Source organism: Achromobacter sp. AONIH1 (assembly GCF_002902905.1).
Taxonomy (GTDB): Bacteria; Pseudomonadota; Gammaproteobacteria; order Burkholderiales; family Burkholderiaceae_B; genus Achromobacter.
This window is the reverse complement of sequence record NZ_CP026124.1, coordinates 451851-506294: the sequence shown is the minus strand read 5'-3', so window position 1 is coordinate 506294 and position 54444 is coordinate 451851. Positions and strand designations below refer to the sequence as shown.

Below are 54444 nucleotides of genomic sequence, written 5' to 3'. Positions count from 1 at the left end.
TGAAGCTGTCGGACCTGACCGACCGCTTGTCCGAATTCGATGTGATCGTGTCCTGTACGGCCAGCTCCCTGCCCATCCTCGGGCTGGGGATGGTGGAGCGGGCCACGCGGCTACGCCGCCACCGCCCGATGGTCATGATCGACCTGGCCGTGCCGCGCGATATCGAACCGGAAGTCGGCCGCCTGGACGACGTCTACCTGTATTCGGTGGACGACCTGGGCCGCCTGGTGCAGACCGGCACCGACGCGCGCCGCGCGGCCGTGGTGCAGGCCGAAGCCATCATCGAAACCCGCGTCCAGGGCTTCATGCACTGGATGCAATCCCGCGAAGTGGTGCCCGTCATCCGCGACCTGCACCAGGCCGCCGAGGACGTGCGCGCCGCCGAGCTGGAGCGCGCGCGCCGCATGCTGGCGCGCGGCGAATCGCCCGAGGCCGTGCTGGAGCAGCTGGCCCACGGCCTGACCCAGAAATACCTGCATGGCCCGCTGGCCGCGCTGAACCGCAGCGAAGGCGAGGACCGCAAGCAGCTGCTTGCCTGGATGCCGCGCCTGTTCCCCGGCCGCGACTCCCGCCGTTAGCGGCGCTGGCCCGCGTCCCGCCTCGCGGCGGGCGTCCGCGTTGCCGCACGCCCGCCATCCGCTTTCCCCCATTCGAGTACCGCCCATCATGAAATCATCCATGCGCAGCCGGCTGGAGCATCTGTGCCATCGCCTCATCGAGGTCGACGCCATGCTTGCCGAACCGGACACCGCGTCCGACATGGACCGCTTCCGCAAGCTCTCGCGCGAGCGCGCCGAGCTGGAGCCCGTGGTCGAGGCCTTCAATGCCTTCGTGCGCAGCGAGGAAGATCTCGCCACCGCGCAGGAGATGCTGTCCGATCCCGACATGAAGGCCATGGCCGAGGAAGAGATCAAGGCCAGCCGGGGCAAGATCGAGGAACTGGAAGGCGCGCTGCAGCTGCTGCTGTTGCCGCGCGATCCCAATGACGGCCGCAGCCTGTTCCTGGAAATCCGCGCCGGCACCGGCGGCGACGAGAGCGCGCTGTTCTCGGGCGACCTGCTGCGCATGTACACGCGCTATGCCGAGCAGCGCGGCTGGCGCGTCGAGCTGATGTCGGAAAGCCCGTCCGAGCTGGGGGGCTACAAGGAAGTGATCGCGCGCATCGACGGCGACGGCGCCTACGGCCGACTCAAGTTCGAGTCCGGCGCGCACCGCGTGCAGCGCGTGCCCGCCACCGAGGCGCAGGGCCGCATCCACACCTCGGCCTGCACGGTGGCCATCATGGCCGAGGCCGACGAGGTGTCCGAGATCGTCATCAACCCCAGCGACCTGCGCATCGACACCTTCCGCGCCAGCGGCGCCGGCGGGCAGCACATCAACAAGACCGATTCGGCCGTGCGCATTACCCACCTGCCGACCGGGCTGGTGGTGGAATGCCAGGACGACCGCTCGCAGCACCGCAACAAGGACAAGGCCATGCAGGTGCTGGCCGCGCGCCTGAAGGACAAAGAAACCCGCGAGCGCCAGAGCAAGGAAGCGGCCGAGCGCAAGAGCCTGATCGGCTCGGGCGACCGCTCCGAGCGCATCCGCACCTACAACTTCCCGCAGGGCCGCGTGACCGACCATCGCATCAACCTGACGCTGTACAAGCTGCAGCAGATCATGGAAGGCGACCTGGAAGAACTGACCGGCGCGCTGATCGCCGAACACCAGGCCGAGCAGCTGGCGGCGCTGGGCGACGACGTCTGAGCCACGGAGGCGCGCGATGACCCAGGTCAAGACCTTGCTCGCCGATGCCCGGCTGCCGCGCCTGGAAGTGCGCATGCTGTTGGAGCACGTGTTGCAGAAGCCGCGCGCCTGGCTGCTGGCGCATGACACCGATCCGCTGCCGGCCGCCGCGCAGCAGGCTTATGAGGACCTGGCCCGGCGCCGGCTGGCGGGCGAGCCGATGGCCTATCTGGTCGGCCGCCGCGAATTCATGGGCCATCTTTTCCGCGTCACGCCCGACGTGCTGATTCCGCGTCCGGATACCGAGGTGCTGGTCGAAACCGCGCTGCAATGCCTGGAAGGCCAGTCCGCGCCGGCGGTGCTGGACCTGGGCACCGGCAGCGGCGCGATCGCGATCTCGATCGCGCTGGCCCGGCGCGACGCGCGCGTGATGGCCAGCGACCTGAGTCCGGCCGCGCTGGCCGTGGCCGCCGGCAACGCCTGGGAACTGGCGGCCTCGGTGCGCTTTGTCGAAGGCAGCTGGTTCGACGCCGTGCCGGCCGGCGAGGGCTTCGAGCTGATCGTCTCCAACCCGCCCTACGTGGCCAGCGACGATCCGCACCTGCGACAGGGCGACGTGCGCTTCGAGCCGCGCGGCGCGCTGACCGACGGCGCCGACGGACTGGGCGACCTGGCCCGCATCGCGCAGGGCGCCGGCGCGCGGCTCAAGCCGGGCGGCGCGTTGTGGATGGAGCACGGCTGGGACCAGGCCGAGGCGGTGCGCGGCCTGCTCCAGGCGGCCGGCTTCGAGGACGTGGCAAGCCGCCGCGACCTGGCCGGCATCGAGCGCATTTCCGGCGGCCGCTGGCCGGGCCGGCGCTAGCGGGTCTGGCCGCGCGGCCTGGGCGCGTCGAGCATGCGCATGCAGCTGTCGGCGACCGCCCGCGCGAAGGCCGCGCAGTCGGCGGGCTGAGCCGCGATGAGGTCGTCGGTGGCGCCATGCACGCCGGCGTAGATCAGCAGGGCCACGATCCTGGGCTGGTCGGTCGTCCAGGCGCCGGCGGCCATGCCGCGCTCGATGATGTCCTGCAACTGCTCAAGAATCGCGTTCTTGTCCTGGTTGGAACGATCGTGGTGGTGATGGTTGGCGTAGACGATGTCGTGCGTGCGAAAGGTCTCGACGTAGGCTTCGACGTTGACGCGGATCCAGGTTTGCAGCCGCGCCCGCCAGTCGCCGGCGGGGCAGCCGTCCACGGCGTTCCGCAAGCGCTCCAGGAACCGGGCGGTGTAGCGGTTGCCCAGGGCTGTCAGCATCTCGTTCTTGGACGCGAAGTAGTGGTAGAACGTGCCCTTGGCGACCTGCGCCTCCTCGACGATCTCGCTGATTGTCGTGGCTTCCACGCCCTTGGCCAGGAACAGCTTCTCGGCGGCGGCCATCAGCTCGTCCAGGCGGACTTCGGCCGGCTTGGTCCGGGGGGACTTGGTGGGCCGGGGTTCCGGCCGGGTCGTCTGGTATCGCATCTGGCGGCCTCATCTTGCTTCGCGGCATCAGGGGGCGGGATGGGATCTCCCCTGATCGAGCGCCAAGTTTAGGCGACTTGAGGGGCCGGACTGGCGGGAACGGACCGATCCGAGACTGGGCGCCGGCCCGGCCGGCGGTGCGGGGATGGGCCGGCGCCCGCCTAAGCCCCGACGGAGCGCAGGGGGTTCCGGCCGGTTTTCCCGACAGTACCTATAATTGTGCAATTCCCTTGTCGGCGCCCGCGCGGCGCCTGTCTGCGAGATCACCATGAGCGACGTCCAAGAATTCATCCGCGAAACCGTTACCCAGCATCCCGTCGTGCTGTTCATGAAGGGCACCGCCCAGTTTCCCCAGTGCGGCTTCTCTGGCAAGGCCATCCAGATCCTCAAGGGCTGTGGCGTCAAGAAGCTGGTGACGGTCAACGTGCTGGAGGACGACGAAGTCCGCCAGGGCATCAAGGAATACTCGAACTGGCCGACCATCCCGCAGCTGTACGTGTCCGGCGAATTCGTCGGCGGCTCGGACATCATGGCCGAGATGAACGAGTCCGGCGAGCTCAAGACCCTGCTTGAGCAATCCGGCGCCACGGCCTGATCCCGTGCGTCGTCTCGTCGTCGGCATCACGGGCGCCACGGGCGCCCTGTACGCGGTGCGCATGCTGCAGGCGCTGCGCGGCGTGGAGGATGTCGAGTCGCACCTGGTGATCTCGGCGTCCGGCGTGCTCAACATCAAGCATGAGCTGGACGTGGGCCGCCACGACGTCTATGCGCTGGCAGACCATGTACACAGCATCCGCGACGTGGGCGCCACGCTGGCCAGCGGCGCGTTCCAGACCGCCGGCATGGTGATCGTGCCCTGCTCGATGCGCACGCTGGCGGCCGTGGCCCACGGCCTGTCCGACAATCTCATCACGCGCGCCGCCGACGTCACGCTCAAGGAGCGTCGGCGCCTGGTGATGATGGTGCGCGAGACGCCGTTCAACCTGGCGCACCTGCGCAACATGACCGCCGTCACCGAGATGGGCGGCATCGTGTTCCCGCCCTTGCCGGCGTTCTATCACCGGCCGGCCAGCATCGAGGAAATGGTGGACCACACCGTGGCCCGCGTGCTGGAAATGTTCGATATCAACGTGCCCGGCCCGCATTGGGCGGGCATGTAGGGTCATTCCACCAGTCCCAGCCCGTTGAGCGCGGCCAGGTTCTCCGGCCAGCGGCGCGCGCGTGCGTTCTGCAGTTCGATGCGGGCCCAGGCCATCCAGCCGGCCCATTCGATGCGCTTGTCCCAGGCCGTGCCCCAGGCCTGCAGCGCCGCCAGTCCGGCCGCGGCGTGGCGTTCGGCCGCCTCGAAATCGCCCGCCGTCAGCGCCAGCTGCGCCAGCATCAGGCGCGGCTCGCCGACCCAGGGATTGTGCTCGACGGCCGCTTCCAGCATGTGGCGGGCGCTGTCCATCTCGGTCAGCGGCTGCATGCGGGTCACCACCTGCCAGTACAGCGCGCTGGCCGCGGCCTCGTCGCGCGGCGTCAGCGTGGCGCGGCAATGGTCGAAGGCCGGCGGCACCGGGATGCCGGTGCCGTCCGCCAGCCGCGACAGCGGCGCCAGCAGGTGCGACAGCATGGACAGGATGTTCGACGGCGGCTTGAGCGGACCGGGCCAGAGCGAGGCGGCCCAATGCGTCTTCAGGTCGCGGCGCTGCTGCTGCGGATAGCCGGCGAAGATCTCGTCCTGCCAGCTGTGCCATTGCTCGCCGATGTCGGCGGCCGATACCACGATGAAGGCGGCCACCTGGCGCGGCGTCAGCGTGTGGATCTGGCCGTCGGCGCCTTCCAGCGCCAGTCCCTCGGGACCGGCGCCCTGGCCCTGCAGCACGGCCTGCACGAATTTCGTGCGCGGCATTGCGCAGAACAGACTGACCCATTCCTCGGCTTCCTCGCCCAGCGCCGCGCGCAGCGTGTTGCGCTCGCGTTCACGGTCGAACAGGGTGAGGTCCACGTACTCATTGCCGTACACGCTGTGGAACAGGCCCAGCAGCCGCACTTCGCGCGGCTGGTTCCACAGCGCCAGCGTGCGGTAGACGCCCAACAGATGGTGTTTGAAGGTGCCGGCCTTGTGCCAGTCTTCGCCGGCGCTGCGGGCGAACAGCAGGTCTAGCAAAGCGGGCAGGTCGGCGTCGACGGCGGCATAGTGGTCGGCCAGCAGGGCGCGCGCCAGGGGATGGAGTTCGGTAGCGGTGGACATGGGCATGCGGGCGCGGCGAGTGCGCGCCGGGTCGATGAAGGCAGCCGCTATTGTGTCGCGGCGCGGCGCGCTTGTCATGGCCGCGTTCTTATATTCGAATGGGCATATGAATATGAAAATTCATCGCTTCCGGTTTTGAGGGACGCTATCTAGAATCCCAGGCTTCCTTCGACTCCCGTCTCGCGAGAACTCCCATGCGCCTGCGCCGCTCCCTGGCCCTACTGTCCGTCCTGCTCGGCTTCGCCGCCGGCACCGTCGCAACGCCGGCCTCGGCCCAGGACGCCGAACTCAAGGTCGGCGTCACCGTCGGTCCGCACGCGCAGATCGGCGAGGTGGTGCGCGAGGTCGCGGCCAGGGACGGCCTGAAGGTCAAGCTGGTGGAATTCAGCGACTTCATCCAGCCCAACGCGGCGCTGGATGCCAAGGAGCTGGACCTGAACATCTACCAGCACAAGCCCTTCCTGGACGCGCAGAACAAGGCGCGCGGCTATCACCTGGTGCCGGTCGCCACCGCTGTGGTGCAGCAGATGGGCATCTATTCCAAGCGCGTGTCCAAGCTGGACGACTTGCCGCCGGGCGCCAAGGTCGCCATTCCCAACGATCCGACCAATGGCGCGCGCGCCCTGCTGGTGCTGCAGGCCGCCAGGCTGATCACGCTCAAGCCGGGCGTGACCGTGACCGCCTCGCTTTTCGATATCGCCGAGAATCCCAAGAACCTGAAGTTCATCGAGATCGAGGCCGCGCAGCTGCCGCACTCGCTCAAGGACGTGGACGCCGCCGCCGTGAACTCGGCCTACGCCATCCCGGCCGGCCTGTCGCCCGCCAAGGATGCGCTGGCGCTGGAAAGCAAGGACGCGCCCTTCGCGCCCGTGGTCATCGCCGCGCGCGAGGACAACAAGAGCGATCCGCGCATCGCCCGCTTCATCAAGGCCTACCAGTCCGATGAGGTCAAGGCCTTCGTCGCCAGGCAGTTCCCCGGCGCCTACGCCACCTCCTGGTAAGCCGTTCATGTCCTCGCTGACCATCTATTCCGAGGACGCGCCTGATCAAGGGCGCACATTGCGCGACGCCGGCGAGATCGGCCGCGAGCTGGCCGCCATCGGCGTGCGCTTCGAGCGCTGGCGCGCGCAGGCGCCGCTGGCGCCAGGCGCGGCGCCGGAGGATGTGCTGGCGGCCTATCGGGAACAGATCGACCGGCTGATCGCCGAGCGCGGCTATCGCAGCGTGGACGTGGTCAGCCTGGACCCGTCCCATCCCGAGCGCGCGGCGCTGCGCGCCAAGTTCCTGGCCGAGCATACGCATGCCGACGACGAGGTGCGTTTCTTCGTCGCCGGCAGCGGCCTGTTCGTGCTGCACGCCGAAGGCCGCGTGTACGCGGCGCTGTGCGAGCAGGACGATCTGATTTCGGTGCCGGCCGGCATCCGGCATTGGTTCGACATGGGTTCGAGCCCGGCCTTCACCTGTATCCGCCTGTTCAACGATCCGGCGGGCTGGGTGGCGCGGTTCACCGGCGACGATATCGCGACGCGGTTTCCGACGCTGGCCTGAGATCGGCGCTTCCGCCAGGCTTGGCATTGTCCAGGCCCGGCGGAGGATCCTGTGGCTTATGCCGCAGTCGGCGCCGGATACGTCTTCTGGTAATGCACCGTGAAGGTATTGAACGCGGCCAGCGCCTTGTGCGGATCGTGGCCGGGCTTGACCAGGAAGCTGTCGAAACCCACACGCGCCTGATAGTGGATGGTGTCGATCATCACGTCGCCGACCGCGCGCAGTTCGCCCTGCCATTGATAGCGCGTGCGCAGCAGCTGCGCCAGCGAATAGCCACGGCCGTCGGTATAGATGGGAAAGTCCACCGCGATGAAGGCGATGCCGGACGGATCCAGCGTGCCGTCGGCGTCGGCCAGCTCGCGCAGGTCGGCGTCGGGTTCCAGCAGCACGGCCACCGGATGATGGTGACGGCGCAGCGTGGCGCGCGAGGTCTTCCAGGTGGACAGCGGCACGATCCAGTCGGGCTCGTCGCGCGGCACCTGACCTTCGGCGGCGACTTCGGGATCGGGCGCGAACAGGCGCGCCGTGTCGGTTTCCAGCCGGCCGCCCCGGATCAGGTGCGGGCCTGGGGCGTCGTGGGCAAAGACCTCAGACATGGGCGGGCTCCTGCGCGGGCTTGGCGAAAGCGGGATCGGCGTACACGTCCTGCTTGAAGGGATCGATGCCGACGCGGTCGACCACGTCGATGAAGCGTTCGGCTTCGCTGTCACGCAGGCCGAGGTAGGTCTGGATCAGCCGGTCGACCACGCCGGGCACCTGGTCGCGCGCGAACGAGGGGCCGATGATCCGGCCCACCGCCGCGCCGCCGCCGCGCGTGGATTCGATGTCGGGCAGCGGCTTGGCCGCGCCGTTCTGGCGTCCGCCGATCGTGACCTGATACCACTCCTCGCCGGCCTTATCCACGCCCAGGATGCCGATGTGGCCGACGTGGTGATGGCCGCAGGAGTTGATGCAGCCCGAGATGTTCAGGTCCAGCTCGCCGATCTCGAACAGGTAGTCCAGGTCGTCGAACTGGCGCTGGATGGCTTCGGCCACCGGGATGGAGACGGCATTGGCCAGCGCGCAGAAGTCCCCGCCGGGACAGGCGATGATGTTGGTGAGCAGACCCACGTTGGGGGTGGCCAGGTTCAGCGCTTCCAGCTGCTGCCAGAGTTCGTGCAGGCGCGCGCGGCGCACGTCGGCCAGGATCAGGTTCTGCTCGTGCGAGACGCGCAGTTCGCCGAAGCCATGCTCGTCGGCCAGCGCGGCGACCGCGTCCATCTGGTCGGCGGTGATGTCGCCGGGCGGCACGCCGGTGGCCTTGAGCGAGACGGTGACGGCGGCGTAGCCGGGCACCTTGTGCGCGTGCACGTTGGTGCGCAGCCAGCGCGCGTAACGCTTGTCGGCGGCGGCCAGCTCGGCCGAATGATCGGGCTCGTCCCTGGCCGCCGGATCATATTGCGGCCAGACGAAGCGGCCGGCGATCTGGTCGACGAAGGCCTGGCTGATGGTGTCCGGGCCGCCCTTGATGGTCTGCCATTCCTCGTCGACCTGTTGCGCGTACACCTCGGGCGTCAGGTCCTTGACCAGGATCTTGATGCGCGCCTTGTATTTGTTGTCACGGCGGCCATGCAGGTTGTAGACGCGCAGCGCGGCCTGCAGGTAGGTCAGCAGGTCCTGCCATTCGACGAAGGGGTTGATCAGCTTGCCGACGATGGGCGTGCGGCCCATGCCGCCGCCGATCCAGACGCGAAAGCCCAGCTTGCCGTCGCGCTCGACCGCCTGCAGGCCGATGTCGTGCACGCCGACGGCGGCGCGGTCCTGCACGGCGCCGCTCACGGCGATCTTGAACTTGCGCGGCAGGAAGGCGAATTCCGGATGCAGCGTGGACCACTGGCGGATGATCTCGCACCACACCAGCGGGTTCACCAGCTCATCGGGCGCGATGCCGGCGAAGTGGTCGGTGGTGGTGTTGCGGATGCAGTTGCCGCTGGTCTGGATGGCGTGCATCTGCACCGTGGCCAGCTCGGCCAGGATCTCGGGCACGTCCTCGAGCTTGGGCCAGTTGAACTGGATGTTCTGGCGGGTGCTGAAATGGCCGTAGCCGCGATCCCACTTGCGGGCGATGTGCGCCAGCGTGCGCAGCTGGCGCGAGGCCAGGATGCCGTAGGGGATGGCCACGCGCAGCATGGGCGCGTGGCGCTGGATGTACAGGCCGTTCTGCAGGCGCAGCACGCGGAATTCGTCTTCGGTGAGCTGGCCGTCCAGGAAGCGGCGCGTCTGGTCCGAAAACTGCGCCACGCGCTGCTCGACGAGCTGCTGGTCGACCGGGTCATACACGTACATGTCTACTGCCCTTGAAGTCTTTCGGTTCTTGGTGTCCTGCCGGAGCGCCGGGCGCGGCGCGTCCACGGGAGGATTCATAACCGTAGCAGGCAGCCACGATGAGCGTCTAAGTCATTCTGGTAATAAGGTCATGCGGGCGATAAGCATATGACCGGGCGCGCGCCGGCACGGCCGCAGTGGCGGCAGGCGCCGGTTCCAGCCTGGGCTTGCAGCGCGGGGTCACGTACCGGCTGACCGCCGGATTTCACAGCGCCGCGCGCACCGCCCAGCGGGCGGCCGCCACCAGCAGCGTCACCAGCACGGCCGCCATCAACAGCCCCGTCGCGATGACGTGGCCGGGCTTGTTGCCCGCGATGTCGGCATCGTAATCGCGCCGGCGGCGTATTCCGAGAAACCCCCACAACACGGTCTTGACCGTGCGCAAGAAAGCCCGCATGCCCTGCTCCTGTCGTGATGTCGTCCAGGCAATGTAGGCCGGCGTGGCGCCGCGTGGCAGGCGCAGCTGCGGCTCAATCGGGCGTAGCAGATGTCGCGCCGTCCGGCAGGGCAATGCCGCGCACGATATGGTCCAGCAGCTCCCGCGCGGCCGGGGACACATGGCGGCCGGCCCGGCTCAGCACCTGCAGGCTGCCCTGGTTCAGGATCGGATTGGACAGCGGCAGGCTGGCCAGGCGCTGCGCGCGCAGGTCGGCGGTGACGGCGATGGGCGGAGTCAGCGCGTAGCCGATGCCGGTGGCGGCGAACTGCCACAGCGCCTTGAAGGACGAGGTGGTCAGCACATTGCGCAGCCGCACCTGTTCGCTGATCTCGGCGGCCTGGATGTGCTGGCGCACGCCGAAGCCTTCCTGCATGGCGGCGCCGGGATAGTCGGCCAGATCGGTCAGCAGCAGCGGCCGGCGCAGGCGGGTGAGCGGATGGTCGTCGCGCACGATGGCGCGGATGGGCTCGGGCCGCGAGTAATGCGTGCGCAGCCGCGCGTCGTTGGGCGGCTGGAACACCAGGCCGATATAGGCCTGGTCGTCGATGATGCGCTGCGCGATCTCGGAGGTGCGCGCCACGTCGATGTCCAGCGTGACCTCGGGATGGCTGCGCCAGTAGCCCGGCAGCACGCGGTCGAACATCATTTCCACGAAGCCCTCGCCCAGCACCAGGTCGATATGGCCGCGCTCGGCCTTGCGCAGGCTGTCGATCTCGGAGAAGAAGCTGTCCTGGATGTCCTGCTGCCGTTTCACGTAGCGCGCCAGCATGTGGCCGGCGTCGGTCGGCACCAGGCCGCGTCCGCGCCGCTCGAACAGGGCCATGCCGCAATCGCGCTCCAGCGCGGCGATGGCCCGGCTGACGGCGGAGGGGTCCATGTCCAGCAGCTCGGCCGCGCCGCGCACCGAGCCTCGGCTCATGACCTGCATGAAATAGTGGGTGCGGCGGGCGTCCAGGGTTTCGTCCATGGGGGATCCAGATGCAAGAGCGGGGCGGCGGGCGGTGACAGGGTGGGATTGCGGCGGCAAACCCACACTTCTTTTAAGGGTTTACCCAGGCTTTCTGGCTGTTCATGCAAGAAATTCCCAGGAAGCACCCAACCGTTGCATTTTACGCAACGTTTCTGCGCGGGCGATGTCATGGTTGCGGGGTGGGGGCGGGGCGAAAATCGCCCCTGCGCGTTCGCGCGCGTCCCGGGAGGACGCGGCGGATGCCGGCGGATGCGCGCGCGGATCCGCCCGCTTTCTTCCAATAGCTACTCACGTACTCCAGGGGAATCCCATGTCTCACGCCAGCGCCAGCCTGGCCGCGCCTTCGATGTCGCTGTCCAGCCGCATCCGCATGCTTGTCGTCATCCTGATGGTGGTGCTCATTTCCGAGGCCATTGGCAGCATGACCTTCGCGGTCGGTCCGGGCAAGATCGTGCTGCAGCCCATGCTCTGGGCCATCTTCATCGGCGCGGTGGTCGCGGCCCTGGGCCAGCGCCTGCCCGCCGGCGCCGGCGTGGACACCGCCATGCAGACGCGCATCAGCGGCTATCTGCAATACGCGCTGCTGCCCTTCCTGGCCAAGCTCGGCCTGATGGTGGGCGGCGCGCTGCCTCAGGTGCGCGAAGCCGGCTGGGCCCTGGTGTTCCAGGAGTTCGGCCACTTCTTCGGCACCATGGCCGTGGGCCTGCCGCTGGCGCTGCTGCTGGGCATCAAGCGCGAGGCCATCGGCGCCACCTTCTCGGTGGGCCGCGAGCCCAGCCTGGCCATCATCGGCGAGCGCTACGGCATGAACTCGCCGGAAGGCCGAGGCGTGATGGCCGAGTACATCACCGGCACCGTGATCGGCGCGCTGTTCGTGGCGCTGCTGGCCGGCTTCATCACCAGCCTGAACATCTTCGATCCGCGTTCGCTGGCCATGGGCGCGGGCGTGGGCTCGGGCAGCATGATGGCCGCCGGCGTGGGCGCCATCGCCTCGCAGCAGACCCCGGAAATGGCGCACCAGGTGGCCGCGCTGGCCGCCGCCGCCAACCTGCTCACCACCGTCGTGGGCGTGTATTTCACGCTGTTCATCTCGCTGCCGACCACCATCTGGCTGTACGGCAAGCTCGAGCCGGTGCTGGGCCGTTTCTCGCGCGCCAAGGCCGACGAGGCCGTCGCCGCCGATGCCGTGGCCGACGAGACGCCCGCCCACGGCTCCAAGCTGGGCTTCGGCGATCGCCTCACCGCCTATGCGGTCTGCGGCCTGTTCGCGCTGGTGGGCAACCAGTTCGGCTACAAGGTGCCGATCCTGGACGCGCTGCCGGGCATGCTCATCATCCTGGCGCTGGTGGTGCTGACCGACCTGCTGCTGCGCGTGATCCCCAAGCTGCCGGCCGTGTTCGTGCTGTCGGTGCTGGCCATGACCGCCGGCTGCCCCGGCGTGCTGCCGTACTCCGAGCAGATCATCGCGCTGGTGGGCAAGGTCAACTTCCTGCCCTTCACCACGGTGATCCTGGCGATGGCCGGCCTGTCCATCCTCAAGGACCTGCCCGCCTTCCGCAAGCTGGGCTGGAAGATCGTGGTCGTGTCGCTGGCCGCCAACGCCGGTACCTTCCTGGGCGCGACGATGATCGCCGAGTTCTTCCACTGACGCGGCGCTTTGCCTCGATGAAAAAAGCCACCCTTCGCGGGTGGCTTTTTTCATGCGTCTTGTTGTGCGATGACGGGCCAGGCGTTCACCCGCCTCGCCGCGGCCGACCCGTTGCGGCCAGGGCCAGGGGCGGCGACTAGGTCCGCGCGCCTGGACGGTAGCGCGCGTTGTCGGTGGCGTTCTCGACGGGGCCGATGTTGGCGACCTTCGGGATGCCCAGGCCGGCGGCCTTCAATGCCACGGCCGTCTGCAATTCCTGGACCTGCGGATTGCCCATGGCGACGCGGTAGGGTTGCAGCGGCGTCAGGCCGGCGATGGTGCCCAGGTCCTGTGTGCCATTGGCGGACGGCTGGACGGGGGCGGCGATGAAGTCGTCGATGGCCCGGCGCATGCGGAAATCCGCGTGCTGGTCGCGCAGCAGGTCGACATCGACTGCGGGTTGTGCGGTCGGGGCGGCGAGGGCGGGCGCGCGTGGCGCGATGGCCGTGGCCGCGCGCCCGTCGCTTGCCGGGACGTCCGCGAGGCGTGCATGGGAGACGGGCTGCGCATTGCGGCCCGCCCGCAACTGCGCGGCGCGTTGCGCCTGGCGGGCGGTGAATTCGGTTTCCCAGACCGGGCGGGTGTCGTCCAGCAGGGGGATGCGCGCCGGATACGGGGCGGCGACGCGGGGCACGGGCGAGATCGCGGCGATGTTCATGCGGGGCTCCCTGGGCGTCCGGGACTGAAGGCTTGGAGCGTGCCGGCGGGGCGGGCGTTCCGCCCGGCCAGGCAAGTCCAATGTACTCCTGTCGCGTGGCCGGCGCCATGCGCCCCTACCAGGCCGGCGGAGGTCAGCGCGCGCCGCTTGCCTTGTCCGCCGGGCCGGCCTCTGACTGCTCCGGATCGCCGGCGAACAGACGCATCAGCGAGTCGCCGCGCGGCGTGATGAAGTCGTCCAGGCGCCAGCATCGCGCGCCTTCCTTCTTCAGCGCCAGGTGCACCGCGTGTTTGCCGGGCGCGGCGCCGGGATCCAGCACGAAGGCATAACGCATGGCCACCACCGCCGCGTCTTCCTGCACGGATTCGGCCTCGAAGGCGATGGGCTCGGCGATGTCGCCGTCCTGCGCGCCGAGCCAGGGATCGTAGTCCAGGCGGCCGACCTCGCCCTTGGCGTAGGCCCATTCCTTGCGCAGCGCCGCGTCGAACGCGGGTGTAAACAGCGCCGGGTCGTGGCGCTTGGCGTTCCAGTGGAAGTCGGCGTGCCTCTTCTGGAAATCACGCGCCCATTGCTCGGGAGCGGGACAACCCGCGTAGGCGGGGAGGGCGGCGGCGCACAGGACGAGCGTCAAAAGGCGTTTCATGGAAGCGGTTCCTGCCTGCTGGATAGGAGGGCAAAGGTGGCGGATCGCAGCATAGCGCAGTCTTACGGAGATCACGATTGATTGCAGTTAGGTGCCCGGTCTTTTTCGGTGTCGCGGTGGGCCGGGTTGATAGGCCGTGCCTACTAGGATAGGTCCGATTTTCCAACGGAAACCGTCATTAGAGCCTTGTTTTCAAAGAGGGAAATATAGAATCCCTCGGTGATGATGATTGATTGGCCGGGTGGCGCTAACCGATGTTTCGAGGACCGCTCAATTGAGTGTCGAGGTCTCGTCATTGCCCTCGAATGCCTTGAGGGCCTGAGACTGAAAACGAAAAATGCGTGAGTTTCTCGACACCATGTGGTTCTGGGGCCACTTGAACGAAGGGTGGTCCACCTTTGCCACGATGCTGATCGTCGCGGTGCTCTTGTGGGGCGGGTACCAGCTGTTTAGAGTTCTTCGAGGAAAAAAACCCCGGAGGAGTCTCGAACTTCCTGGTTTCCTGGCCTTGGTGTCTCTATCTGTGATCCTCGGAAAAATGGTGCATGGGCTCTTGTTTATTCAATAACCATGGGCCATCCGAAAAGAACTAAGTTGATGCGTGAGTCGGCAGCGCATTCAGCGATTGCTGTGTCGCCACGATCACTCGTCCCATCGGAGTCAGTCAATGAAAGCAACAATCGCGGCATCAGCTCCCTTTGAGCCAGTGCGGGGCAATTCACTCCGGTTCAAGAGACTGACGGTTGTTCTGTTGTTTTCCTGGCTGCCCGCGGTCGCCGTGGCTGAGGAAGTGGATACGTCCGCCCTGGACGCGCCTCAATTCAGCCTGGGAATGGTCGGCTTCATCGGACGCATCTCCGATGCCGAGAAGCGAATGCTCGAGGTAGAGAAAAGCCCTGAAGCAAGCCGGATCTTCTCCGCAATCGTTGAGGACGAAGGGAGGGGCGGTGTGGCCAGGTTGTATGCGGCATGCGGGTTGAAGCGTAGCGATAGATCGCAGTTCGATCATGCTTTCAACAGGCTGGAAAACACGGACGAGAAGGTCTCCGTCATGTATGGAGATGTGATGCAGCAAGAGGACTTCAAGGTCCTGCTGGCCCAGATCAAGGGCGGTCTTTGCTAGGCGCATGAGAAAAAAAGCCCCTGGCTTGCGCCAGGGGCCCAGCGGCGGCCCGATAGGCGCCGTACCAGGCGGGCGTCCGGCCCGGGGCCCGGCGGGAATCCCCAGTCCTCGCTGCCCGCCCCAAAAGCGGAGCGTCGCGCTCAGGCGTGCGGCAGCGTGGCCTGCATGGACGGGCGCTGGTTGAACGCGGCGAACCACGCGGCCACGGCGGGGAAGCCGGCGCGCCAGTCGTAGTCGGGATAGCGGAAGTCCAGGTAGCCCAGCGCGCAGCCGATGGTGATGGTGCCGATGTCCACGCGCTGCGCCAGCGCGGCGGTGCTCTGTTCCAGCAGCGCCAGGCCGTCGCGCACCTTGCCCATCTGGCCTTCGTACCAGCCGTCCCAGCGCAGCGCCTCGGGGCGCAGCACGGTTTCGTAGCGGGCCAGCAGCGCGGCGCCCAGCATCCCGTCGCCCAGCGACTGTTCCGTCAGCGCCTGCCAGCGCGGCTTGCCTTCGGCCGGGAACAGCGCGCCGCCGCCCAGGACGTTCAGGTATTCGCAGATCACGCGGCTGTCGTACAGCACCTGGCCGTCGTCGGTGAAGAAGGTCGGCACCTGGCCCAGCGGGTTGCTGGCGATGATGGTCTGGTCGCGCGCGACCGGGCCGGCCGCGCTGGGCAGCTTCTCGATGCGATCGGCCAGACCGAGTTCATGCGCGGCCACCAGGCATTTGCGCACGAAGGGAGAGGCGGGGGAGAAATAGATTTTCATGGAAAGATCCTTGTCGGTTGCTGGCGTCAGGAAGTCGCGCCGGCCAGGTGGCGTCCGGCCACCCAGCCGAAGGTCAGGGCCGGGCCCAGGGTGATGCCGGGCGCCGGGTAGGCGCCGCCCATCACGGATTGCATGTCGTTGCCCGCCACGTACAGGCCGGCGATGGGCCGGCCGGCGTCGTCGATCGCCTGGGCGTGTTCGTTGGCGGCGATACCGCAGGCGGTGCCGATGTCGCCGGGGTAGACCTTCACCGCGTAATAGGGGCCGTCGCCCAGCGGCGCCAGGCAGGGGTTGGGCTGGTGCTCGGGGTCGCCCAGGTAGCGGTTGTAGGCCGTGCCGCCCTTGCCGAAGTCGGGGTCTTGTCCCTGTGCCGCGTGCGCGTCGTGGCGCGCGACCGTGGCCTGCAGCTTGTCGGCGGGCACGCCCAGGCGGCTGGCCAGCGCGGCCAGCGTCGGCGCCTGCAGCAGATAGCCGGCGTCGATCAGGTGCTGGCGCGGACGTCCGCCGGGCAGGGCCAGGCCCAGGCCCCAGGTGTCGATGAAGCGCTGGCCGCAGATCAGGAAGGCCGGAACGGCATCGGCGGGTGAGCGCTGCATGGCCTGCACGAACTCATGGTACGAGGTCGATTCATTGACGAAGCGCTCGCCCAGGGCGTTGACGGCGATCAGGCCGGGCTTGGCGCGGTCCCACACCAGGTGCGGATAGTGCAGCGGCGGCTGGCCGGGGCGTTCCAGCACCGACACGGGCGCCCAGAACGCCGGGCTGGCGTAGCCGCTGCCCAGCGCCGCGCCGGCGTGCTCGGCCAGGCGGATGCCGTCGCCGGCGTTGTCGCGCGGCGACATGGACCACAGGCCGGCGGGCTTGGGATAGGTCTGCTCGCGCCGCTTCGCGTCCCACGGAAAACCGCCGGTGGCCATGACCACGCCCCGGCGCGCGCGGATGTTCAGCGTCTTGCCCTCGCGCGTCACGGCCAGCCCCAGCACGCGGCCATTGGCGTCGCGATGCAGCGTCCGCGCGGCGGTGTTCAGCCAATAGGGGATGCCGCGCCGGATCAGGCCGTGGAACAGCTGGGCCGCCAGCGCGTTGCCCAGCAGCAGCCGCGTGCCGCGATGACGGCCGCCGAGGCGGTCGGCGGCGTAGCGCAGCACCAGCTTCATGCTGTGGCGCCAGGCGGTGAACGAGCGGGTGGCGCGCAGCAGGTGCCGCACGTCGGTGATGTTGACCATCATGCCGCCCAGCACGGTGAATTCCTTGAGCGGGTCGCGCAGCTCGCGGAACTTCGCGCCGAGCTTGCGGCCGTCGAACTCCACCGGATCCAGCGAGCGTCCGCCCATGGCTGCGCCCGGACGGTCAGGATAATAGTCGGGCGAGGCGGTGCGCGCGGCCACCTGCAAGTGGCCGCGCTCGACCAGGTAGTCCATCATGCGCGGCCCGGCTTCCAGGTAGGCGCGCTTCATCGCGTCGGAGGACGCGGCGCCCACGGTCTGCTGCAGATAGGTCCAGACCTGTTCGAAGGTGTCGGGATGGCCGGCGCCCTCGCTCTGCGCGTTCAGCGGGATCCACAGCGCGCCGCCGGAGATGGCGGTGGAGCCGCCGATGCGGTCGGTCTTCTCGACCAGCAGCACGTCCAGCCCTTCTTCGCGCGCCGTCAGCGCCGCGGCCATGCCGCCCGCGCCGGAGCCGACGACCAGCGCGTCGACCTCCAGGTCCCATTTGATGCCTTCCATGCTGCTCATGCTCCCGATCCGCCCAGCGATTTGCCGCCGTCCACGAAAATGACCTGGCCTGTGATGAAGTCCATGTGCGGCGCGGCCAGGAAGGACACGGCATTGGCGATGTCTTGCGGTTGCCCGGCACGGCCCGTGGGCTGCAGCGCCAGTTGCGCTGCCAGCCGCTCGGGCGACAGGTTGCGCAGCAGCGGCGTGTCGATCAGGCCGGGCGCGATCGCATTGACCAGAATGCCGCGCGGCGCCAGTTCCATGGCCGAGGCGCGGGTATAGCCCACCAGCGCGGCCTTCGAGGCCACGTAGTGGGGATGGTTCTTCGCGCCCAGGTAGGCGCGCGAGGCGATGTTCACGATCTTGCCGCCCGGCGCCATGTCGCGCGCGGCTTCCTGCGTCAGCGTCGCCACGGCCAGCAGGTTCACTTCATACATGCGGCGGTAGTCGTCGCTGGACACGTCGAAGAACTTGCGCTCGTCGAACAGCCCGGCGTTGTTGACCAGCGCGGCCAGCGGCGCCAGTTCCCGCGCCAGCGCGCGGGTGGCGGCTTCGTCGGCCAGGTCGACGACGCGATGGTCCACGTCCAGGCCCTGCGCGCGCAGCGCGGCGGCCTCGCGCGCGGCCAGCTCGCCGTTGCGGTCGGCCATCACGACGGCGTAGCCGTCGCGCGCCAGCCGCTCGACGATGGCCAGGCCCATGCCGCTGGCGCCGCCGGTGACCAGGGCCTTGCCGGGGCTGGCCTTTGGCTCGCCGGCCGCCGCTGGCGTCGGACTCGATGCGTTCATGATGTCTCCTATACGGCGAGGTAGCCGCCGTCCACGGGCAGCACCACGCCGTTCACATAGCTGGCCATGTCCGAGGCCAGGAACAGGACCGGGCCGACGATCTCGTCGGCGCGGCCGGCGCGCGCCATGGGGGCGCGGCGCATGTACCAGTCGGTGCCGTGGTCCTGGGCGCGCTGGCCGGCCGTCATGTCGGTTTCCATCAGGCCGGGCGCCACGGCGTTGACCCGCACGCCATGCGGCGCCAGATCGCGCGCCAGCACTTCGGTGAAGGAGCGCACGCCGCCCTTGGACACCACGTAGCCGGCGGTCGAGATGCCGCAGCCATAGGCGACGATGGAGCACAGGTTGACGATGGCGCCGCGCGCGGCCTTGAGCTGTTCGACGAAGGCGTGCGTGACGTTGAACGCGCCCTGCAGATTCACGCCCATGAGACGGTCCCAGATCTCGGGCGTTTGCGGATCGTCGAAGGCCGCGCGGGCGGAGATGCCGGCGTTGTTGACCAGCACGTCGATATTGCCGTGGCGCGCCGCGCAATCGGCGGCGAAACCGCGCACCGCATCGGCGTCGGTGACATCCAGCGTGGCCTCGACGGCGCGGCCGCCGGCATCGCGGATGGCCTGTGCGCTGGCGGTGGCCAGCGCCGCGTCCAGGTCCGCGACGATCAGCCGCGCGCCCTCGCGCGCGAAGCCCGCCGCGATCGCCGCGCCCAGCCCGCGCCCGGCGCCCGTCACCAATACCAGCTTGTCTTGCATCGACGTCATCTCGTTCCTCCCGATCCACGCACCCACTTCAATACCGTTACCCAAGGCGCCGCGCGCCGCATGCCGCAGTCCTCTCCAAGCGCGGCCGCACGGATCCGGCTCCGCCGGTCCGTCGCGGCGCCCCCTTGGGGGGAGGCGCCGCAGGCGCTTCGGGGGACTAGCCGAGATACGCCTTCTGCACGGCCTCGTCCTCGGCCAGCGCGGCGGATTCGCCTTCGAGCGCCAGTTCGCCGTTCTCCAGGATGTAGGCGTAGCTGGATACCGACAGCGCCAGTTTCACGTTCTGTTCCACCAGCAGGATCGTGATGCCCTGCTCGCGGTTCAGGCGCAGGATGATCTCGAAGATCTGCTCCACCACCAGCGGCGACAGCCCCATGGACGGCTCGTCCAGCAGGATCATGCGGGGGCGCGCCATCATGGCGCGGCCGGTCGCCAGCATCTGCTGCTCGCCGCCGGACAGCGTCGCGGCCTTCTGCTCCAGGCGCTCGCGCAGCCGGGGGAAGGTGTCGCAGACGATGTCCAGGTCGCCCTTGATGGCGCCGCGGTCGCGCCGCAGGTAGGCGCCCATTTCCAGGTTCTCGCGCACGCTCATGTCGCGGAAGATCTCGCGGCCTTCGGGCACCTGCACGATGCCGCGTCCGACGATGGCGTCGGCCGGCAGGCGATGAATGGCCTCGCCGGCGAAGCGCACGCCGCCGGCGGTGGGCGCGACCAGGCGCGAGATCACGTTCAGCGTGGTGGACTTGCCCGCGCCGTTGGCGCCCAGCAGCGCCACGATGGCGCCTTGCGGCACCTTCAGCGACACGTCCTGCAGGGCGCGGATATTGCCGTAGGCGGCCGATACCGCCTCGACTTCAAGCAGATAGTCAGCCACCGGCGGCTCCCTTGCCCAGATAGGCTTCGATGACGCGGGGGTTGCTGCGCACCTCCGCGGGCGTGCCCTCGGCGATCTTCTCGCCGAAGGACATCACCGTGATGCGATCCGAGATCGACATGACCAGCTGCATCACGTGCTCGACCAGCAGCACGGTGATGCCGTCGCGTTCGCACAGCTCGGTGAGCAGGCGGTCCAGCGTCTCGATCTCGCGGTTGCGCAGGCCGGCGGCGGGTTCGTCCAGCAGCAGCAGCTTGGGCGAGATCGCCAGCGCGCGGGCCAGTTCCAGCATCTTCTGGCGGCCGAAGTCCAGGCTGCACGCCGGCGTGTCCAGGAAGTCGGCCAGGCCGACGCGTTCGAGCAGGTGCTCGACGCGCTCGCGCGCCTCGGCGCCGGCGGGACGCAGCAGCGCGCCGGCCGTGGCCGCGCCGTGCGCGTAGGTGCCCAGCAGCGCGTTCTCGCGCACCGACAGCGCGCCGAACAGCTCCAGGTTCTGGAAGGTGCGCGCCACGCCCAGCGCCGCCATTTCATGCGGCTTCTTGCGCGTGATGTCGGCGCCGTCGAAGCTGATGCGGCCGCTGGTGGGACGGTAGTAGCGCGAGATGCAGTTGAAGGTGGTGGACTTGCCGGCGCCGTTCGGGCCGATCAGCGCGTGGATGCGGCCGCGCTCGACCTGCATGGACAGGCCGTTGATCGCGGTCAGGCCGCCGAACTTGACGGTCAGGCCCTGCACCTCGAGGTGGGGGTGCTGGCTCATGCGGCGCTCCCTTGCTTGGTCTTGGCGGCAACCACGGCGGACGCCGCCGCGCGGCGCGCGCCTTGGCGGCCGGCGAACAGCCCCTTGGGAGCGAACATCATGAAGCCCATGAGAATCACGCCATAGATGATTTCCTGGAACGACAGCGCCTGGCGCAGCAGTTCCGAGATCAGGCCGAAGATCAGCGCGCCGGCGATGGCGCCGCGCACCGAGCCGATGCCGCCCACCACCACCATGGTCAGGATCAGGATGGTGGTCTGGAAGCCCAGGCTTTCGGGATGGATGAAGGAGGCGAACAGCGTGTACATGCCGCCGGCGATGCCGGCATAGGCCGCCGACAGCGTGAAGGCCGCGCGCTTGACGGCGTTGACGTTCACGCCCATGGCCTGCGCCGCCACGTCGCTCTCGCGCACGGCGCGGAACGCCGAGCCCAGCTGCGAGCGCGACAGCAGCACGGTGGTCCACAACAGCAGCGCGGCGATCAGCACGACGAAGGGATAGGCCTTGATGTCCGACACCAGTTCGTAGCCGAACAGCGTGGCCGGCGAGATGCGGAAACCGTTGGAGCCGTTGGTGACGGCATCCCAGTTCAGGAACACCCACTGCATGGCCTCGCCGAAGGCGAAGGTGGACAGCGCCAGGTAGATGTCGCGCATGCGCAGCGCCAGGGCGCCGATCACATAGCCCATCAGGGCGGCCAGCAGGCCGCCGGCCACGATGGAGACGAAGAAGGGCGGATGCCAGAGGTTGTTGATCAGCCCGGCGGTGTAGATGCCCACGCCGTAGAAGGCGGCGTGCGACAGCGCGAACTGGCCGGTCTCGCCGATGACCAGGTGCAGGCCCAGGGCCAGCACCACGAACACCAGCAGCAGGTTGACGACGTAGATGACATAGCCGCTGGTGTAGAAGGGCAACACGGCCAGCGCGATGGCCATCAGCGCCAGCAGGGCGTGGTCGATGCGGTTGGTTTTCATACTTTCTTCACCTGCAGTTTGCCGCCCAGCAGGCCTTGCGGACGCAGCAGCAGCACGACCATGATGGCGACGAAGGGCGCGACCACGATGGCGTTGGTGGAAATGAACAGGCCCACCAGGTTCTCGGCCACGCCGATCACGAAACCGCCGACCACGGCGCCGGGCAGGCTGGTGATGCCGCCCACGATGGCCGCGGCATAGGCCAGGATGGCGATGTGGCCGATGTCCGGGGTGATCAGGATCTTGGGCGTGATGAGCAGGGCCGCCACGGACGAGATCAGGCCAGCCAGCGCCCACACCAGCATGCGGATGCGGGCCAGGTTCACGCCGGTCAGGCGCGCCGCCTTGGGATTCATGCCGACGGCGCGCATGGCGCGGCCGACGCGGGTGTAGCGGAACATGCAGAACAGCAGCAGCATCACGGCCACCGCCACGGCGAAGATCACCAGGTCCAGCTGGGTCAGCACGGCGTCGCCGATGATGATGGCGTCGGTGGGCGCCAGCGGCGGCAGCGAGCGCGGCGTGTCGCCCAGGCCGCTCTGGCGCACCAGGCCCTTGAGCGCGTAGGCCAGGCCCAGCGTGGCGATCACCAGCTGCACGCCCACGCCCTTGGACGCGATCACGCGCTCCATCACCACGCGCTGGAACAGCGCGGCCACCACGGCCACCGCCAGCAGCGTGACGGGAATCACGACCAGGTAGGGCCAGCCCAGCACCAGGGTCAGGAACAATGCGATGTAGCCTCCGACCATGAAGATCTCGCCCTGGGCGAAATTCGGCACGTCGGTGGTCTTGAATACGATGACGACGGCGACGGCCAGCAGCGCGTACACGCTGCCCGTCACCAGTCCCGACAGCACCCCCTGCTGCAGGAACAACCAGATATCGGCAAAACTCATGATGGTCTCCGGCGGCCCGCGCGATGCTGCGCCATCGCGCGGGCGCTGCCCGTGTGATTAAGGCTGGTACTGCCAGACGCTCTTGAAGGCGCCCGGGACCAGCGACATGCTGGTGCCGTCGAACTTGATGTAGATGGCCGATTCCTGAGCGGCGCGGTCATTCGGGCCGAACTCGATCGGACCCGCCATCACGCCGGAATCGAACTTCATGGTTTCCAGCGCGGCCAGCACCTTCTCGCGGGTGGGCTGCGGGCCGGCGGCCTTGAGCGCGTTGACCACCGCCATCGCCGGCGGGATGCCGTAGGGCATGTAGGTCTGCGGATGGCCGGGCTTGGCGGCGAGGTCGGGATAGGCCTGTTTGTACATGTCGTAGACCCAGGTCAGCTTGGGCCCGCCGGGCAGGTCGGACAGCACGTCCTGGATGTAGACGTTCTTGAAGGCGTCCTTGTTGCCGACGTTCTCCACCAGCTGCTTCAGGTCGGCGGTGCCGTTGACGGCCAGCACGATGGGCTTGTTCCAGCCCAGTTCCTGCGCCTTCTTGATGATCAGCGCGGCCGGACGGGCGTAGGTGGTCAGCAGCAGCACGTCGGGATTGGCCGCGCGGATCTTGAGCATGGGCGCGGTCACGTCGGTGATGTTCGGGTTCACCGACTGCACCTGCAGGTCCACGCCGCCCAGCTGCTTGGCCTGGGCGCGCGCGGCTTCCAGGTTCCAGCCGCCGTAGGCGTCATCGTGGTTGATGTAGCCGACCTTCTTGGCCTTCAGGTGCTCCGAGGCGAACTGCATCATCGAGCCGCCCACGGCGTGCTGCGAGATCGAGAACGCGCCGTAGATGTACTTGGACGGCGGATACAGCGCGCCGTCGCCCGAGGCGTTCAGCATCAGCAGCGGGATCTTCTCGCGCTCGACGTATTCGCGCGCGGCCACCACGGCGGCCGAGCAGGAGCCGCCGTTCAGCATGAAGACCTTGTCCTGTTCGGTCAGCTTCTTCACGGCCGCGACCAGGTCGTTGGCGTTGCAGCGATCGTCCTCGATCACCAGCTCCAGCTGGCGGCCATGGATGCCGCCTTCCTTGTTGATCTTGGCGTAGTACATCTTGGCCGCGTTCATCACGTCGAAGCCGTAGGCCATGCCGGCGCCGGACAGCGGCGCGAACACGCCGATCTTGATGGTCTTGTCGGTGATGCCCGGTTCCTGCTGGGCCTGGGCGCCGGTGGCGACCGCCCACGCGCAAAGCGCGGCGGCGGCGAAGCGACTGCTGGTCTTCATGGTTGTCTCCCGTTGCTGATCATTTTTTTGCCGTCAGGACCGTCCACGCCGGATGCTGCCCTGTGCGGCGGGCATGGCGCGAAGCGGACCGGGACTGGCGCTGGTCTGGGTACTGGTCTGGGTACTGGGCGGACATGCCGCCAAATTCGAACGACTGCGTGGAACGGCCGGGTGTTGCTACTGCATGCGGTAGCCGCCGTTGACATCGATGATGCTGCCCGTGATGTAGGCGGCGTCTTCCGAGGCCAGGAAGCGGACGGCGGCGGCCACGTCCTGCACGGTGCCGATGCGGCCCAGCGGGATGGCCTGCGCGGCGGCGGCGAGCGCGCCGCTGCTGGTGACGGTGCTGCGCAGCATGTCGGTGTCGATCAGGCCCGGGGCGATGCCGTTGACGGTGATGCCCAGGTGCGCGGATTCGCGCGCCATGGCCTTGGTCAGGCCCAGCACGGCGGACTTGGCGGCGATGTACGAAGCGCTGGAGCGGTAGCCGCCCAGCTGCGCGGCCACCGAGCTGAAGGTGACGACGCGGCCGTGCTGCACCGGCGCGGCTTCGCGGCGGCGCAGGAATTCGCGTCCGCACAGGAACACGCCGCGCGCGTTCACGGCGAAGCTGCGTTCCCAGATATCCAGCGTGGTGTCCTTGATCAGCGGGCGTTCGCCGTTGTCCTGGAACAGCAGCAGGCCGGCGGCGCTGACCAGCACCGAGATCGGGCCGTGGCGTGTCTCGATGTCGTCGAAGGCCGCCATGACCGAGGCTTCGTCGCTGACGTCGAAGGCGCGCGCGTCATGCGGCGCGCCCAGTTCGTCGGCCACGCGGCGCGCGCGGCCGGCATCCACGTCCGACACCACGACCCGGTAGCCGGCCTGCGCCAGCTCCTGGCAGATGGTGGCGCCGATGCCGCCGCCGCCGCCCGTGACCAGGGCAAGACGGGAAGCGGCGCCCGCGGCGGGCGTGGATACATTGGACATGCTGTCTCCTGGCGATCGTGCCGTCCGCCTGGGGAACGGCAACGGCGGCTTTAAAATTTTTTGCGATTATGTATACATGCTGGTCGCGCATATATAAGGGCTTTCCCTGATCTTGCTTTGAGGGAAATCAGTCTTCATTGGGGAATTCACTGGGGAAAGCCCTGATGCGAACCCGGTGGCGGGAACGTATGTATTCTTCATGTATACAATGCGGCATGGATACGCTATCTCAACACGTGACCGACACGCTGCGGGACTGGGTGCTGCACGGCAAGTTCAGCCCGGGCGCGCGCCTGGAGGAAATCCCGCTGGCCGAGAAGCTGGGCGTGTCGCGCACGCCGGTGCGCGCCGCCCTGGCGACGCTGGGCAACGAGGGCCTGCTCGAACACCTGCCCAAGCGCGGCTACACGGTGCGGGCCTATGACATCGGCGAGATCGTGGCGGCCTACGAGGTGCGGGCCGCGCTGGAAGGGCTGGCCTGTCGCCAGGCGGCCATGCGCGGCCTGTCGAACGACGCGGTCGCGACCCTGCGCAATTGCCTGGACGAAGGCGACCGCATCCTGGGCAAGGGCGTGCTGCTGCCCGACGACCACATGCCGTACCAGCAGGTGAACATCACGCTGCACAACAGCATCCTGGAAGCCGCCGGCAATCCCTGGGTCAGGCGCTTCGCCACGCAGGCCCAGGCCATTCCCTACGCGTCGGACCGCATCGTCCTGTGGGAAGACCACGGCATCATCCTGCGCTCGCACGATGACCACCACCGCATCGTCAACGCCATCATCGGGCGCGACGGCGCGCGCGCCGAGGATCTGATGCGCGAGCATGTCTACTACGCCGGCATCATCCTGAAGAACAACTACGAGAAGCTGGGGCCGGCCGGAGCCAAGCCGGGCATGGCGCAGCTGGGCGGACGGGTCTGAGCGCCGGGGCTGATGCGCGGCGTCCCGCTACGCCGCATCCCGATACGTCACGCCCCGTGACGGCAAGCCCCGGGTCGGGGATCTAGCCTTCCTGCGCCACCTGGCGCAGCGCCTGTTCGAACACGTCCGTCGGCTGGCCGCCGGACACCAGGTACTTGCCGTTGAGGATCACCGACGGCACCGACGTGATGCCGCGATCGCGCCATTGCGCTTCCTCGGTCCTGACCGCATCGGCATAGCGGCCGGACGCCAGCACCTCGCGCGCCTGCGCCTCGTCCAGGCCGGCGTCGGCCGCCGCGCGCGCCAGCACCTCGGCGTCGCTCGTGTCCAGGTTGTCGTCGTGATAGACCGCCAGCAGGCGCTTCTTAAGCGCGACCTGCAGGGCGGGATCCTGCAGCCCGGCCCAATGCAGCAGCCGATGCGCGTCGAAGGTGTTGTAGGAGCGGTTGTCGTCGGCCATGCGCATCGGCATGCCGACGGCGGCCGCGCGCTCGCTGATCACCTTGCGGTTGGCCTGGATGCGCTCGCGGTCGTAGCCGTACTTGGCCATCAGGCGCTCGATGGTGTTCTGTCCGCCCTTGGGCATGTCGGGGTTCAGCTCGAAGGGCCGGAAATGCAGTTCGACCTCGGCCTCGCCGCGCAGCCGCTCGATCGCGGCCAGCAGGCCGCCCAGGCCCACCGCGCACCACGGGCAGGCCACGTCCGAGACGAAATCGATGCTTATCTTTGCCATGGAACGCTCCGGAGAATGTGGGCTGGGCGCGGCCGGGCATGAAAACCGCCGCGCGGCAATGCGGAAAATGGAAAATTGTTGCCCATGGGGCAGAGGAGTACAGTACACCTTCCTGTCAGGTGCATCCGATAAAGTAAACCGCAGTGTTTTACTGGAAAGGACAGATCACCGTGGAATCGCCCTCCTCAGGCACCCCGGCCCCGGATCCTTCCGAGACCGACGCGCAGGTCGCGCTGCCGCGCCGCCGCGCGCTCATGCTGGGCCTGGCCGGCGTCGGGCTTGAAGCCGGACTGCTGGCCTATCCCTCCCTGCTCTGTGCTCAACCCGCCGCGCAACCGTCTGCCGCGCCCGTGGCCGACGATGGTTTCCTCGCGCTGTCGCGCGCGCTGACCGACCACGCCCACCTGAACCCCGTCACCGCGCGCCGCATGCGCGACGCGCTGGAGCGTTCCGGCGTGCGTCAGGCCGGCGACTGGCCCAGGCTGGCCGCGCTGGCCGCCAGCCATCCCACCGCCGACGCGCTGATGGCCGCGGCCAGGCAGGCCGGGCTGCAGGACCTGGCCAGCGACATCGTCGCCGCCTGGTACACGGGCACCGTGGGACGCGGGCCGACCGCCGTCGTCGTCGCCTATGAAGAGGCGCTGATGTACCAGCCCGTGCGCGACGCGCTCACCGTGCCCACCTATTGCAGCTATGGCCCGCTCTGGTGGACGGCGGCGCCGCCGGATCCGGCGGCCATGCCGCCCGAGCCTCCCCTGATCGCTTCACCTGGCGCAACCCTATGAGACAAGCAGAATTCTCCGCCGACGGCGACGCACGCGCGGACATCGTCGTCGTCGGCTCGGGCGTCGTGGGCGCGATGATCGCGGACCAGCTGAGCGCCCGCGGCCACTCCGTGCTGATCCTGGAGGCCGGCCTGCGCATCGAGCGCGCCCAGGCCGTGGAAAACTGGCGCAACATGCCCTTCGCCAATCGCCTGGGATCCGATTTCCAGGGCCTGTATCCACAGTCCCCGCTGGCGCCGGCGCCGCTGTATTTCCCGGAAAACAACTACGTTCACCTGACCGGTCCCAGCGGCAGCGGCTTCAAGCAGGGCTATCTGCGCACCGTGGGCGGCACCACCTGGCATTGGGCGGCGTCGTGTTGGCGCCACCTGCCGGTGGACCTGCGCATGCAATCGGCCTACGGCGTGGGCCGCGACTGGCCGATATCATACGAGGAGCTGGAGCCCTACTACCTGCAGGCCGAGAACGAGATGGGCGTGGCCGGTCCCAACGATCCCGCGCAGCAATCGCCGGTCGAGCGCAGCGGTCCCTATCCGATGGACATGGTGCCGTGGGCCTATGGCGACCAGCGTTTCGCCGACGTGGTGAACCCGCATGGCTACCGCTCGGTGCCCATTCCGCAGGGCCGCAGCACGCGGCCCTGGCGCGGCCGTCCCACCTGTTGCGGCAACAACAACTGCCAGCCGATCTGTCCGGTCGGCGCCATGTACAACGGCATCCATCATGTCCAGGCGGCCGAGGAGAAGGGCGCCATCGTGCTGCCGCAGGCGGTGGTCTACAAGATCGACACGGACGAGAACAACCGCGTCACCGCCGTGCACTGGTACGACCAGGCGCGCAAGTCGCACAAGGCCACCGGCCGGCATTTCGTGCTGGCCTGCAACGCGCTGGAAACCCCGCGCCTGCTGCTCATGGCCGCCAATGAACGCAACCCCGCCGGCATCGCCAATTCGTCTGACCAGGTGGGCCGCAACATCATGGACCACTCGGGCTTCCATTGCTTCTTCCTGGCCAGCGAACCGCTCTGGCCGGGACGCGGCCCGGCGCAGAGCAGCTGCCTGGTGGGGCCGCGCGACGGCGCCTTCCGTTCGGCCTATTCGGCCAACAAGATGATCCTGAACAACATCACCCAGGTCGCCTCGGCCACGCAGGCCGCCATGGACATGGGCCTGGCCGGCAAGGCGCTGGATGCCGAGATCCGCCGCCGCGCCGCGCATGGCGTGGACCTGTCGATCAGCCTGGAGCCGCTGCCGGACCCCAACAACCGCCTGACCCTGAGCAAGACGCGGATGGATCCGCTGGGGCTGCCCTGTCCGGACGTCAACTACGACGTGGGCGACTACGTGCGCAAGGGCGCCGAGGCCGCCCACGCGCAGCTGCGGCATATCGGCACGCTGTTCCAGGCCACCGAATTCCGCATCACGACACAGCTCAACGCCAACAACCACATGATGGGCAGCGTCATCATGGGCGCCAATCCCAAGGACTCGGTGGTGAATGGCGACTGCCGCGCGCACGACCACGACAATCTCTGGCTGCCGGGCGGCGGCGCGATGCCCTCGGCCAGCGTGGTGAACAGCACCTTGAGCATGGCCGCCCTGGGCCTGAAGGCCGCGGCGGCCATCGCCAAGCAGATGGATGCCGCCGCATGATGCCCGCCGCCCGCTCCGCGCATGTCGTTTCCGATCCGGGTTCCCCGCGCCCGCGCGCCTGGCTGCGCCTGGGCCTGGGCGCGGCGCTGTGGCTGGGGCTGGCCGCCGGCGCCGCCGCGCAGGCGCCGGCCGAGGCCGACGCGCGCCTGCTCGAACGCGGCCGCTCGCTGGCCATCGCCGCCGACTGCCTGGCCTGTCACACGCAGGCCGGCGGCGGCAAGCCATATGCCGGCGGCTATCCCATCAACAGTCCGCTGGGCGTCATCTACGCCAGCAACATCACGCCGTCCAGGACGGCGGGCATCGGCGACTACAGCGAGGCGGATTTTGCCCGCGCGCTGCGCGAGGGCGTGCGCAAGGATGGCGCGCGGCTGTATCCGGCCATGCCCTACACGTCCTACACCTTGATCACCGACGAGGACATGAAGGCGCTGTACGCCTATTTCATGAAGGGCGTGGCCCCGGTGGATGAACCCGCTCCCGTCACGCGGCTGCCGTTCCCGTTCAGCGTGCGGGCCTCGATGCTGGGATGGAACCTGTTGTTCCTGGACAACCGGCGCTATACCCCGGATCCGTCCAAGAGCGAGCAGATCAACCGTGGCGCCTATCTGGCCAATGCGCTGGCGCATTGCGGCAGCTGCCATACGCCGCGCAACGCGCTCATGGCTGAGGACGCCGGCCGCGCGCTGGGCGGTGGCCCCGTCGGGCCGTGGTACGCGCCGAACATCAGCTCGGATCCTGTTGCCGGCATCGGCGGCTGGTCGGAGGACGAACTGGTGCAGTACCTGCGCACCGGTCGCGTCGCCGGCAAGGCCCAGGCCGGCGGCATGATGGCCGAGGCGGTCGAGAACAGTTTCCAGCACATGCCCGAGACGGACCTTCGGGCGATCGCGGCCTACCTGAAGAGCACCGCGCCGGTCGGCCCCGAGTCCGCGGCGGACAGCAAGCGCCCGGCCGGGACCGCCTATGACCAGGGCCGCGCGGCCAGCGACGAGGCGCGGCGGCGCGGCCTGGACAGCCAGACCGCCACCGCCAGCCTGAAGTCCGGCGCCGCGCTGTTCAGCGGCTATTGCGCCAGCTGTCACCAGTCCAGCGGCGCGGGCAGCGCCAACCAGGCCTATCCCTCGCTGTTCCACAACACGGCCACCGGCGCGGGCACGGCGGCCAATCTGGTCGCGACCATCCTGTACGGCATCGACCGCAATGTCGGCGATCAGCACGTGCTGATGCCGCGCTTCGATCAGAAGTCCTACGTCAATCCGCTGACCAACCAGCAGGTGGCGGACATTTCCAATTACGTGCTGGCGAGCTACGGCAATCCGGATCTGCGGGTCACGCCCGCGGACGTGCAGCAGTCCCGCGATGGCGGCCCCGTGCCGCTGCTGGCGAAGGCCCAGCCTTATCTGGTGCCGGGCGGCGTCGCCGTCCTGGTGGTGCTGCTGCTTCTGCTGCTGGCGTGGCGGCGGGTGTGCAGGCGTCGGTCGCGCTAGGAGGGCCGGCTGTCCTTCTACGAAGCCAGCATCGCTGCGGCGGCGATCGGAGCAGGTTGCCGTACGCTTTACAGTGAAGATATGAGCCACGGGCAGATCCTCGAGGATGGCCTGACGATAACGAGTCTGTTCCGGGCGCCGCGACCGTGAGAGTGATATCGAACGCAAAAATTCGATATTTCTATTTTTGGATTCTTGTTTGCTCGAGCATTAACGAGGTATTGAGATACTTCCCCGACAGCAGCGTTGCTTGTCACTGTCGTTCGAGCTATATACTCGGCCACCTCCACGAAAATGAATAAGAATCGTGAACGACGTAGCGCCGTATTCCGCTCGCATACGCCGCATGGTTTTTGTCCTGGGCCTTGGCGTGCCGGTGGCTATGGCGATCATCGCGCTATGGCAATGGCAGCGCGTTGGCGCCTTGCCGACGGTGCCGGTGACATCCTTGCGTTATTACGGGCAGCGCAGCCCGTGGGTGCATGACGCGCTGGCGCTGCTGGCGCCCTTGACGCTGTTGCTGGGCGTCCTGGCGACCGCGTCCTTCTGCGCGGCGCTGGTGGCGATCCGCCGCGCCACGGCGCGGGCCATGCAGTCGCGCGACGCACTGATGCAGGCCTTCGAGAACGGCCGCCGCTGGCTGCCGAAGTTCATGCTGTCGCAGACCGTGCTGGTGTTCGGCGGACTGATCACCCTGCTGAGTTTCGAAGCCATCATCATCCTGAGCCGGCCGGGCGTGTCGGACGGCGGCGTCAAGCTGGGCGTGTTCCTCGCCATGGTCGCGCTGGCGCTGGCCTGGTACGGCTTCAAGATGCTGTATGGCGCGCTGCGCCAGTCCGAGCGCCAGGGCGAGCCCGAGCCCATTCTGCTCATGGGCCAGTCGCTGGCGCCGCATCAGGCGCCGCGCCTGTGGGAGTTCGTGCGCGAGATCGCCAAGCGGACAGACGCGCGCGCGCCCGACGCGGTCGTTGTCGGCCTGAACGAAGGCTTCTTCGTCACCGAGCATCCGGTGGCGCTGGTCAGCGGCCAGCCGGTGCCCGAGGGGCGCGTGCTATACCTGCCCTTGCCCTATATGGCTTTCCTGGATCGCGCCCAGGTGTCCGCCGTGATCGCGCACGAGCTTGGCCATTTCACCGGCGAGGACACGGGCTACAGCCTGCGCTTCGCGCCCATTTACCGCAGTTTCCTGGACAGCATCTTCGCCATCACCAACGAGCACGACGAGAAGGACGACGGCTCGCGCGCCTGGGTCGCCGCCCCGGTCACGCTGTATGGCAAATGGTTCCTCGCCAGTTTCGAGGAAGCCATGCATCACTGGAGCCGCGAGCGCGAGCTGGCGGCCGACGCTTTCGGCAGCCGCATCGCCGGCACGGAATCGTCCGCGCTGGCGCTGCTGCGCATTTCCGGGCTGCACCGGATCGTGGACGCGGCGCTGGCGCACAACCAGCAGGCGCCGGCAGAGGAGCGCGGCGGCGTGCTGAAGATGGTGCGCCGGCTGGTCGCCGAGCACGGGCTGGATGACCCGCAAGAGCGCCTGCAGGACCAGCAGGCGCATCCGCTGGACAGCCACCCGTCGCTCAAGCAGCGCCTGGAGGCGCTGGGCGTGGCCATCACGCCCGAGCTGCTGGCCCGCGCGCGCGATCCGCGCGACGCCGCGCTGCTGGTCGAGCTGGGGCTGGAATCGGCCGTGTCCGCTTGAGCGCCGGCAACCGCGCCGCGCAGGTTTCGCTGATCTCATCCGGAGACGTCATGAATGACATCGCATCCTCGCTGGAACAAGAATTCACCACGCATGCGCAAGCGGACCGCGACGCGTATATCGCAGAGCTGAAGCGGCTGGAGGCGGCCGGGCGCGGCAGCGTGGAGATCACGCCGCATTCGGTCGGACTGCCGGTGCTGTTCGGCGGCGCGGGCGCCGCGGTGCTGTATGGCGCGCTGTCTTCCCGTCATCTGACGACGATGGAAGTCCTGCTGTTCTCGTTGCTGGGCCTGGCGCTGCTGTCCAGCCTGTGGATGATGTTCGGCCCGCGCAAGCCTTGCTACACCCTGTGCGAGGAAGGCATACGGGTGCGCGGCGGCGACCTGACGCCCTGGGACAGCATTTCGGACTGGCGCGTCAATGAGACCCGCTACTCCTTCCTGCCCATTTCCGTTGCCTTGGTGCTGAACTACGAGGCGGGTTTCACGCCGCCGCCGCTCAAGCGTCCGTTCTCGGTCGGCGTGACGCGCCACAATCGCAAGACGGGCGAGTACGTGACCGACCTGACGCTGTACACCGGGCCCAAGGGCATGAGCGTGGCGCAGCTGACCGAGCGCATCAACGATTGCCACATGGCGGCGCAGGCGCGCGCCGAACTGGCGCGCCTGGGCTGATCGACAGGGAACACTGGCGGGCGCCGGCAGGCGCGCCGCAAGGCGTCCGATCGCCGCGAGCGCGGCGGCTTGCCTCACGGCGCGTCGGGGCCGGTCCGGCTCCGACGCCCGCGACCACGCAGGCTTACTTCGTGACGCCGTTTTCCACGCAGGGGTGGAATTCGCCGCTGTCCTTGTCCAGCAGGAACAGCACGCCGGTGGCGACGCCGAAGTAGGTGCCGTGCAGTTCCAGCTCGCCGCTTTCGACGCGGCGGCGGATGAAGGGGAAGGTCAGCAGATTGTTCAGGCTCTGCTTGATCACGGCCAGTTCCAGGCGCTTGAGGTCGGCGTTGCGGTCGCCGGTGGATTCGCCCAGGCCTTCGGCCACGGGCTCGATCTGGGTCATCCACTTGCGGATGAAGTCGCCGCGGCTCAGCGGCTTGGCGTCGTCGTAGAACGCGCGCACGCCGCCGCAGGACGCGTGGCCCAGCACCACGATGTGCTTGACGTTCAGGCCGTTGACCGCGAATTCGATGGCGGCGCTGGTGCCGTGATAGGACGATTCGGTGTCCGGGTCACAGGGCGGCACCAGGTTGGCCACGTTGCGCACCACGAACATCTCGCCCGGTCCGGCGTCGAAAATCAGTTCCGGGGCGACGCGGGAGTCGCAGCAGCCGATGATCAGGATTTCCGGGTTTTGTCCGGTTTCCGCCAGCTTCTGGTAGCGCGAACGCTCGGCGGGGAAGCGGCCGTCGAGGAAGGATTGATAGCCGTCAGCGAGTCTTTTGGGGAACATTGTTTTCACATCCTAATAACTGGGCCAGGGAGACTGGCGAGCCGACAGACGCAAGAAGGGGCTTCGCGCGGAAGCCCCTGTCATCGAGTCGGCAATGCCAATTTTCCCATAAGTTGGGTCCCCCCCGAAGCGCCTTTGGCGCTCCCCCCCAGGGGGCGCCGCTGCGGACCGGCGGAGCCGGATCCGCGCGGCCTGGCTTGGGGGCGCCGCGCTACGTGGCGGGCGCGGTTGCAGATGCCTGCAAGATAAAAGGGTCGCATTGACGCATGGGCTACCAGGCCTGCACGTCCAGCGCCGTCACCCGCGCCGCCGGCAGCGGCGTGACTGCCCTCACCAGCCGGATCTGTCCCGGCGCCAGCGGTCCCGTCACGCCGTCCTGCACCCGGCCGATCTCGCGGCCCTGTTCGTCGTACAGCACAAAGGTCAGCATGACGCTGTTGATGGGGCGGGCGGATTGATTGGCGAGCGAGCCGGTGATGGTGGAGCCGTTCTGGGCGTCGCGCACGGTCTGGATATTGCCCAGCGTGACGCCGTAGGCCAGGCTTTGCGCCGACGCGCCGCCGCCGGCCAGGCAGGCCAGCGCGGCAAGGAAGGCTAGGGCGGTTTTCATGGTCGTCTCCTTTCGGGGCTCGCCGCGGCGGGCAAGGCGCGCTGTGTCGCGGCGTTTCTATCTCACACCTTTACGCCCCGGCGCACAACGGGTGGCGAGGGGCAATGGGTAACAGGTTGCGAGGGTTGCACCCAGATTCGACAGGGGATGGCGCGGCTGCATCCGAATGTCTCCAGCTTGCGGGCATTCTAGCGTCGCCGGCGTGTCGCGGCGAGGGTGCGCGCCCGCCGCGTTTGTCTATGATCAGCCGGACGCGAGGCGGTCGTTTTTCAGCTGCCAGACAGCTGGCGGGCGCCCCTGGCGCCTTAGCGTTTTTTAACTTTTTACGCTCTTGCGAAGCCCTGGTGTTTGCCCGATGATGAGCACGCCGGCGCCTTGTCCGGCGGACCGTGCGGCCCGATCCCGCGCCCCTCGGGCGCCCCGGGCGCTCAAAGAGAGGAATCCATGTTTTCCCGCACCAGCCAGCTGGCTTCGGCCTTAGTCCTTTCCGCTTGCTTCGCCGGGGCCGCGTTCGCGCAGACCGCCGCGCCCGCCGCCGCCCAGCCCGCCAAGACCCCCACGCCGCAGCAGCAGCGCATGGCCGACTGCAACAAGTCGGCCGAGGGCAAGAAGGGCGACGATCGCAAGACCTACATGAGCGCCTGTCTGAAGGGCGAGCAGCCGGCGCCGGCCAAGCAGCTCACGCCACAGCAGCAGAAGATGAAGGACTGCAACGCCAAGGCCGGCGAGCAGAAGCTCACCGGCGACAAGCGCAAGACCTTCATGAGCACCTGCCTGAAGGGCTGAGCGCCTGCGCTTCAAACGCAACCGGGCCGCGCAAGCGGCCCGGCGTGTTTGTGGCGGTCCATTCCGATCCGGCGCGCAGCCGCGCGGGTGTCCGAGCCGGAAGGACGCGCCGCCTCAGACCGTGGCGATCGGCGTCACCGGCGAGCCGATGGCGTGCGGCAGGCGCAGCGGCGGCGCGGTCAGCATGAAGCGGTGGCGGCCATTGGCGCGCAGCCAGTCGGCCAGGTCCTTCAGATACCACAGTTCGGCCAGCGGCAGGCCCAGCTTGAACAGGCAGTGGTGGTGCAAGGGCAGCATGGGCCGCGGGCCGCTGCGTTCGCGCGCGGGATAGGCTTCCACCGCGTAGTTATCGGCGCAGATGGCGGCGATGCCGCTGTCGGTGATCCACTGCAGCAGCGCCTCGTCGGTGCCGTCCAGCGCGGCGCCGTAGCTGTGCAGCGTGTCGGCGTCGGGCTGGCCGTTCATGGCGACCACGGCCTCGGCGTAGCCGGTGCGCAGCACCAGCATGTCGCCCGGCTCGATCTCGATGCCGTCGGCCTCGATCACGCGCATCAGCTCGGCGTGGCCGATCAGCGTGCGGCCGGCGCCGTAGTGGCGTTCCAGGTCGACCAGCACGCCGCGTCCCTGCATGCCTTTCTGCGCCAGGTGCTCGATGCCCAGCTTCAGCGCCGCCGACGGGCCGCCGCTGTCGCAGCCGCAGCCCGCGTGGCTGCCGTCGGCCGGGCCGATCACGTCCACGCCGGCGGCATAGCCGTTGTAGTAGCGCAGCTCGGGCCGGCCGTCGCCGTCGGCGTCGAACAGCGCGCCGACGTGGGCCAGCGCGTCCCATTGCGTCGAGTACTGCATGGACAGCAGCACCTGGTCGTCGCTCAGCACGTCCAGCGCGTCGGGATTGACGTTGCGCAGCGGGAAGTTCAGGTAGGGCGTGTCGCGCAGCCGCGTCGGGCTCAGCTGCGGCGGATGGCGGCGCGGGTTGAGCACGTTGCCGCCGGGCAGGTCCAGCGGCAGCGACAGGCAGAAGGTCTTGCCGGCGCGGATCTCGCGGGCGCCCTTGAGCACCTGTTCTTCGGTGATGAGGTTGAGGCGGCCGAGTTGGTCGTCGGGGCCGAAGTCGCCCCAGTTCGAGCCCTCGGGCCGGTGTTTCCAGCGTTGCATGCGGTGTCCTCCGGGATTCACTGGGCCAGCAGGAAGCCGAGCACGGCGCGGTTGAATTCCTCGGGCCGTTCCCAGTTGGAGATGTGTGACGTGTCCAGCTCGACGTAGCGCGCGCCGGGGATGGCGGCGGCCAGCTCGCGGCCCTGGGCCGGCGTGGCGGCCAGGTCGTGGGTGCTGGAGATGACCAGCGTGCGCGCGCGGATGGCGGCGACGCGGTCGCGGTAGTCGGCGTCGCGCAGCGCGGCGCAGTTGCGCGAGTAGCCGGCGTCCGGCGTGCGGCGCAGCATGTCCACCAGCACCTGCGACAGGCCCGGCTCGGCGGCGCGGTAGCCGTCGGTCAGCCAGCGTTCGACCAGGGCCGGCGCCATCTTTTCCAGCGTCTGTTCGGCCACGGCGTTGATGCGCGTGGTCCAGCCTTCGGCCGAGCCGATGCGGGCGGCCGTGTTGCACAGGATCAGGCTGTCGACCCGTTCCGGGTGGGCCAGCGCCAGCGCGATGCCGGTGGGGCCGCCCATGGACAGGCCGCAGAAGTGGGCGCGCGCGATGCCCAGGCTGTCCAGCAGCTCGGCGATGTCGCCGGCCAGCTGTTCGAAGCGGTATTCGCCGTCGGGGATCGAGGACTTGCCGTGTCCGCGCGTGTCGTAGCGCAGCACGCGGAAATGCTTGCTCAGCTCAGGCACCTGGCGCGCCCACATGTCGGCGCAGGTGCCCAGCGAATTGGACAGCACCAGCACGGGCGCGTCGGCGGGGCCGTCGATGACGTAGTACAGCCGGGCCTGGCTGAGATCGGCATAAGACATGGATGTTCCTCGAGGGTGAAGCCGGACGGCGGCGATGCCGTCCGGCGCATGGGGTGGCCGCGCCGCGCGGGCGGGCGGCGGGCTTACAGGTGGCAGACGCCGTCGACGTAGGCCTTGCGCCAGCGCGTGATGGCCACGCGCTCGAACAGGCCGGCCTGGGCGAAGGGATCGGCGTCGATGAACTGCTGCGCGGCTTCGCGCGTGTCCAGGTCGACCAGGTACAGGCCGCCGCCGGCATCGGCGCCGTCGTCCTGCAGCTTGGCGCCGCAGGCCAGCAGCAGGCCCTTGTTGGCGTCCAGGTATTCCAGGTGCGCGGCGCGCTGCTGCTGGCGCACGGCCTGGTGGCCGGGCTTGTCGAAGGTCTCGATGATGTAGGGCATGGCGGCCTCGCCTCAGATGGCCGAGGGATGACGCGCCAGCGCCGTCACCTGGATGTCCATGTACGGGAACAGCGGCAGCGAGGCCAGCAGGGTGTGCAGCTCGTCGTTGCTTTCCACGTCGAAGATGCTGACGTTGGCATAGCGGCCGACCACGCGCCACAGGCTCTTCCACTTGCCGTCGCGCTGCAGCTGTTGCGCCAGGGCCTTTTCGTCGGCCTTGAGCTTGTCGACGCGCTCGGCCGGCATGTCGACGGGCAGATTGACTTGCATTTGAACCATGAACAACATGATGGATTCTCCGGGTTGCGGCCCCGGCATCGCGGAGCCTGGTCGGGCCGCGCGGCGCGGCCCGGGGTGTCGATAAAGGGCGCGGGCGCGTTGGCCCGGCCCGGGTTCAGTTCGCGAACTTCAGCGGCAGGCCGGTCAGGCGCAGCAGCTCGTCGGGCGTGACGCCGCCGAACAGGTCGGTCACGGTGACGCCGTCGGCGCGGATGTCGAACACCGCCACGTCGGTGTACACGCGCGACACGCAGCGCACGCCGGTCAGCGGGTAGGTGCAGGCCTGCACCAGCTTGCTCTGGCCTTCGCGGGTCTGCAGTTCCATCATGACGAACACGTCCTTGGCGCCGATGGCCAGGTCCATCGCGCCGCCCACCGCGGGAATCGCGTCGGGGGCGCCGGTGTGCCAGTTGGCCAGGTCGCCGTGCTGCGACACCTGGAAGGCGCCCAGCACGCAGATGTCCAGATGGCCGCCGCGCATCATGGCGAAGGAATCGGCATGGTGGAAGAAGGCGCAGCCGGGCAGCTCGGTCACGGGCTGCTTGCCGGCGTTGATCAGGTCGTAGTCCTCTTCGCCCTTGGCCGGCGCCGGACCCATGCCCAGCATGCCGTTCTCGGTGTGCAGGATGACTTCGCGGTCGGCCGGCAGGTGGTTGGCGACCAGGGTCGGCAGGCCGATACCCAGGTTCACGTAGGCGCCTTCGGGAATGTCGCGGGCGACGCGCGCGGCGATCTCGTCGCGGCTCAGTTTGTTTTGGCTCATTGCTGTTCCTTGGCGGCCGGGGCGGCGTCGATCCGCACCACGCGTTGCACGAAGATGCCGGGGGTGACCACGTTCTCGGGATCGAGCTCGCCCAGTTCGACGATCTCGCGCACCTGCGCCACGGCCACGCGCGCCGCGCTGGCCATGATGGGGCCGAAGTTGCGCGCGGTCTTGCGGTACACCAGGTTGCCCCAGCGGTCGCCGCGCTCGGCCTTGATCAGCGCGTAGTCGGCGTGCAGCGGGTATTCCAGCACGTACTGGCGGCCGTTGATTTCGCGGGTTTCCTTGCCCTCGGCCAGCGGCGTGCCGTAGCCCGTGGGCGTGAAGAAGGCGCCGATGCCGGCGCCGGCGGCGCGGATGCGCTCGGCCAGGTTGCCCTGCGGCACCAGCTCCAGCTCGATCTTGCCGCTGCGGTACAGGCCGTCGAAGATCTGCGAGTCCACCTGCCTCGGGAACGAGCAGATGATCTTGCGCACGCGGTTCGCGCCCAGCAGCGCGGCCAGGCCGGCGGTGCCGTTGCCGGCGTTGTTGTTGATGATGACGAGGTCCTTGGCGCCCTGTTCGAGCAGCGCGTCGATCAGCTCCATCGGCTGGCCGGCCGTGCCGAAGCCGCCGATCATGACGGTCGCGCCGTCGGGTACGTCCGCCAGGGCGGTCGCCGCGTTGGCAACAAGCTTAGAGATCATGGTGTTCGCTCATAGGTGGCATGTCATAATTTGTTCTTCTATAGAACATTCGTTCTTCTGAAGAACATCGTTTCATGGGGCCGACGCGAGCGTCAAGGCGAGCCGGCACGGCGTCGTCCCCAGGATTTTCATAGGTGGCAGCAGACCGATGGCCGAGCAGGACGCCCAGCAACCCAGCGACAGCTACGTGCAATCCTTCGCGCGCGGCCTGTCCGTGATCCGGGCGTTCGGCCCCGACCGCGCGCAGATGACGCTGTCCGAAGTCGCGGCCGTGACCGGCCTGACGCGCGCCGGCGCGCGCCGCATCCTGCTGACGCTGGAGCACCTGGGCTACGTCACCGTCGAGGACCGCAGGTTCGCGCTCACGCCGCGCATCCTGGAGCTGGGCTACGCCTACCTGTCCGCCACGCCGCTGTGGAACCTGGCGCTGCCGTACATGGAGGAAGTGGCCGAGCAGACGCGCGAGTCCTGTTCCGTGTCGGTGCTGGAAGGCGCCGACGTGGTCTACATCCTGCGCCTGTCCACGCACAAGGTCATGACCATCAACCTGGCCGTGGGCAGCCGCCTGCCGGCCTGGGTCACGTCCATGGGCCGCGTGCTGCTGGCCGGCCTGCCCCCGGCCGAGCGCGACCGCGTGCTGGCCATGAGCCAGATCCAGGCCTACACGCCGCACACCGTCACCGACGTGGCGGAACTCAGGCGCCTGCTGGACGGGGTGCGCGCCGACGGCTACGCCTGCGTGGCGCAGGAGCTGGAGCCGGGGCTGCAATCGGTGGCCGTGCCCATCGTCGACCGCAGCGGCCGCGTGATCGCGGCGATGAACGTCAGCGGCCACGCCAACCGCTACACGCGCGAAGCGATGCTGGAAGCTTTCCTGCCGCCGCTGCGCCGCGCCGCCGACCAGATCAACCACGCGCTGCTGCGCCGCTAGGCGGCGCGGGCGGGACGGGGAGCGGAAGGCGGCGGGCATCATGACGGGATTCAGATCGGCGCAACGCCCAGCGTGGTGCCGCCGCACACGTACAGCATCTGTCCGGTGACGAAGCCGTTGTCGGGCGACAGGAAGAACATCGCCGCGCGCGCCACGTCCTCGGGCGTGCCCAGGCGCTTGACCACGATGCTGTTGATGATGCGCTCGGTCTGCGGCGCGCCCGCCGGATTGCTCTTCGTGAACAGATCCGTGGCGATGGGGCCGGGGCCGATGGCGTTGACCGTGATGCCGTCGCCGCCCAGTTCCATGGCCAGCGTGCGCGTCAGGCCCACCAGCCCGGCCTTGGTGGCCGAATAGACCACGCGGTCGGGCTTGCCCAGCGCCGCGCGCGACGACATGTTGACGATGCGGCCGAAGCCCGCCGCGCGCATGGCCGGCAGCGCCGCCTGCACCAGGATCAGCGCGGTGCGCAGATGCAGGTTGACCACATAGTCCAGGTCTTCCAGCGTCGCCGTGTCGGCCGTGCCCGGCCGCGTCGCGCCCGCGTTGTTCACCAGCCCCACGATGTCATACGCCGCCGTCACCTCGCGCGCCACTTCCTTCGTGCGCGCCTCGTCGGTCAGGTCGGCCTGGTAAGACACCAGCCCCGCCGGCGGCGCGTCCGGCAGCCGGTAGTCGATGTTCACCACCGCGTGGCCCGCATCCAGCAACATGCGGACAATCGCCGCCCCGATCCCGGCGCTGCCGCCGGTGACAAGGTAAGCCCGTGGTTTGCTCATATCCGCTCCCATATCTTCAATTCAAAAATCCCGCAAACGCATCACGCCAATCCGCTCGGGCCGTTTGGTACTCCGCAAGAACCAGCCCTTCCAATCTGAGCCACCCTCCCCAAGCGGGGTCACCACCAGATCCGGCTCCGCCGGTCTGTAGGTGACGCCCCTTGGGGGGCGCGCGTAAGCGCGTAGGGGGGGGTCTATCAATGCGTGGCGTAGCCCCAAAGCAGGACGGCGGCGATGTGAATCACGCCCACCCACAGCATCATGATCACCGTGTAGCCCATCACGTCGCGCAGCTTGAGCTTGGACAACGCCAGCGCCGGCAGGATCCAGAAGGGCTGCACCAGGTCGTTCCAGGCGTTGCCCAGCATCACGGCCATGGTGGTCTGGTTCAGCGCGCTGCCGATTTCCTTGGCGGCGTCGATCATGAACGGACCCTGGATCACCCAGTGGCCGCCGGCGGAAGGCGCGAAGAAGTTGATGACGAAGGAGCTGATCAGGCCCCAGAAGGGCAGCGTCTCGGGCGTGGCCACGTCGACGAAGATCTTCGAAATGGTCGTCACCAGGCCCGAGGCCGCCATGATGGCCATGATGCCGGCGTAGAACGGGTACTGCAGGATGATCCCGGAGATGGTCTTGATGCCTTCGGTCAGCTTGGCCACGTAGGCGGCCGGCGTGCCCAGCAGGATGATGCCCAGGAACAGGATGATGAAGTTGATCAGGTTCAGGTCCAGCGAACCGCCGCCAGTGAAGTGCAGCACCACGTAGCCCACGCCCATCAGGCCGATCAGCAGGCTCAGGATGCGGCTGTTGTTCAGGCGGGTGGCGATGGTGTTCTTTTCCAGCATGTCGTCGGCGCCGCCGGCCTGCGTCGCGTCGCGGTCGATGGCGGGGTCCACTTCCACGACCTTGTCGCCCAGCTTGGGATGCAGCCAGGCGTTCAGCAGCGGCAGCGTCACGATGATGACCAGGCTGGTGATCAGCATGGGCACCGAGAAGATGGTCTGGGTCAGCGGGATCACGCCCATCTGGCCGGCCGTCGGATGGCCCGGCGTGGCGACCAGCACGGGGATGCTGGCCGACAGGCCCAGGCCGTACATGGTGAAGCCGCTATAGGCCGCCGCGATGATCAGCGGGTAGTGCACGCCCTTGACCTTCAGCGCCAGCTTCTTGGCGACCACGCCGCCGATCACCAGGCCGAAGCCCCAGTTCAGGTAGCTGCCGATGCCGCCGACCAGCGTGGCGACGATGATGGCGGTGCGCGGCTGGTGCACGTGGCTGACGATGCGGTCCAGCAGGCGGTCGGTCAGCGGCGCGGTGGCCAGCACATAGCCCATCGCCAGGATCACGGCCATCTGCGTGGTGAAGGCCAGCAGGCTCCAGAAGCCCTTGCCCCAGGCCGTGGTCATGGCCGTCAGGCTCTTGCCTTCGACGCCGATGGCCAGCAGCACGGTGAGCAGTGTCAGCGCGATCGCGAAGACGAAGGGGTCGGGCAGATACTTGCGCATCAGCTCCGTGAAAAAGGACGCCAATTTATTCATGTTGCCTCCAGCAAACTCCGGGTAGGGCGTGGTTCTGTGCCGTTTCCATCGCCGGGCGCACGCGCCTGGCGACGGAACAGCGGTCTTCTTTGTGTGGTCGGGCTCGTGGCCCGGTGGCGGCAGTGGTCGGTGCCCTGCGCCTTATGTTTGGGTATTCGGTGTCGCGCGGCGGCCGTCAGCCGCCGCCAGCCTTGCGCTCCAGCCAGGCGGCCAGTTCGGCCAGCGCCTCGCTCTTCTCGCGCAGCACGCGTTCGCGGCGTTCGGGGCTCCAGGCATAGAAGCCCTGGCCGCTCTTGGCGCCCAGCTCGCCGCGCTCGACCTTGCCGCGCAGCAGCTCGGACGGCTCCTGGCGGTTTTCCAGGTCCTGGTACAGATAGCTGGCGATCGCGTGGTGCACGTCGATGCCGTTCATATCGCGCTGTTCCAGCGGACCCGACAGCGCCAGGCGGATGCCCAGGCTCCACTTGACCACCTCGTCGATGTCCTCGGCGCTGGCCACGCCCTTTTCCAGCAGCGAGATCGCTTCGCGCGCCAGCGCGTGCTGGATGCGGTTGGCGATGAAGCCGGGGATGTCGCGGCGCACCAGCACGGGCCGCTTGCCGACGGCGCGCAGCGCGTCCATCACGACGGCGACGGTGGCTTCCGAGGTGTCGTCGTTGCGCACCACTTCCACCAGCGGGATCACGTCGGCGGGCGTGAAGAAGTGCGTGCCGACGAAGCGTTCGCGGCGCGTCACGGCGCCGGCCAGCGCGTTGATCGACAGGCCCGAGGTATTGGTGGCGAAGATCGCGCCGGGCGCGCAGATGGCGTCCAGCTTCGCGAAAATGCCGCGCTTGAGTTCCAGGTTTTCCGGCACCGCCTCGATCACCAGATCGCAATCGGCGGCCGCTTCCAGGTCGGGCGACATGCGGATGCGCGCCATCGCCTCGGCCTCGTCGCCGGCGGCATACACGCCGAGCTGGCGCGCGATGCTGGCGCGGGCCCGGTCCAGCGCCCCGTCCACCGGGTCGATCAGCACGACAGGCGCGCCGCGCGCGGCGAACAGCGCGGCGATGCCGCTGCCCATGCCGCCCGCGCCGACCACGGCCAGATGCTTGAGGGGAGTATTCATGATGGTTCGCTGCCTTGCTGGCGACCGGCGGCGAGGCGGACGCGCGCGGAACCTGGGACTGTCTCTTCCGTGGCGTCTTCCTGTGCGCGCGGCCAGAAAAATCTTTTGTTCTATATACGAACATTTGTGCGTATATAGAATTTCTGCCGAAGATAGTACTAAAAGTGGCGGCAGGTGGACAAATCAGCTTTTTCAAGCGTTCATTGCATGGACGATTTGTCGGAGGACAGGAGCGGTGCGCGCCGTCCCGGCAGGCCCGCGCCGAAGCGGGTCAATATTCTTGGAGCCCGGCGAACGACTGTGTAAGCTCAGCCGTCTGTGGATCGCGCCGCCGCGCGCGGCGTCCATGCAAGCCCGCCTGGCCGTGGTCCATGGCCAGGCCCGGACCCTACCAGGAGAGATCTATGCGTTTCCAACACCGTTCCATGCCGTGGCGCTGCGCCATCCTGGCGGCCGCGCTGGCCTTCGCCGGCTGCTCCAGCTCCATGGCGAAAAAGCCGCCGACGGCCCCGGCCCCCGCCGGCGCCCGCGCGGCGGTCTATCAGGCCATGTTCGCGGACAACGGCTCGGCGATCCAGGGCGGAGCCGCCGCCTTCTGCATCGGCATCGGCGCAGGCTGGAACCTGCGCGATCCGGCCAAGTCCGTGCTGGAGGCGTTGCGCGATGACGCGCGGGTCAAGCCCGCCTCGGCCTGCGACGCCGGCAAGAATGGCGAACGGGTGGTGGACCGCGCCAGCGGCAAGCCGGCGTTGCTGTTCGGCCTGGACCTGATTGATTGCGTCTCGGAATCCGACTGCCGCTTCCGGGGCAGCTATTACGAAGGCAACCTGAGCGCGCAGGGCAATGTGTACCGCGCGCGCCTGGTCAATGGCTTGTGGCGGGCCGCGATGGAATCGCGCGGCCCGGCGTCCTGACGCGGCCCCGGCGTTGCGGGGCCGTCGTGTGCGCTACCAGCGATAGGTGGCGGTGCCGATGATGCGGCGGGGTTCGCCGTAGAAGCAGCCGTAGGTGCAGCTGCCGATGTAGGTCTTGTCGGCCAGGTTGGTGGCGTTCAGCGCGAAGCGCCAGGGTCCGTTGGTATAGCTGACCATGGCGTCGAGCAGCGTGAAGGACGGCACCTCGACCGCCGTGCCGTGCGCCATGCCGCGGGTGCTGCCCACATAGCGCAGGCCGGCGCCGACGCGCAGGCCCGGCAGGCCGAAATCGCCGAACCCGTAATCCCCCCAGATCGAGAACTGATTGAAGGGCACCGAATCCAGGCGCCGGCCTTCGGCGTCGGGCTGCAAGGGGCTGGCCTTGAGCGTGCGCGCGTCGGTGTAGGCGTAGGCGGCGATCAGGTTGGCGTTGCGGCCGACGCGGGTGCGCGCTTCCAGCTCCAACCCTCGTGAACGGGCCTTGCCGGCCTGGATCTGGTACGACGTGTCCATGGGGTCCGGCACGGTGAGGTTCTTGCGCGTCAGCTGGTACACGGCGGCCGACAGCATGGTGTCGGAGCCCGCCGGCTGGTAGCGCAGGCCGGCTTCGTATTGCTCGCCTTCGGTGGGCTTGAAGCGGCTGCCCTGGCGGTCCTGGCCGGTGGTCGGCTCGAAGGACTGGCTGTAGCTCAGGAACGGCGCCAGGCCGTTGTCGGCCAGGTAGACCAGGCCGGCGCGGCCGGTGAAGGCCTTGCTCTTCTCGTCTTGCGCGTATTGCTCGCCGGTGAACAGGTTGTGCTCGTTGGCGCGCACCCAGTCCTGGCGGCCGCCCAGCAGGACGACCCATTTGTCGGCGATCTTCATCTGGTCCTGGAGATAGATGCCCAGGCGTTTCGTGTCGGATTTTGTCGACGAGTTGATGTTGGGCGTGACGGGTCCCAGCGGGCTGCCATAGACCGGGTCATAGAGATCCAGGTTGTCCAGCGTCTGGAAATAGCGCCGGGTTTCGTGCTTGGGCGTCGAATAGTCCAGCCCGGCCAGCAGCGTGTGTTCGACGATGCCGGTGCGTGTCTGGTATTGCAGCGACGTGTCGGTGGACACGGCCGATGAGCGATCCACGCGCGGGGAGAAACCGCGGTCCGCGGTGCGCCGCCCGTCCGGCATCAGTTGCCAGAGATCGGTGGATCCATAGTCGCTCTTCGCGTTGATGTAGCGCAGGTTGTGCCGCAGCTTCAACTGGCTGGTGAACGCATGTTCGAACAGGTAGCCGACCGAATAGCGCTTCATCTTGAACTCGTCCAGTCCGGGTTCGCCGGTGAACCGGTTGCGCGGGATGCGGCCGTTGGGGTTCGGCAGCACCGTGCCCTGCGCCGGCAGGCCATAGACGTAGACCGTCCGGTCTTGCTGGTATTCGGCCAGCAATGTCAGCGAGGTCGCCTCGTTCGGCTGCCACTTGATGGCCGGCGCGACGTAGGTCCGGTCGTCGGGCACATAGTCGACGAAGGTATCGCTGTCGCGCCTGAGCGCGGTCAGGCGATAGGACCAGGTGCCATCCTGATCCAGCGCGCCGCCGAAGTCGGCGGACACCTGCCGGCGACGGAAGCTGCCCGCTTCCACATTGAGCTCGCGCAGCGGCTCGACGGTCGGACGCTTGCTGACCGTGTTGACGACGCCGCCCGGCGGCATCGCGCCATACAGCACGGACGAGGCGCCCTTCAGGAACTCGATCCGTTCCAGGCCGTAGGGTTCCTGCCTGCCGTTATAGATGTTCACGGTGTAAAGCGAGCCGTCGCGGTAGTAGCTGCCCTGGTTCGAGCGAAAACCCCGCAGGAACAGGCTGTCCGTCGTCCGGTCGATGCCCTCGGCGCGACTCACGCCGGCCACATAGCCCAGCGCGTCCTGCATGCTTTGGGACTTCAGCGTTTCGATTTCCTGCGCGCCGATCACGGTGATCGATTGTGGCGTTTCGATGAGGGGGGTGTCGGTCTTGGTGCCGGTGGCGCTAAGGCGCGCCGCATAGCCGGGGAACGGGCCGGCGGCGGTTTCCGCCTGGGCGCCGGTGACGGTCACGGGCTCCAGCAAGGCGGCGTCCTGTGGCGGCGCGGGCTTGAGCGTGTAGCTGCCGTTCGCTTCGCGCGCGGCGCGCAGTCCCTGGCCGCGCAGCAGTTCGGCGAAGCCTTCCTCCACGGTGTAGCTGCCGGATAGCCCGGCGCTGCGCTTGCCCTGCAGCAGGCTGGCGTCCATGGTCAGCTCGACGCCGGCCGCGCTGGCGTAGGCGTTCAGCGCCTGGCTCAGCGGGCCGGCGGCGATCACGACGCCGCGCCGGCTTTCCGTGGCCTGGGCGAGGACCGCCGTGGGCGCGGCGGCGAGCGCGGCGCCGGCGATCAGCGCCAGGCTGGCGGCGGCCCGCGCCAGCTCCTGGGAGAGCGGCGCCTTGCGGCGCATCCGGGCGGCCTGGGGGGAAAGGGCGGGAGGAGATAGCGGGGACATGGTTCCGTGCCTTGCTTGCGTGCGGGAAGTGGAGGGAAGTCCCTGTATCCCGGACGAGATGTCCGAATCCTCAATCGGGTCGCCGGAAATTTTGTAACCGCCGCGTTCAGTCCGCCGCCCGCACCGTCACCCAGTAGCGCGTCCGATACACCACGGCCACCGGCAGGCCGCGTTCCAGGTTGTGCAGCGCCCGGTCGGTGTCGTGCAGCGGAAACACGCCGCTCACGCGCAGGTCCGCGACGGCGGGGTCGCAGCGCAGCAGGCCGGGCCGGTAGCGGCCCAGCTCGGCCAGGAAGTCGTCCAGCCGCCAGGCGTCGGCCACCAGCACGCCTCGGCTCCAGGATGCCGCGTCCTCGCTGACCGGGGTGGGCGGGTCGGCCCGGTAGCGGGAAAAACGCGAGCCCTGGCCCGCATCCAGGCGGATGGCGGCGTCGGGCGCGCCGGCGGGGCGGATTTCAACCGCGCCCTCGAACACCGCCACGCGCGCATCCTCGTCGTCTTCGCGGACCGTGAAGCGCGTGCCCAGCGCCTGCACGGTGCCGTGCCGGCCGCGCACCCGGAACGGTCTCGGCGTGGCGGCGGGATCGGGCGCGGTGGCGACCAGGATTTCACCGGCCAGCAGCACCACCAGGCGCGCGTTCGCGTCAAAGCGCAGGTCGATCGCCGTGCCGGTGGACAGCGTGAGGCGGGTCCCGTCGGGTAGCGTCAGCGCGCGGATTTCCCCGGTGCCGCTGTGGTAGTCGGCGGTGACGCCACGCCAGGCGTCGGTACCACGCAGGGCGTAGCCGGAGCCCGCCAGCAGCGCGCCCAGCCCCAGCAGGCGCATGGCGCGGCGCCGTCCCGTGCCGGATACGGCGCGGCGCAAGGCATGACCGCCCGCCTGCGGCTGCACGCCCGCCAGCTTGTCCTCGAACGCCAACAGGGTCTGCCAGGCCCGTTCGTGATCGGGATGCTGCGCCCGCCAGCGCGCGCAGTCGGCGCGGTCCTGCTCGCTGGCGTCGTCCGACCACAGGCGGGCCATCCATTCGGCGGCGCGCCGGGCGATGGCGGGATCGGTGGGGGAGGATGGCATGGCGGGCTAGTCGCGGGGCAGCGCCAGCCGGGCCTGGCAGCAGGCCAGCAGGGCGGTCGCCACGTACTTTTCCACCGACGAGACCGAGACGCGCAGGCGCGTGGCGATGTCCCGGTAGCTCATGCCGTCCAGCTTGCGCAGCAACAGGGCTTCGCGCGTCTTGGGCGGCAGGCCGTTCAGCACGGCGTCGATATCGACCAGGGCCTGCACCGCCGCCGCGCAGTCCTCGGCGGACGGCGCCAGCGGCTGCGGCAGCCGGGCCAGCGCGTCCAGGTAGGCGGCCTCGATCTGGCGGCGGCGGTACAGGTCGATCACCAGTCCCTTGGCGATCTGCGCCAGATGCTGGCGCGATTGCTGCGGCTCGGGCATGCGGCCGCTGCTCAGGATGCGAAGGTAGGTGTCGTGCGCCAGGTCGGCGGCGTCGAAGGCATTGCCCAGCCGGCCGCGCAACCAGCCGCGCAGCCAGCCGTGATGTTCGGCATACAGGCCTTCGATGCCCTGGCGCGGCAGGGCGGATTCTTGGACCGACATGGGGGAGGCCTCCGGCGCGGCGGCGCCGAGGGCCTTGCGCTGAAAATGAGAATAATCCTCATTCTATAGCGCAAGTGGCGACCCCGGCAATGCCGCGCGAGGCGTCACGGCCCGTGGATGCCACCGGCCATGACGCCCCTCAGCGCGCCGGCCAGGGCTGCTCCGCCATCCCCAGCCTGGGCTCGCCCAGCAGGGGCGTGGACAAGGCGTAAGCGCCGTTTTCGGTGAAGGCCCAGATGATGTTGCGGTCATACTCGGTGTAGATCGAGAACACGCCCTTGCCCAGGGTATAGACGGGCAGCTCGGATTCGTCGGCCAGCGCGGGCACGAAGTAGCCGGCGATGGTGGGCTTGGCGGGATCTGCCACATTGAATATCTGCACGCCCGCGTTGTAGAACGAATAGGGCACGATTCCCTGGCGCCATTGGCCCGGCTGGCCGATGGCGTTGGCGCGCTTCGGGCCGAAGTTGCCACCTCGCTGGCAGAAGCTGGTGAATGGCGCGCCCGGCGGCACTTCCGGTTGCGGCATCTTGGCGGCGACCTTCAGATGCGAGGGGTCGCGGGCATCAATGACGAAAATGTCCTTGTAGGGTTCATAGCAATCACGGTTCATCGGATAGCCGTTGGCGAACACATAGCCGGTGCGCGCGTATTGGCTGACATCGGCGTTGTCGAACTCGGTGCCGGCGAAACTGGGTGGCGTGTTCACGCCGCTCAGCATCTTTGGCTTGGCCGGGTCGGACAGGTCGAATGCGTACACGCCCAGCCCGCCCATTGCGCCAAAGCCGAGCTTGCCGCCGCTTTCCAGGGATTGCGGCAGGAAGATGGGATTGCGAGCGCCCATCCAAGACGTGCGATTACCGGCCCGAGGATTCATCAGATAGGTCTCTTCGTGTTCCTTGTCGCCCAGGATCTGACCCGGCACGGCGATCTGCGAGACGAACTTGGGGTCCGCGGGGTCGGTCATGTCCCAGATCTGGTAGCCCGGGGAATACAGGTAGTTCGGGTATTCGGTCAGGCCATAGCTGTCGTCCGGCGCGGCGGACAGGATCATGTATTTGCCGCCGTAATACTCGGGCGAATCCAGTGAGCCGGATCCGCGCTGCTGGCCGATGGGGGCGTCCGGGTGTTGGTAGTCCGTCGTGCGGGTCGCGAGCAGGCGCCATTGGCTGGGCAGGGGGCCGTCCATGGCAAAGACCTTGAATCCCTTGAGCGAGTTGTACTTGCGTTGCGCGGCGACCTTGTCGGGCTGCTCCAGCTTTTCGTTCAGCAAGCCGTAGCGGCCGATCTCGAATGACGCAACCAGCACGGGCTTGCCCAGCTTTTTGCTCCAGGCGATGGTGGCGCCGCCCAGATAGTCCTGCGCGTTGGCCGGATCGTACTTTTCGCTCGAACCCTTCGGCCCCCAGACGCCGCCCTTCGAATACACGATCTTGCCCTTGGCGGGGTCGGTCACGTCCAGGATGCGCAGATAGTCGCGATCATGCACGTACAGGTAGCGGCGGCCCTCGAAGTCGGCAATATTGTTCCAGGCGTGGAAGGGCGAGCCCACGCCGGGATAGAAGGCCAGCACCTTGACGTTCTTGGCGTAGCTCTGTTTGTCCCAGGTCGTCATTTCACCGGGGAATTTCTGGCCCTTATGGACTTCTGGCGTGGCCTTGGGCCAGATGAACTGGCCGGTCGCCGGGTCCATGCCGTAATCCACGCCGGGCTGGAGCGGCGCGGGCCGGCGGTCAGGCGTCAAGCGTAGCCACTGCGCCAGGTAGGGATCCTGCACGTTGGGGGTGCCCGGGGTGGCGCTGGAGCTGGCGGCGGGCGCGACCTGCTTTTGGGGCGCGGGCTGCGCGGATGCCGGCGGCGTGGCGTTGGCGAGCAGCAGGCAAGCGAGGGCCGGACCCGCGAGACTCGCGGACCCGAGGGATCGATGGGTGGACATGTCGTCTCCTTGTGGGGGCAGTGGGGGCGTGTGCCGGATTCGCCAATGGCGGCTATTCAGAAGGCGTGGCGGATGCCGATCTGGTAGCCGGTCGGGTTCTGGCCAGCGTTCGGATAGTTCTGGAATGTCACGGGATACGGCACGGGCGCGGCGCGGTCGTGCTGTACACGGGCGACGCTGGCGTACAGGTCGGTGCGCTTGGACAAGCCGTGGATAAAGCCCACGACGAAGCCGGTGGCGCTGGACAGGCGCTTGTTTTCGTCGTCGTGACGGCGGACCACGCTGGCGTAGAGGCGGTTGCGGCCATCGATTTTCCAACGCGCGCCGAGCTGTACGTCCCAACCCCGGGCGTTGAACGCGATATAGGGCGGATATGCGTAGTAACCGTTATAGGAATGGAAGATGAACGTGGGTTCCACGGCGCCGATGCGATAGACCGCGGACAGGTAATTGTCTCGGGAGGAGTGCACCCGGGTTGGGCCGAAAATGTCCTTCGTGTGTTGTTGCTCGCTGGCCAGGCCCAGGAACAACGGGCCTTCGCGGTACTCCAGCGCGGTGCTGATGAAACGTCCCGCCTTCGAGCTGTCGCCTTCGCCGTTGCTCATCATGAAGCGGCCCGAGAGGCCGTGGAACGCGGGCGTCTTATATTGCACCGCGCCGTCCGTCCGATAGGGCGCATAGAAGAATTGCATGTTGTTGACCATGCTGAATTCGGCGGCCCAGGTCGGGTCGGCATAGCCGGCGATCCAGTATGAGGGCGTGAACTGCCGGCCCAGCGTCAACTCGCCCCAGGCGCCCTTGAGCCCCACGAACGATTGACGGAATTGCGCGGCCTGCTGGCCGTTGTTGGCCGAGAACGTGGGTTCGATCGTGAAAATGGCATTGTTGCCGTCGCCCAGCTCTTCGACGCCGCTGAGATTGAAGCGCGAATTGTTCAGACCGCCGCTGGACATGCGCGTGGTCGAGCCTGGACCCGACGACCGCAGGTGCTTGATGCTCATGTCGACATAACCGGACAGCCAGACGCGTGTCTGGGCTTGAGCCGGGGAACACACGCATAGGGCAGCGACGGCCGCCAGCGCCGATAGTTTTTCCATTTGGCCTCCCCTCCATGACGACCGCTCCCGCCCGCGGGGCGGGTCTGGTTTTCGGTACAAGTCAATTGTTTGTGTACTTTATTTGTTAAAAGTATACGTATTGGCCGTCCGGGTTTATATTTCTCTCTGCTTATAGCTGAAGATGATTTTGTTATAGCGAAAGCGGTAGCGGGTGTACGCAATCTTGGCCAAATGGATATGGACAAGCGTATGGATGCCGCCGCGTGCGGCCCGGACGCCGTCCCCGGGAACCGGCGCAATCGGAGCCAGACATGAACAAGGCGCAAGCGCTTCCCTTGAGTGGTGTGTCGTTGATCCGCCGCCTGAAGCTGAATCAACTGATGATCTTCGGGCGGGTGCTCGAGACCGGTTCCGTGATCGGCGCGGCGCATGAGTTGCGCTTGTCGCAACCGGCGGTGACCAAGGTCATCCAGGAACTCGAGGCCTGTGTCGACGGCAAGCTGTTCGAGCGCTCCAACCGCGGCGTGGCGCCGACCGAATTGGGGGTGTTGCTGGGCCGTCGCGTCAAACTGCTGATGGCGGAACTACGCGGCATGACCGATGAGCTGAATGAGCTCCGCCTGGGGGCAGCAGGCCGTGTGACGGTCGGCACCTTGATTTCCGCTTCGACCCGCCTGTTGCCCAATGCGATCACCCTGCTGAAGGCGCGCCTGCCGGGGGTGTTGGTCAGCGTGCGCGAAGGCGCCACCACGCATCTGTTCGCGGCGCTGGCCGCGGGCGAACTGGATATCGTTGTCGGACGCCTGCCCGAGCCCGAGCTACCCCTGGCCAACATGCATGCGCTGAGCCACCATGCGCTCTTTGACGAAGCGCTGTGCGTGGTCGTCGGCAAGGGCTACCGAATGGGGGCGGACCGCGTCACCCACCTGGCCCAACTGACCGGCGCGTCGTGGATCCTGCCCACGCCGGACTCGCCGGCGCGCTTGGCGGCCGAGCACCTGTTTCGCGCGGCCGGCCTGCCGTTGCCCACGGACATCGTCGAATCGCTGTCGATCCTGACCAACATTGGTCTGTTGCTGCGCGCCCCGTATGTGGCGCTGATGCCTCGCACGGCCGCCCGGCAGTTCTCGGACGCGGGCCTGCTTCGCATCCTGGACCTGCCCGAAATGGGCGCGTTCGGCACGGTTGGCTATACGCTGCGCCTGCATCGCGAGCCCAGCGCCGCGTGCCGGACTTTCATCGCCTGCCTGCGCGATGCCGCGCCGCATGGGAGCGACGCGGCGATCGAGCGCGCTATTGAGGCTCTATGCCCGCCGCCGCAAGCAGCGGTTGCCACAGGTTCCGCTCAGCCTTGATGCGCGCGCCGAAGGCGCTGGGCGGTTCGCCATAGGGCGTGATGCCGAGTTCTTCCAGCCGCGCCCGGAACGCCGGATCCGCGACGATGTCGCGGCCCTCGTCGGCCAGTCGGGCCAGGACAGCCTCGGGCATGCCGGCGGGGCCGACCAGGCCATTCCAGGTTTCTACGGCATACCCCGGATAGGTTTCGGCGATGGTCGGCAGGGCCGGCAGCTGGGCCAGCCGTGTGGCGTTGGACACCGCCAGCAGCGATAACTTGCCGGTGGTCGTGTAGGGGATCACCTCGGAGACGCTGGCGCTGTACAGGTCGATCTGCCCGGCCAGCACGTCCGACAGCGCTTGCGCGCCGCCGCGGTACGGCACCATCGTCGCCTGCACGTTGGCGCGGGTCAGGAACAGCAGCGCCGACAGGTGGGTCAGCCCGCCCGTGCCGGCGTGGCCCACGTTCAGCGCGCCGGGATTGGCCCGGCCGTAGTCCACCAGGTCGGCCAGCGTCTTGAAGCCATGGCGGGCGCTCGCCGCCAGGATGAAGGGATTGCCGCCCACATTGATGATGGGCGCGAAATCGCGGATCGGGTCGTAGCGGATTCTATTGGTCATGGGCGCCGTCACGATCTGCGTCATGGTCGACATGAACAGGGTCTGCCCGTCCGGTTTGGCGCGCGCGACGTATTCCGCCGCGATCAGGCCGCCGGCGCCGCTGCGGTTTTCCACGATGAACGGCTTGCCGATGCGTTGGCTCAGCTTTTCGGCCATGAGGCGCGCGATCAGGTCGGTGTTGCCGCCAGGCGAGAACGGCACGACGATCGTGACAGGTCGGTTCGGCCAATTTCCCTCGGCCCGCGCGGCGAACGGGGCGCTGGCGAGCAAGCCGATCGCGCCCAGTCCCAAGCGCCGCCTGACAGGATTGAAGGGGGGAGTCATGTTGTCGCCTCTCTGATTGTTTTGGTTGTCCGCCCGGCATGACCGCCGGGTCGGGTCATGCGATCCGGCAGGCTTGCGCGAAGTCCAGGCGCGGCAGGCGCGCGTAGAGTTTGTCGGGATCGCCCTTGCCCAGGTTGCACAGGAAATTCACGCGCCACGTGCTGTCGGCGAAAAATTCCCGGTTCACCGCGTCGGCGTCGAAGCCGGATAGCGGGCCGCAGTCCAGGCCCAAGGCGCGCGCGGCCAGGATCAGGTAGCCACCCTGCAGCGAACTGTTGCGCATCGCGGTTTCCTGCGCCAGCGCGGCGTCGGCCGCGTAGGCGTCATATTGGGCCGGCCGATGCGGGAACAGCGTTTCGCCCAGGCGGTGAAAGGCGCTGTCGTAGGCGACGATCGCCGTCACCGGCGCGCCCAGCACCTTGGCCACGTTGGCGGGCGCCAGCGCGGGCACGAGCCTGGCCTTGGCCTGCGCGGTCTTGACGAACACCAGTCGCATGGGGCTGGTGTTGGCGCTGGTGGGCCCGTGGCAGGTCAGCTCGTAGAGCGTCCTCAGCTTGGCGTCGGCGATATCGCCAGGCAGCCAGCCATTGTGACTGCGGGCCTGCAGGAACAATTGATCCAGTGTGCACGATTGGTTCATTCATCGTCTCCCTGGCGGGCCGTCATGCGCGCGCCGCCGACAGCGCCGGCAGCGCGGCGCGCATGCGGGCCTCGACCTTCGCCGCCGTGTCGGCATCCAGGGGCACCAGCGGCGGACGCAGGTGGCGCCAATCGTCGTCGCCCGTCAACAGGGACAGGGTGTGCTTGACGGCGGCCACCATCGGGAACTGTTCGGCGGTCTTGCGCACCGCCTCGATGCCGCTGCTCAGGCGCGCCGCGTGGGCTGGCGAGGCGTGCGCCAGCGCGATGTCGCGCGCATTGATATTGTTCGTGGCTGAAATGCAGCCCGCCGCCCCAAGC

At 68.1% G+C, this 54444-nt stretch carries 57 protein-coding genes (2 of these 57 running past the window's edge); 19 read left to right on the top strand and 38 right to left on the bottom strand.

Annotation, left to right across the window (positions count from 1 at the left end; genetic code table 11):
- The 3 genes from hemA to prmC form a co-directional block, all read left to right on the top strand.
- Positions 1-578: the end of a glutamyl-tRNA reductase gene (hemA, locus tag C2U31_RS02345; RefSeq protein ID WP_103271368.1), read on the top strand. The gene continues 697 nt to the left of window position 1, outside the view; the window shows 578 of its 1275 coding nt (coding positions 698-1275); its start codon lies beyond the left edge, outside the window; the stop codon is at positions 576-578.
- Between the two features lie 88 nt (positions 579-666).
- Positions 667-1749, top strand: coding sequence for a peptide chain release factor 1 (gene prfA, locus C2U31_RS02340; protein ID WP_103271367.1), 1083 nt, complete (start codon positions 667-669; stop codon positions 1747-1749).
- A gap of 16 nt (positions 1750-1765) precedes the next feature.
- Positions 1766-2590, top strand: a complete 825-nt coding sequence (prmC, locus tag C2U31_RS02335; RefSeq protein ID WP_103271366.1) for a peptide chain release factor N(5)-glutamine methyltransferase — start codon at positions 1766-1768, stop codon at positions 2588-2590.
- On the opposite strand, the gene C2U31_RS02330 is transcribed toward prmC, so the two are convergent.
- Positions 2587-3228, bottom strand: coding sequence for a TetR/AcrR family transcriptional regulator (locus C2U31_RS02330; protein WP_103271365.1), 642 nt, complete (start codon positions 3226-3228; stop codon positions 2587-2589). The two genes, prmC and C2U31_RS02330, sit on opposite strands and share 4 nt — an antisense overlap.
- 268 nt (positions 3229-3496) lie before the next feature.
- Between C2U31_RS02330 and grxD the strand changes: the two genes are divergently transcribed.
- Positions 3497-3823: a Grx4 family monothiol glutaredoxin gene (gene grxD / locus C2U31_RS02325; protein ID WP_103271364.1), complete on the top strand. Its 327-nt coding sequence runs from the start codon at positions 3497-3499 to the stop codon at positions 3821-3823.
- Positions 3824-3827: 4 nt separating this feature from the next.
- A complete protein-coding gene (locus tag C2U31_RS02320) occupies positions 3828-4388 on the top strand; it encodes a UbiX family flavin prenyltransferase (RefSeq protein WP_103271363.1) in 561 nt (186 codons plus the stop codon).
- A 2-nt stretch (positions 4389-4390) separates the two neighbouring features.
- Here C2U31_RS02320 and C2U31_RS02315 read toward each other — a convergent pair whose 3' ends face one another.
- Positions 4391-5464, bottom strand: coding sequence for a DUF6817 domain-containing protein (locus C2U31_RS02315; RefSeq protein ID WP_103276226.1), 1074 nt, complete (start codon positions 5462-5464; stop codon positions 4391-4393).
- Between the two features lie 194 nt (positions 5465-5658).
- On the opposite strand from C2U31_RS02315, the gene C2U31_RS02310 reads away from it, so the two are divergent.
- Together C2U31_RS02310 and C2U31_RS02305 are read left to right on the top strand one after the other, a co-directional pair.
- Positions 5659-6465 (top strand): MetQ/NlpA family ABC transporter substrate-binding protein, encoded by an 807-nt coding sequence (locus tag C2U31_RS02310; protein WP_103271362.1) that lies wholly within the window; start codon positions 5659-5661, stop codon positions 6463-6465.
- Between the two features lie 7 nt (positions 6466-6472).
- The gene (locus tag C2U31_RS02305) at positions 6473-7012 is read left to right on the top strand and encodes an acireductone dioxygenase (RefSeq protein WP_103271361.1); all 540 of its coding nucleotides are present in this window, start codon (positions 6473-6475) and stop codon (positions 7010-7012) included.
- Between the two features lie 56 nt (positions 7013-7068).
- Here the strand turns inward: C2U31_RS02305 and C2U31_RS02300 are convergent, their stop codons facing one another.
- From C2U31_RS02300 to C2U31_RS02285, 4 genes are all read right to left on the bottom strand, one after another.
- The gene (locus C2U31_RS02300) at positions 7069-7608 is read right to left on the bottom strand and encodes a DUF934 domain-containing protein (RefSeq protein ID WP_103271360.1); all 540 of its coding nucleotides are present in this window, start codon (positions 7606-7608) and stop codon (positions 7069-7071) included.
- The gene (locus C2U31_RS02295) at positions 7601-9337 is read right to left on the bottom strand and encodes a nitrite/sulfite reductase (RefSeq protein ID WP_103271359.1); all 1737 of its coding nucleotides are present in this window, start codon (positions 9335-9337) and stop codon (positions 7601-7603) included. Before C2U31_RS02295 ends, C2U31_RS02300 begins: the two co-directional genes overlap by 8 nt.
- A 244-nt stretch (positions 9338-9581) precedes the next feature.
- Positions 9582-9773, bottom strand: a complete 192-nt coding sequence (locus C2U31_RS02290) for a DUF2970 domain-containing protein (protein ID WP_103271358.1) — start codon at positions 9771-9773, stop codon at positions 9582-9584.
- A gap of 73 nt (positions 9774-9846) precedes the next feature.
- Positions 9847-10782: a LysR family transcriptional regulator gene (locus tag C2U31_RS02285; protein ID WP_103271357.1), complete on the bottom strand. Its 936-nt coding sequence runs from the start codon at positions 10780-10782 to the stop codon at positions 9847-9849.
- A gap of 313 nt (positions 10783-11095) precedes the next feature.
- Here C2U31_RS02285 and C2U31_RS02280 point away from each other — a divergent pair, with 313 nt between their 5' ends.
- Positions 11096-12433 carry a DUF3100 domain-containing protein gene (locus C2U31_RS02280; RefSeq protein ID WP_103271356.1) on the top strand — a complete coding sequence of 446 codons (1338 nt, stop codon included), beginning with the start codon at positions 11096-11098 and terminating at the stop codon, positions 12431-12433.
- Between the two features lie 136 nt (positions 12434-12569).
- Here C2U31_RS02280 and C2U31_RS02275 read toward each other — a convergent pair whose 3' ends face one another.
- Both C2U31_RS02275 and C2U31_RS02270 read right to left on the bottom strand, forming a co-directional pair.
- Positions 12570-13130, bottom strand: a complete 561-nt coding sequence (locus C2U31_RS02275; RefSeq protein WP_103271355.1) for a hypothetical protein — start codon at positions 13128-13130, stop codon at positions 12570-12572.
- A 133-nt stretch (positions 13131-13263) separates the two neighbouring features.
- The gene (locus tag C2U31_RS02270) at positions 13264-13773 is read right to left on the bottom strand and encodes a hypothetical protein (protein ID WP_158658291.1); all 510 of its coding nucleotides are present in this window, start codon (positions 13771-13773) and stop codon (positions 13264-13266) included.
- Between the two features lie 667 nt (positions 13774-14440).
- Here C2U31_RS02270 and C2U31_RS02260 point away from each other — a divergent pair.
- Positions 14441-14896 carry a hypothetical protein gene (locus tag C2U31_RS02260; RefSeq protein WP_158658290.1) on the top strand — a complete coding sequence of 152 codons (456 nt, stop codon included), beginning with the start codon at positions 14441-14443 and terminating at the stop codon, positions 14894-14896.
- 140 nt (positions 14897-15036) lie between these two features.
- Here the strand turns inward: C2U31_RS02260 and C2U31_RS02255 are convergent, their stop codons facing one another.
- The 10 genes from C2U31_RS02255 to C2U31_RS02210 form a co-directional block, all read right to left on the bottom strand.
- On the bottom strand, positions 15037-15645 hold the full coding sequence (locus C2U31_RS02255) for a glutathione S-transferase (RefSeq protein WP_103271351.1): 609 nt from the start codon (positions 15643-15645) through the stop codon (positions 15037-15039).
- A gap of 26 nt (positions 15646-15671) precedes the next feature.
- A complete protein-coding gene (locus tag C2U31_RS02250; RefSeq protein WP_103276225.1) occupies positions 15672-17372 on the bottom strand; it encodes an FAD-dependent oxidoreductase in 1701 nt (566 codons plus the stop codon).
- 5 nt (positions 17373-17377) lie between these two features.
- Entirely contained in the window at positions 17378-18064 is a 687-nt protein-coding gene (locus tag C2U31_RS02245) for an SDR family NAD(P)-dependent oxidoreductase (RefSeq protein WP_233772799.1), read from the bottom strand.
- Between the two features lie 95 nt (positions 18065-18159).
- Entirely contained in the window at positions 18160-18912 is a 753-nt protein-coding gene (locus C2U31_RS02240; RefSeq protein ID WP_103271349.1) for an SDR family NAD(P)-dependent oxidoreductase, read from the bottom strand.
- Positions 18913-19069: 157 nt separating this feature from the next.
- Positions 19070-19786 (bottom strand): ABC transporter ATP-binding protein, encoded by a 717-nt coding sequence (locus C2U31_RS02235; RefSeq protein WP_103271348.1) that lies wholly within the window; start codon positions 19784-19786, stop codon positions 19070-19072.
- Positions 19779-20543 (bottom strand): ABC transporter ATP-binding protein, encoded by a 765-nt coding sequence (locus C2U31_RS02230; RefSeq protein ID WP_103271347.1) that lies wholly within the window; start codon positions 20541-20543, stop codon positions 19779-19781. Before C2U31_RS02230 ends, C2U31_RS02235 begins: the two co-directional genes overlap by 8 nt.
- Entirely contained in the window at positions 20540-21517 is a 978-nt protein-coding gene (locus C2U31_RS02225; RefSeq protein WP_103271346.1) for a branched-chain amino acid ABC transporter permease, read from the bottom strand. The genes C2U31_RS02230 and C2U31_RS02225 overlap by 4 nt, the downstream gene beginning before the upstream one ends.
- On the bottom strand, positions 21514-22416 hold the full coding sequence (locus C2U31_RS02220) for a branched-chain amino acid ABC transporter permease (protein WP_103271345.1): 903 nt from the start codon (positions 22414-22416) through the stop codon (positions 21514-21516). Before C2U31_RS02220 ends, C2U31_RS02225 begins: the two co-directional genes overlap by 4 nt.
- Before the next feature lie 57 nt (positions 22417-22473).
- Positions 22474-23685 (bottom strand): ABC transporter substrate-binding protein, encoded by a 1212-nt coding sequence (locus tag C2U31_RS02215; RefSeq protein ID WP_103271344.1) that lies wholly within the window; start codon positions 23683-23685, stop codon positions 22474-22476.
- Between the two features lie 177 nt (positions 23686-23862).
- On the bottom strand, positions 23863-24654 hold the full coding sequence (locus tag C2U31_RS02210; RefSeq protein WP_103271343.1) for an SDR family NAD(P)-dependent oxidoreductase: 792 nt from the start codon (positions 24652-24654) through the stop codon (positions 23863-23865).
- 215 nt (positions 24655-24869) lie between these two features.
- On the opposite strand from C2U31_RS02210, the gene C2U31_RS02205 reads away from it, so the two are divergent.
- Positions 24870-25577 carry a GntR family transcriptional regulator gene (locus C2U31_RS02205; RefSeq protein WP_103271342.1) on the top strand — a complete coding sequence of 236 codons (708 nt, stop codon included), beginning with the start codon at positions 24870-24872 and terminating at the stop codon, positions 25575-25577.
- 82 nt (positions 25578-25659) lie between these two features.
- On the opposite strand, the gene C2U31_RS02200 is transcribed toward C2U31_RS02205, so the two are convergent.
- Complete coding sequence (locus C2U31_RS02200) at positions 25660-26310, bottom strand: DsbA family oxidoreductase (protein WP_103271341.1); 651 nt, start codon at positions 26308-26310, stop codon at positions 25660-25662.
- A 170-nt stretch (positions 26311-26480) separates the two neighbouring features.
- Here C2U31_RS02200 and C2U31_RS02195 point away from each other — a divergent pair, with 170 nt between their 5' ends.
- The 5 genes from C2U31_RS02195 to C2U31_RS02170 all read left to right on the top strand — a co-directional run bounded on the left by C2U31_RS02195 (position 26481) and on the right by C2U31_RS02170 (position 32610).
- On the top strand, positions 26481-27095 hold the full coding sequence (locus C2U31_RS02195; RefSeq protein WP_233772609.1) for a sorbitol dehydrogenase family protein: 615 nt from the start codon (positions 26481-26483) through the stop codon (positions 27093-27095).
- Positions 27092-28747: a GMC family oxidoreductase gene (locus tag C2U31_RS02190; protein ID WP_103271340.1), complete on the top strand. Its 1656-nt coding sequence runs from the start codon at positions 27092-27094 to the stop codon at positions 28745-28747. The genes C2U31_RS02195 and C2U31_RS02190 overlap by 4 nt, the downstream gene beginning before the upstream one ends.
- Positions 28744-30237: a cytochrome c gene (locus C2U31_RS02185; protein WP_233772606.1), complete on the top strand. Its 1494-nt coding sequence runs from the start codon at positions 28744-28746 to the stop codon at positions 30235-30237. Before C2U31_RS02190 ends, C2U31_RS02185 begins: the two co-directional genes overlap by 4 nt.
- Before the next feature lie 346 nt (positions 30238-30583).
- Positions 30584-31936 carry a M48 family metallopeptidase gene (locus C2U31_RS02175; protein WP_103271339.1) on the top strand — a complete coding sequence of 451 codons (1353 nt, stop codon included), beginning with the start codon at positions 30584-30586 and terminating at the stop codon, positions 31934-31936.
- Positions 31937-31986: 50 nt separating this feature from the next.
- Complete coding sequence (locus tag C2U31_RS02170) at positions 31987-32610, top strand: hypothetical protein (RefSeq protein WP_158658289.1); 624 nt, start codon at positions 31987-31989, stop codon at positions 32608-32610.
- Between the two features lie 124 nt (positions 32611-32734).
- On the opposite strand, the gene C2U31_RS02165 is transcribed toward C2U31_RS02170, so the two are convergent.
- Together C2U31_RS02165 and C2U31_RS02160 are read right to left on the bottom strand one after the other, a co-directional pair.
- On the bottom strand, positions 32735-33385 hold the full coding sequence (locus C2U31_RS02165; RefSeq protein ID WP_103271337.1) for a carbonic anhydrase: 651 nt from the start codon (positions 33383-33385) through the stop codon (positions 32735-32737).
- A 271-nt stretch (positions 33386-33656) separates the two neighbouring features.
- Positions 33657-33995: an FxLYD domain-containing protein gene (locus tag C2U31_RS02160; protein ID WP_103271336.1), complete on the bottom strand. Its 339-nt coding sequence runs from the start codon at positions 33993-33995 to the stop codon at positions 33657-33659.
- A gap of 444 nt (positions 33996-34439) precedes the next feature.
- Between C2U31_RS02160 and C2U31_RS02155 the strand changes: the two genes are divergently transcribed.
- The gene (locus C2U31_RS02155) at positions 34440-34781 is read left to right on the top strand and encodes a PsiF family protein (protein ID WP_103271335.1); all 342 of its coding nucleotides are present in this window, start codon (positions 34440-34442) and stop codon (positions 34779-34781) included.
- A 114-nt stretch (positions 34782-34895) separates the two neighbouring features.
- Here C2U31_RS02155 and C2U31_RS02150 read toward each other — a convergent pair whose 3' ends face one another.
- The 6 genes from C2U31_RS02150 to C2U31_RS02125 form a co-directional block, all read right to left on the bottom strand.
- A complete protein-coding gene (locus C2U31_RS02150; RefSeq protein WP_103271334.1) occupies positions 34896-35936 on the bottom strand; it encodes a cyclase family protein in 1041 nt (346 codons plus the stop codon).
- Between the two features lie 17 nt (positions 35937-35953).
- Positions 35954-36736 carry a 3-oxoadipate enol-lactonase gene (gene pcaD, locus C2U31_RS02145; protein WP_103271333.1) on the bottom strand — a complete coding sequence of 261 codons (783 nt, stop codon included), beginning with the start codon at positions 36734-36736 and terminating at the stop codon, positions 35954-35956.
- 83 nt (positions 36737-36819) lie between these two features.
- On the bottom strand, positions 36820-37116 hold the full coding sequence (locus C2U31_RS02140; protein WP_103271332.1) for a YciI family protein: 297 nt from the start codon (positions 37114-37116) through the stop codon (positions 36820-36822).
- Positions 37117-37128: 12 nt separating this feature from the next.
- Positions 37129-37404, bottom strand: coding sequence for a muconolactone Delta-isomerase (gene catC, locus C2U31_RS02135; RefSeq protein ID WP_103271331.1), 276 nt, complete (start codon positions 37402-37404; stop codon positions 37129-37131).
- Between the two features lie 106 nt (positions 37405-37510).
- The gene (locus tag C2U31_RS02130; RefSeq protein WP_103271330.1) at positions 37511-38158 is read right to left on the bottom strand and encodes a 3-oxoacid CoA-transferase subunit B; all 648 of its coding nucleotides are present in this window, start codon (positions 38156-38158) and stop codon (positions 37511-37513) included.
- Positions 38155-38844, bottom strand: a complete 690-nt coding sequence (locus C2U31_RS02125; protein ID WP_103271329.1) for a 3-oxoacid CoA-transferase subunit A — start codon at positions 38842-38844, stop codon at positions 38155-38157. Before C2U31_RS02125 ends, C2U31_RS02130 begins: the two co-directional genes overlap by 4 nt.
- 148 nt (positions 38845-38992) lie before the next feature.
- On the opposite strand from C2U31_RS02125, the gene C2U31_RS02120 reads away from it, so the two are divergent.
- Positions 38993-39775 carry an IclR family transcriptional regulator gene (locus tag C2U31_RS02120; RefSeq protein ID WP_199770937.1) on the top strand — a complete coding sequence of 261 codons (783 nt, stop codon included), beginning with the start codon at positions 38993-38995 and terminating at the stop codon, positions 39773-39775.
- Positions 39776-39825: 50 nt separating this feature from the next.
- Here the strand turns inward: C2U31_RS02120 and C2U31_RS02115 are convergent, their stop codons facing one another.
- From C2U31_RS02115 to C2U31_RS02105, 3 genes are all read right to left on the bottom strand, one after another.
- The gene (locus tag C2U31_RS02115; RefSeq protein WP_103271327.1) at positions 39826-40554 is read right to left on the bottom strand and encodes an SDR family NAD(P)-dependent oxidoreductase; all 729 of its coding nucleotides are present in this window, start codon (positions 40552-40554) and stop codon (positions 39826-39828) included.
- Between the two features lie 197 nt (positions 40555-40751).
- Entirely contained in the window at positions 40752-42092 is a 1341-nt protein-coding gene (locus C2U31_RS02110; protein ID WP_103271326.1) for a short-chain fatty acid transporter, read from the bottom strand.
- 175 nt (positions 42093-42267) lie between these two features.
- Positions 42268-43203, bottom strand: a complete 936-nt coding sequence (locus C2U31_RS02105; protein ID WP_103271325.1) for a 3-hydroxyacyl-CoA dehydrogenase family protein — start codon at positions 43201-43203, stop codon at positions 42268-42270.
- A gap of 404 nt (positions 43204-43607) precedes the next feature.
- On the opposite strand from C2U31_RS02105, the gene C2U31_RS02100 reads away from it, so the two are divergent.
- Positions 43608-44117 (top strand): hypothetical protein, encoded by a 510-nt coding sequence (locus C2U31_RS02100; RefSeq protein WP_103271324.1) that lies wholly within the window; start codon positions 43608-43610, stop codon positions 44115-44117.
- A gap of 33 nt (positions 44118-44150) precedes the next feature.
- Here C2U31_RS02100 and C2U31_RS02095 read toward each other — a convergent pair whose 3' ends face one another.
- The 5 genes from C2U31_RS02095 to C2U31_RS02075 all read right to left on the bottom strand — a co-directional run bounded on the left by C2U31_RS02095 (position 44151) and on the right by C2U31_RS02075 (position 51243).
- Entirely contained in the window at positions 44151-46607 is a 2457-nt protein-coding gene (locus tag C2U31_RS02095; RefSeq protein ID WP_103271323.1) for a TonB-dependent siderophore receptor, read from the bottom strand.
- Positions 46608-46713: 106 nt separating this feature from the next.
- Positions 46714-47679: a FecR domain-containing protein gene (locus tag C2U31_RS02090; protein WP_233772605.1), complete on the bottom strand. Its 966-nt coding sequence runs from the start codon at positions 47677-47679 to the stop codon at positions 46714-46716.
- A gap of 6 nt (positions 47680-47685) precedes the next feature.
- On the bottom strand, positions 47686-48210 hold the full coding sequence (locus C2U31_RS02085; RefSeq protein ID WP_103271322.1) for a sigma-70 family RNA polymerase sigma factor: 525 nt from the start codon (positions 48208-48210) through the stop codon (positions 47686-47688).
- Positions 48211-48349: 139 nt separating this feature from the next.
- A complete protein-coding gene (locus C2U31_RS02080) occupies positions 48350-50146 on the bottom strand; it encodes a hypothetical protein (protein WP_103271321.1) in 1797 nt (598 codons plus the stop codon).
- Positions 50147-50202: 56 nt separating this feature from the next.
- Positions 50203-51243 carry a porin gene (locus C2U31_RS02075; protein ID WP_103271320.1) on the bottom strand — a complete coding sequence of 347 codons (1041 nt, stop codon included), beginning with the start codon at positions 51241-51243 and terminating at the stop codon, positions 50203-50205.
- A gap of 272 nt (positions 51244-51515) precedes the next feature.
- Between C2U31_RS02075 and C2U31_RS02070 the strand changes: the two genes are divergently transcribed.
- Complete coding sequence (locus C2U31_RS02070) at positions 51516-52559, top strand: LysR substrate-binding domain-containing protein (RefSeq protein WP_103271319.1); 1044 nt, start codon at positions 51516-51518, stop codon at positions 52557-52559.
- On the opposite strand, the gene C2U31_RS02065 is transcribed toward C2U31_RS02070, so the two are convergent.
- The 3 genes in view from C2U31_RS02065 to C2U31_RS02055 are tightly spaced (at most 55 nt apart) and all read right to left on the bottom strand, a layout consistent with a single transcriptional unit that may run on beyond the window.
- Complete coding sequence (locus C2U31_RS02065; protein ID WP_103271318.1) at positions 52498-53484, bottom strand: tripartite tricarboxylate transporter substrate binding protein; 987 nt, start codon at positions 53482-53484, stop codon at positions 52498-52500. The two genes, C2U31_RS02070 and C2U31_RS02065, sit on opposite strands and share 62 nt — an antisense overlap.
- 55 nt (positions 53485-53539) lie before the next feature.
- Positions 53540-54124 carry a malonic semialdehyde reductase gene (locus C2U31_RS02060; RefSeq protein WP_103271317.1) on the bottom strand — a complete coding sequence of 195 codons (585 nt, stop codon included), beginning with the start codon at positions 54122-54124 and terminating at the stop codon, positions 53540-53542.
- A 22-nt stretch (positions 54125-54146) separates the two neighbouring features.
- On the bottom strand, positions 54147-54444 hold the 3' portion of the coding sequence (locus tag C2U31_RS02055; RefSeq protein WP_103271316.1) for a dihydrodipicolinate synthase family protein. The gene runs 611 nt beyond the window's last position; 298 of the gene's 909 nt are visible here — the last part of the coding sequence; its start codon lies off the right edge, out of view; the stop codon is at positions 54147-54149.

Coding starts and splice junctions, on each gene's coding strand:
- prfA (WP_103271367.1), top strand. CDS start 667: ATGAAATCATCCATGCGCAGCCGGCTGGAGCATCTGTGCCATCGCCTC.
- prmC (WP_103271366.1), top strand. CDS start 1,766: ATGACCCAGGTCAAGACCTTGCTCGCCGATGCCCGGCTGCCGCGCCTG.
- C2U31_RS02330 (WP_103271365.1), bottom strand. CDS start 3,228: ATGCGATACCAGACGACCCGGCCGGAACCCCGGCCCACCAAGTCCCCC.
- grxD (WP_103271364.1), top strand. CDS start 3,497: ATGAGCGACGTCCAAGAATTCATCCGCGAAACCGTTACCCAGCATCCC.
- C2U31_RS02315 (WP_103276226.1), bottom strand. CDS start 5,464: ATGTCCACCGCTACCGAACTCCATCCCCTGGCGCGCGCCCTGCTGGCC.
- C2U31_RS02310 (WP_103271362.1), top strand. CDS start 5,659: ATGCGCCTGCGCCGCTCCCTGGCCCTACTGTCCGTCCTGCTCGGCTTC.
- C2U31_RS02305 (WP_103271361.1), top strand. CDS start 6,473: ATGTCCTCGCTGACCATCTATTCCGAGGACGCGCCTGATCAAGGGCGC.
- C2U31_RS02300 (WP_103271360.1), bottom strand. CDS start 7,608: ATGTCTGAGGTCTTTGCCCACGACGCCCCAGGCCCGCACCTGATCCGG.
- C2U31_RS02295 (WP_103271359.1), bottom strand. CDS start 9,337: ATGTACGTGTATGACCCGGTCGACCAGCAGCTCGTCGAGCAGCGCGTG.
- C2U31_RS02290 (WP_103271358.1), bottom strand. CDS start 9,773: ATGCGGGCTTTCTTGCGCACGGTCAAGACCGTGTTGTGGGGGTTTCTC.
- C2U31_RS02285 (WP_103271357.1), bottom strand. CDS start 10,782: ATGGACGAAACCCTGGACGCCCGCCGCACCCACTATTTCATGCAGGTC.
- C2U31_RS02280 (WP_103271356.1), top strand. CDS start 11,096: ATGTCTCACGCCAGCGCCAGCCTGGCCGCGCCTTCGATGTCGCTGTCC.
- C2U31_RS02275 (WP_103271355.1), bottom strand. CDS start 13,130: ATGAACATCGCCGCGATCTCGCCCGTGCCCCGCGTCGCCGCCCCGTAT.
- C2U31_RS02270 (WP_158658291.1), bottom strand. CDS start 13,773: ATGAAACGCCTTTTGACGCTCGTCCTGTGCGCCGCCGCCCTCCCCGCC.
- C2U31_RS02260 (WP_158658290.1), top strand. CDS start 14,441: ATGAAAGCAACAATCGCGGCATCAGCTCCCTTTGAGCCAGTGCGGGGC.
- C2U31_RS02255 (WP_103271351.1), bottom strand. CDS start 15,645: ATGAAAATCTATTTCTCCCCCGCCTCTCCCTTCGTGCGCAAATGCCTG.
- C2U31_RS02250 (WP_103276225.1), bottom strand. CDS start 17,372: ATGGAAGGCATCAAATGGGACCTGGAGGTCGACGCGCTGGTCGTCGGC.
- C2U31_RS02245 (WP_233772799.1), bottom strand. CDS start 18,064: ATGGGCCTGGCCATCGTCGAGCGGCTGGCGCGCGACGGCTACGCCGTC.
- C2U31_RS02240 (WP_103271349.1), bottom strand. CDS start 18,912: ATGACGTCGATGCAAGACAAGCTGGTATTGGTGACGGGCGCCGGGCGC.
- C2U31_RS02230 (WP_103271347.1), bottom strand. CDS start 20,543: ATGAGCCAGCACCCCCACCTCGAGGTGCAGGGCCTGACCGTCAAGTTC.
- C2U31_RS02225 (WP_103271346.1), bottom strand. CDS start 21,517: ATGAAAACCAACCGCATCGACCACGCCCTGCTGGCGCTGATGGCCATC.
- C2U31_RS02220 (WP_103271345.1), bottom strand. CDS start 22,416: ATGAGTTTTGCCGATATCTGGTTGTTCCTGCAGCAGGGGGTGCTGTCG.
- C2U31_RS02215 (WP_103271344.1), bottom strand. CDS start 23,685: ATGAAGACCAGCAGTCGCTTCGCCGCCGCCGCGCTTTGCGCGTGGGCG.
- C2U31_RS02210 (WP_103271343.1), bottom strand. CDS start 24,654: ATGTCCAATGTATCCACGCCCGCCGCGGGCGCCGCTTCCCGTCTTGCC.
- C2U31_RS02205 (WP_103271342.1), top strand. CDS start 24,870: ATGGATACGCTATCTCAACACGTGACCGACACGCTGCGGGACTGGGTG.
- C2U31_RS02200 (WP_103271341.1), bottom strand. CDS start 26,310: ATGGCAAAGATAAGCATCGATTTCGTCTCGGACGTGGCCTGCCCGTGG.
- C2U31_RS02190 (WP_103271340.1), top strand. CDS start 27,092: ATGAGACAAGCAGAATTCTCCGCCGACGGCGACGCACGCGCGGACATC.
- C2U31_RS02185 (WP_233772606.1), top strand. CDS start 28,744: ATGATGCCCGCCGCCCGCTCCGCGCATGTCGTTTCCGATCCGGGTTCC.
- C2U31_RS02175 (WP_103271339.1), top strand. CDS start 30,584: ATGGTTTTTGTCCTGGGCCTTGGCGTGCCGGTGGCTATGGCGATCATC.
- C2U31_RS02170 (WP_158658289.1), top strand. CDS start 31,987: ATGAATGACATCGCATCCTCGCTGGAACAAGAATTCACCACGCATGCG.
- C2U31_RS02165 (WP_103271337.1), bottom strand. CDS start 33,385: ATGTTCCCCAAAAGACTCGCTGACGGCTATCAATCCTTCCTCGACGGC.
- C2U31_RS02160 (WP_103271336.1), bottom strand. CDS start 33,995: ATGAAAACCGCCCTAGCCTTCCTTGCCGCGCTGGCCTGCCTGGCCGGC.
- C2U31_RS02155 (WP_103271335.1), top strand. CDS start 34,440: ATGTTTTCCCGCACCAGCCAGCTGGCTTCGGCCTTAGTCCTTTCCGCT.
- C2U31_RS02150 (WP_103271334.1), bottom strand. CDS start 35,936: ATGCAACGCTGGAAACACCGGCCCGAGGGCTCGAACTGGGGCGACTTC.
- pcaD (WP_103271333.1), bottom strand. CDS start 36,736: ATGTCTTATGCCGATCTCAGCCAGGCCCGGCTGTACTACGTCATCGAC.
- C2U31_RS02140 (WP_103271332.1), bottom strand. CDS start 37,116: ATGCCCTACATCATCGAGACCTTCGACAAGCCCGGCCACCAGGCCGTG.
- catC (WP_103271331.1), bottom strand. CDS start 37,404: ATGTTGTTCATGGTTCAAATGCAAGTCAATCTGCCCGTCGACATGCCG.
- C2U31_RS02130 (WP_103271330.1), bottom strand. CDS start 38,158: ATGAGCCAAAACAAACTGAGCCGCGACGAGATCGCCGCGCGCGTCGCC.
- C2U31_RS02125 (WP_103271329.1), bottom strand. CDS start 38,844: ATGATCTCTAAGCTTGTTGCCAACGCGGCGACCGCCCTGGCGGACGTA.
- C2U31_RS02120 (WP_199770937.1), top strand. CDS start 38,993: ATGGCCGAGCAGGACGCCCAGCAACCCAGCGACAGCTACGTGCAATCC.
- C2U31_RS02115 (WP_103271327.1), bottom strand. CDS start 40,554: ATGAGCAAACCACGGGCTTACCTTGTCACCGGCGGCAGCGCCGGGATC.
- C2U31_RS02110 (WP_103271326.1), bottom strand. CDS start 42,092: ATGAATAAATTGGCGTCCTTTTTCACGGAGCTGATGCGCAAGTATCTG.
- C2U31_RS02105 (WP_103271325.1), bottom strand. CDS start 43,203: ATGAATACTCCCCTCAAGCATCTGGCCGTGGTCGGCGCGGGCGGCATG.
- C2U31_RS02100 (WP_103271324.1), top strand. CDS start 43,608: ATGCGTTTCCAACACCGTTCCATGCCGTGGCGCTGCGCCATCCTGGCG.
- C2U31_RS02095 (WP_103271323.1), bottom strand. CDS start 46,607: ATGTCCCCGCTATCTCCTCCCGCCCTTTCCCCCCAGGCCGCCCGGATG.
- C2U31_RS02090 (WP_233772605.1), bottom strand. CDS start 47,679: ATGCCATCCTCCCCCACCGATCCCGCCATCGCCCGGCGCGCCGCCGAA.
- C2U31_RS02085 (WP_103271322.1), bottom strand. CDS start 48,210: ATGTCGGTCCAAGAATCCGCCCTGCCGCGCCAGGGCATCGAAGGCCTG.
- C2U31_RS02080 (WP_103271321.1), bottom strand. CDS start 50,146: ATGTCCACCCATCGATCCCTCGGGTCCGCGAGTCTCGCGGGTCCGGCC.
- C2U31_RS02075 (WP_103271320.1), bottom strand. CDS start 51,243: ATGGAAAAACTATCGGCGCTGGCGGCCGTCGCTGCCCTATGCGTGTGT.
- C2U31_RS02070 (WP_103271319.1), top strand. CDS start 51,516: ATGAACAAGGCGCAAGCGCTTCCCTTGAGTGGTGTGTCGTTGATCCGC.
- C2U31_RS02065 (WP_103271318.1), bottom strand. CDS start 53,484: ATGACTCCCCCCTTCAATCCTGTCAGGCGGCGCTTGGGACTGGGCGCG.
- C2U31_RS02060 (WP_103271317.1), bottom strand. CDS start 54,124: ATGAACCAATCGTGCACACTGGATCAATTGTTCCTGCAGGCCCGCAGT.